Annotated in this window: 55 protein-coding genes, 1 tRNA gene and 2 riboswitches (2 of these 58 running past the window's edge); of the genes, 25 read left to right on the plus strand and 31 right to left on the minus strand. The window is 65.6% G+C overall.

All coding sequences use genetic code 11. From position 1 onward, the window contains the following. Window positions 1-373, minus strand: the 5' end (the start) of a protein-coding gene (locus QTI24_RS00255) for an MBL fold metallo-hydrolase (protein WP_286597600.1). 698 nt of this gene lie to the left of the window's left edge; only the first 373 of its 1,071 coding nucleotides appear in the window; the start codon lies at window positions 371-373; the stop codon falls past the left edge of the window. Between the two features lie 13 nt (window positions 374-386). Beyond that, window positions 387-953, minus strand: a complete 567-nt coding sequence (locus tag QTI24_RS00260; protein WP_286599218.1) for a LuxR C-terminal-related transcriptional regulator — start codon at window positions 951-953, stop codon at window positions 387-389. A 93-nt stretch (window positions 954-1,046) separates the two neighbouring features. Between QTI24_RS00260 and QTI24_RS00265 the strand changes: the two genes are divergently transcribed. From QTI24_RS00265 to QTI24_RS00275, 3 genes are all read left to right on the plus strand, one after another. Beyond that, window positions 1,047-1,856: a CoA transferase subunit A gene (locus tag QTI24_RS00265; RefSeq protein ID WP_286597601.1), complete on the plus strand. Its 810-nt coding sequence runs from the start codon at window positions 1,047-1,049 to the stop codon at window positions 1,854-1,856. 1 nt (window position 1,857) lies between these two features. Beyond that, a complete protein-coding gene (locus tag QTI24_RS00270; RefSeq protein WP_286597602.1) occupies window positions 1,858-2,496 on the plus strand; it encodes a 3-oxoacid CoA-transferase subunit B in 639 nt (212 codons plus the stop codon). An 81-nt stretch (window positions 2,497-2,577) separates the two neighbouring features. After that, the gene (locus QTI24_RS00275; RefSeq protein WP_286597603.1) at window positions 2,578-3,957 is read left to right on the plus strand and encodes a CoA transferase; all 1,380 of its coding nucleotides are present in this window, start codon (window positions 2,578-2,580) and stop codon (window positions 3,955-3,957) included. 37 nt (window positions 3,958-3,994) lie between these two features. Here QTI24_RS00275 and QTI24_RS00280 read toward each other — a convergent pair whose 3' ends face one another. Continuing rightward, complete coding sequence (locus QTI24_RS00280) at window positions 3,995-4,858, minus strand: LysR family transcriptional regulator (RefSeq protein ID WP_286597606.1); 864 nt, start codon at window positions 4,856-4,858, stop codon at window positions 3,995-3,997. A gap of 66 nt (window positions 4,859-4,924) precedes the next feature. On the opposite strand from QTI24_RS00280, the gene QTI24_RS00285 reads away from it, so the two are divergent. Both QTI24_RS00285 and QTI24_RS00290 read left to right on the plus strand, forming a co-directional pair. Continuing rightward, window positions 4,925-6,112 (plus strand): YbfB/YjiJ family MFS transporter, encoded by a 1,188-nt coding sequence (locus QTI24_RS00285; RefSeq protein ID WP_286597607.1) that lies wholly within the window; start codon window positions 4,925-4,927, stop codon window positions 6,110-6,112. A 21-nt stretch (window positions 6,113-6,133) separates the two neighbouring features. Then, window positions 6,134-6,727, plus strand: a complete 594-nt coding sequence (locus QTI24_RS00290) for a carboxymuconolactone decarboxylase family protein (protein WP_286597608.1) — start codon at window positions 6,134-6,136, stop codon at window positions 6,725-6,727. 13 nt (window positions 6,728-6,740) lie between these two features. On the opposite strand, the gene mnmH is transcribed toward QTI24_RS00290, so the two are convergent. Then, a complete protein-coding gene (mnmH, locus tag QTI24_RS00295) occupies window positions 6,741-7,820 on the minus strand; it encodes a tRNA 2-selenouridine(34) synthase MnmH (protein ID WP_286597609.1) in 1,080 nt (359 codons plus the stop codon). A 102-nt stretch (window positions 7,821-7,922) separates the two neighbouring features. Here mnmH and selD point away from each other — a divergent pair, with 102 nt between their 5' ends. The 4 genes from selD (at window position 7,923) to QTI24_RS00315 (ending at window position 10,617) form a co-directional block, all read left to right on the plus strand. Beyond that, entirely contained in the window at window positions 7,923-8,978 is a 1,056-nt protein-coding gene (gene selD / locus QTI24_RS00300) for a selenide, water dikinase SelD (protein ID WP_286599220.1), read from the plus strand. A gap of 28 nt (window positions 8,979-9,006) precedes the next feature. Further along, window positions 9,007-9,507, plus strand: a complete 501-nt coding sequence (locus QTI24_RS00305) for an ABC transporter ATP-binding protein (RefSeq protein WP_286597611.1) — start codon at window positions 9,007-9,009, stop codon at window positions 9,505-9,507. A gap of 83 nt (window positions 9,508-9,590) precedes the next feature. Beyond that, window positions 9,591-9,666 (plus strand) — tRNA-Gly (locus QTI24_RS00310). A 120-nt stretch (window positions 9,667-9,786) separates the two neighbouring features. Next, window positions 9,787-10,617, plus strand: coding sequence for a ParB N-terminal domain-containing protein (locus QTI24_RS00315; protein WP_286597612.1), 831 nt, complete (start codon window positions 9,787-9,789; stop codon window positions 10,615-10,617). Window positions 10,618-10,624: 7 nt separating this feature from the next. Here the strand turns inward: QTI24_RS00315 and QTI24_RS00320 are convergent, their stop codons facing one another. The 4 genes from QTI24_RS00320 to QTI24_RS00335 form a co-directional block, all read right to left on the minus strand. After that, on the minus strand, window positions 10,625-10,786 hold the full coding sequence (locus tag QTI24_RS00320; RefSeq protein WP_286597614.1) for a hypothetical protein: 162 nt from the start codon (window positions 10,784-10,786) through the stop codon (window positions 10,625-10,627). A gap of 129 nt (window positions 10,787-10,915) precedes the next feature. Continuing rightward, window positions 10,916-12,367 carry a flavin-containing monooxygenase gene (locus tag QTI24_RS00325; protein ID WP_286597615.1) on the minus strand — a complete coding sequence of 484 codons (1,452 nt, stop codon included), beginning with the start codon at window positions 12,365-12,367 and terminating at the stop codon, window positions 10,916-10,918. A gap of 130 nt (window positions 12,368-12,497) precedes the next feature. Further along, the gene (locus QTI24_RS00330) at window positions 12,498-12,785 is read right to left on the minus strand and encodes a hypothetical protein (RefSeq protein WP_286597617.1); all 288 of its coding nucleotides are present in this window, start codon (window positions 12,783-12,785) and stop codon (window positions 12,498-12,500) included. 181 nt (window positions 12,786-12,966) lie between these two features. Then, window positions 12,967-13,596, minus strand: coding sequence for a flavin reductase family protein (locus QTI24_RS00335; RefSeq protein WP_286597618.1), 630 nt, complete (start codon window positions 13,594-13,596; stop codon window positions 12,967-12,969). 98 nt (window positions 13,597-13,694) lie between these two features. On the opposite strand from QTI24_RS00335, the gene QTI24_RS00340 reads away from it, so the two are divergent. Then, the gene (locus QTI24_RS00340; protein WP_286597619.1) at window positions 13,695-14,576 is read left to right on the plus strand and encodes a DUF3014 domain-containing protein; all 882 of its coding nucleotides are present in this window, start codon (window positions 13,695-13,697) and stop codon (window positions 14,574-14,576) included. Window positions 14,577-14,588: 12 nt separating this feature from the next. On the opposite strand, the gene QTI24_RS00345 is transcribed toward QTI24_RS00340, so the two are convergent. From QTI24_RS00345 to QTI24_RS00400, 12 genes are all read right to left on the minus strand, one after another. Then, on the minus strand, window positions 14,589-15,887 hold the full coding sequence (locus QTI24_RS00345; RefSeq protein ID WP_286597620.1) for an RNA polymerase sigma factor: 1,299 nt from the start codon (window positions 15,885-15,887) through the stop codon (window positions 14,589-14,591). Between the two features lie 27 nt (window positions 15,888-15,914). Beyond that, window positions 15,915-16,358, minus strand: a complete 444-nt coding sequence (locus QTI24_RS00350) for a YciI family protein (RefSeq protein WP_286597621.1) — start codon at window positions 16,356-16,358, stop codon at window positions 15,915-15,917. A 26-nt stretch (window positions 16,359-16,384) separates the two neighbouring features. Beyond that, entirely contained in the window at window positions 16,385-16,807 is a 423-nt protein-coding gene (locus tag QTI24_RS00355; RefSeq protein WP_286597622.1) for a YciI family protein, read from the minus strand. 139 nt (window positions 16,808-16,946) lie between these two features. Next, complete coding sequence (gcvP, locus tag QTI24_RS00360; protein WP_286597623.1) at window positions 16,947-19,856, minus strand: aminomethyl-transferring glycine dehydrogenase; 2,910 nt, start codon at window positions 19,854-19,856, stop codon at window positions 16,947-16,949. A gap of 37 nt (window positions 19,857-19,893) precedes the next feature. After that, a complete protein-coding gene (gene gcvH, locus QTI24_RS00365; RefSeq protein WP_286597624.1) occupies window positions 19,894-20,271 on the minus strand; it encodes a glycine cleavage system protein GcvH in 378 nt (125 codons plus the stop codon). Between the two features lie 37 nt (window positions 20,272-20,308). Beyond that, window positions 20,309-21,472: a glycine cleavage system aminomethyltransferase GcvT gene (gene gcvT, locus QTI24_RS00370; RefSeq protein WP_286597626.1), complete on the minus strand. Its 1,164-nt coding sequence runs from the start codon at window positions 21,470-21,472 to the stop codon at window positions 20,309-20,311. 46 nt (window positions 21,473-21,518) lie between these two features. Then, a riboswitch (glycine riboswitch) is annotated at window positions 21,519-21,632 on the minus strand. A 9-nt stretch (window positions 21,633-21,641) separates the two neighbouring features. Next, a riboswitch (glycine riboswitch) is annotated at window positions 21,642-21,745 on the minus strand. A gap of 68 nt (window positions 21,746-21,813) precedes the next feature. Then, entirely contained in the window at window positions 21,814-23,106 is a 1,293-nt protein-coding gene (locus QTI24_RS00375) for a TRAP transporter large permease (protein WP_286597627.1), read from the minus strand. After that, window positions 23,103-23,615, minus strand: coding sequence for a TRAP transporter small permease (locus tag QTI24_RS00380; RefSeq protein WP_286597628.1), 513 nt, complete (start codon window positions 23,613-23,615; stop codon window positions 23,103-23,105). Before QTI24_RS00380 ends, QTI24_RS00375 begins: the two co-directional genes overlap by 4 nt. 94 nt (window positions 23,616-23,709) lie before the next feature. Continuing rightward, window positions 23,710-24,678, minus strand: coding sequence for a TRAP transporter substrate-binding protein (locus QTI24_RS00385; protein WP_286597629.1), 969 nt, complete (start codon window positions 24,676-24,678; stop codon window positions 23,710-23,712). A gap of 39 nt (window positions 24,679-24,717) precedes the next feature. Further along, complete coding sequence (gene denD / locus QTI24_RS00390) at window positions 24,718-25,737, minus strand: D-erythronate dehydrogenase (protein ID WP_286597630.1); 1,020 nt, start codon at window positions 25,735-25,737, stop codon at window positions 24,718-24,720. 35 nt (window positions 25,738-25,772) lie between these two features. Continuing rightward, a complete protein-coding gene (locus QTI24_RS00395) occupies window positions 25,773-26,624 on the minus strand; it encodes an alpha/beta fold hydrolase (RefSeq protein ID WP_286597631.1) in 852 nt (283 codons plus the stop codon). A gap of 91 nt (window positions 26,625-26,715) precedes the next feature. Next, window positions 26,716-28,254: an ABC transporter permease/substrate-binding protein gene (locus tag QTI24_RS00400; RefSeq protein WP_286597632.1), complete on the minus strand. Its 1,539-nt coding sequence runs from the start codon at window positions 28,252-28,254 to the stop codon at window positions 26,716-26,718. A 145-nt stretch (window positions 28,255-28,399) separates the two neighbouring features. Here QTI24_RS00400 and QTI24_RS00405 point away from each other — a divergent pair, with 145 nt between their 5' ends. From QTI24_RS00405 to QTI24_RS00415, 3 genes are read left to right on the plus strand one after another with little or no spacing between them, the layout of a single operon-like run. Then, window positions 28,400-29,149, plus strand: a complete 750-nt coding sequence (locus QTI24_RS00405) for an alpha/beta fold hydrolase (RefSeq protein WP_286597634.1) — start codon at window positions 28,400-28,402, stop codon at window positions 29,147-29,149. 21 nt (window positions 29,150-29,170) lie between these two features. Next, window positions 29,171-30,241: an ROK family protein gene (locus tag QTI24_RS00410; RefSeq protein ID WP_286597635.1), complete on the plus strand. Its 1,071-nt coding sequence runs from the start codon at window positions 29,171-29,173 to the stop codon at window positions 30,239-30,241. Then, entirely contained in the window at window positions 30,238-31,158 is a 921-nt protein-coding gene (locus QTI24_RS00415; protein ID WP_286597636.1) for a complex I NDUFA9 subunit family protein, read from the plus strand. The genes QTI24_RS00410 and QTI24_RS00415 overlap by 4 nt, the downstream gene beginning before the upstream one ends. Here QTI24_RS00415 and QTI24_RS00420 read toward each other — a convergent pair. The 3 genes from QTI24_RS00420 to QTI24_RS00430 all read right to left on the minus strand — a co-directional run bounded on the left by QTI24_RS00420 (window position 31,149) and on the right by QTI24_RS00430 (window position 34,497). Beyond that, on the minus strand, window positions 31,149-32,528 hold the full coding sequence (locus QTI24_RS00420; RefSeq protein ID WP_286597637.1) for a phospholipase D-like domain-containing protein: 1,380 nt from the start codon (window positions 32,526-32,528) through the stop codon (window positions 31,149-31,151). The two genes, QTI24_RS00415 and QTI24_RS00420, sit on opposite strands and share 10 nt — an antisense overlap. Further along, window positions 32,525-33,193 carry a glutathione S-transferase family protein gene (locus QTI24_RS00425; protein ID WP_286597638.1) on the minus strand — a complete coding sequence of 223 codons (669 nt, stop codon included), beginning with the start codon at window positions 33,191-33,193 and terminating at the stop codon, window positions 32,525-32,527. Before QTI24_RS00425 ends, QTI24_RS00420 begins: the two co-directional genes overlap by 4 nt. A gap of 185 nt (window positions 33,194-33,378) precedes the next feature. Beyond that, window positions 33,379-34,497, minus strand: a complete 1,119-nt coding sequence (locus tag QTI24_RS00430) for a 5-methyltetrahydropteroyltriglutamate--homocysteine S-methyltransferase (protein ID WP_286597639.1) — start codon at window positions 34,495-34,497, stop codon at window positions 33,379-33,381. Window positions 34,498-34,642: 145 nt separating this feature from the next. Between QTI24_RS00430 and QTI24_RS00435 the strand changes: the two genes are divergently transcribed. The 9 genes from QTI24_RS00435 (at window position 34,643) to QTI24_RS00475 (ending at window position 42,673) form a co-directional block, all read left to right on the plus strand. After that, window positions 34,643-35,752 carry an aromatic ring-hydroxylating dioxygenase subunit alpha gene (locus QTI24_RS00435; protein ID WP_286597640.1) on the plus strand — a complete coding sequence of 370 codons (1,110 nt, stop codon included), beginning with the start codon at window positions 34,643-34,645 and terminating at the stop codon, window positions 35,750-35,752. Further along, window positions 35,749-36,516, plus strand: a complete 768-nt coding sequence (locus QTI24_RS00440) for a GntR family transcriptional regulator (protein WP_503011182.1) — start codon at window positions 35,749-35,751, stop codon at window positions 36,514-36,516. Before QTI24_RS00435 ends, QTI24_RS00440 begins: the two co-directional genes overlap by 4 nt. Before the next feature lie 12 nt (window positions 36,517-36,528). Further along, on the plus strand, window positions 36,529-37,539 hold the full coding sequence (locus QTI24_RS00445; protein WP_286597641.1) for a PDR/VanB family oxidoreductase: 1,011 nt from the start codon (window positions 36,529-36,531) through the stop codon (window positions 37,537-37,539). Window positions 37,540-37,697: 158 nt separating this feature from the next. Further along, window positions 37,698-38,867 (plus strand): ABC transporter substrate-binding protein, encoded by a 1,170-nt coding sequence (locus QTI24_RS00450; protein WP_286597642.1) that lies wholly within the window; start codon window positions 37,698-37,700, stop codon window positions 38,865-38,867. Window positions 38,868-38,886: 19 nt separating this feature from the next. Beyond that, window positions 38,887-39,759 (plus strand): branched-chain amino acid ABC transporter permease, encoded by an 873-nt coding sequence (locus QTI24_RS00455; RefSeq protein WP_286597643.1) that lies wholly within the window; start codon window positions 38,887-38,889, stop codon window positions 39,757-39,759. After that, window positions 39,759-40,730 (plus strand): branched-chain amino acid ABC transporter permease, encoded by a 972-nt coding sequence (locus QTI24_RS00460; protein WP_286597644.1) that lies wholly within the window; start codon window positions 39,759-39,761, stop codon window positions 40,728-40,730. The genes QTI24_RS00455 and QTI24_RS00460 overlap by 1 nt, the downstream gene beginning before the upstream one ends. 8 nt (window positions 40,731-40,738) lie before the next feature. Then, window positions 40,739-41,497, plus strand: a complete 759-nt coding sequence (locus QTI24_RS00465; RefSeq protein WP_286599222.1) for an ABC transporter ATP-binding protein — start codon at window positions 40,739-40,741, stop codon at window positions 41,495-41,497. Then, window positions 41,490-42,194, plus strand: coding sequence for an ABC transporter ATP-binding protein (locus QTI24_RS00470; protein ID WP_286597645.1), 705 nt, complete (start codon window positions 41,490-41,492; stop codon window positions 42,192-42,194). Before QTI24_RS00465 ends, QTI24_RS00470 begins: the two co-directional genes overlap by 8 nt. Before the next feature lie 62 nt (window positions 42,195-42,256). Further along, entirely contained in the window at window positions 42,257-42,673 is a 417-nt protein-coding gene (locus QTI24_RS00475; RefSeq protein WP_286597646.1) for an SRPBCC family protein, read from the plus strand. Here QTI24_RS00475 and QTI24_RS00480 read toward each other — a convergent pair. Both QTI24_RS00480 and QTI24_RS00485 read right to left on the minus strand, forming a co-directional pair. After that, window positions 42,667-43,284 carry an NAD(P)-dependent oxidoreductase gene (locus QTI24_RS00480; RefSeq protein ID WP_286597647.1) on the minus strand — a complete coding sequence of 206 codons (618 nt, stop codon included), beginning with the start codon at window positions 43,282-43,284 and terminating at the stop codon, window positions 42,667-42,669. The genes QTI24_RS00475 and QTI24_RS00480 overlap by 7 nt on opposite strands. A 32-nt stretch (window positions 43,285-43,316) precedes the next feature. Continuing rightward, window positions 43,317-43,985, minus strand: coding sequence for a DsbA family protein (locus QTI24_RS00485; protein ID WP_286597649.1), 669 nt, complete (start codon window positions 43,983-43,985; stop codon window positions 43,317-43,319). Window positions 43,986-44,062: 77 nt separating this feature from the next. Here QTI24_RS00485 and QTI24_RS00490 point away from each other — a divergent pair, with 77 nt between their 5' ends. After that, complete coding sequence (locus QTI24_RS00490; RefSeq protein WP_286597650.1) at window positions 44,063-45,037, plus strand: LysR family transcriptional regulator; 975 nt, start codon at window positions 44,063-44,065, stop codon at window positions 45,035-45,037. On the opposite strand, the gene QTI24_RS00495 is transcribed toward QTI24_RS00490, so the two are convergent. The 4 genes from QTI24_RS00495 to dnaG form a co-directional block, all read right to left on the minus strand. After that, window positions 44,982-46,118 (minus strand): HPP family protein, encoded by a 1,137-nt coding sequence (locus QTI24_RS00495; protein ID WP_286597651.1) that lies wholly within the window; start codon window positions 46,116-46,118, stop codon window positions 44,982-44,984. The genes QTI24_RS00490 and QTI24_RS00495 overlap by 56 nt on opposite strands. A 5-nt stretch (window positions 46,119-46,123) precedes the next feature. Further along, entirely contained in the window at window positions 46,124-47,362 is a 1,239-nt protein-coding gene (locus QTI24_RS00500) for a multidrug effflux MFS transporter (protein ID WP_286597653.1), read from the minus strand. A gap of 138 nt (window positions 47,363-47,500) precedes the next feature. Continuing rightward, window positions 47,501-49,816 (minus strand): RNA polymerase sigma factor RpoD, encoded by a 2,316-nt coding sequence (rpoD, locus tag QTI24_RS00505; RefSeq protein ID WP_286597654.1) that lies wholly within the window; start codon window positions 49,814-49,816, stop codon window positions 47,501-47,503. Between the two features lie 279 nt (window positions 49,817-50,095). After that, window positions 50,096-52,060: a DNA primase gene (dnaG, locus tag QTI24_RS00510; protein ID WP_286597655.1), complete on the minus strand. Its 1,965-nt coding sequence runs from the start codon at window positions 52,058-52,060 to the stop codon at window positions 50,096-50,098. A gap of 81 nt (window positions 52,061-52,141) precedes the next feature. Here dnaG and QTI24_RS00515 point away from each other — a divergent pair, with 81 nt between their 5' ends. Further along, the gene (locus QTI24_RS00515; RefSeq protein WP_286597656.1) at window positions 52,142-53,104 is read left to right on the plus strand and encodes a YihY/virulence factor BrkB family protein; all 963 of its coding nucleotides are present in this window, start codon (window positions 52,142-52,144) and stop codon (window positions 53,102-53,104) included. Here QTI24_RS00515 and QTI24_RS00520 read toward each other — a convergent pair. Together QTI24_RS00520 and QTI24_RS00525 are read right to left on the minus strand one after the other, a co-directional pair. After that, window positions 53,052-53,810 carry a 3-hydroxyacyl-CoA dehydrogenase gene (locus QTI24_RS00520; RefSeq protein ID WP_286597657.1) on the minus strand — a complete coding sequence of 253 codons (759 nt, stop codon included), beginning with the start codon at window positions 53,808-53,810 and terminating at the stop codon, window positions 53,052-53,054. The genes QTI24_RS00515 and QTI24_RS00520 overlap by 53 nt on opposite strands. Before the next feature lie 164 nt (window positions 53,811-53,974). Next, entirely contained in the window at window positions 53,975-54,532 is a 558-nt protein-coding gene (locus tag QTI24_RS00525; protein WP_286597658.1) for a phasin family protein, read from the minus strand. Between the two features lie 173 nt (window positions 54,533-54,705). Between QTI24_RS00525 and QTI24_RS00530 the strand changes: the two genes are divergently transcribed. Further along, on the plus strand, window positions 54,706-55,384 hold the 5' portion of the coding sequence (locus QTI24_RS00530; RefSeq protein ID WP_286597659.1) for a histone deacetylase family protein. It continues 251 nt past the right edge of the window; only the first 679 of its 930 coding nucleotides appear in the window; the start codon lies at window positions 54,706-54,708; its stop codon lies off the right edge, out of view.

A 55,384-nucleotide genomic window follows, 5' to 3' on the forward strand; every position in this document is an offset into this window, starting at 1 on the left:
GCACTTCCGCCAGGGCGATGCCGGGCGGGGTGTGGCGCTTCGGACCCACCAGCCGCACGGGCGATGCCCGCTGCGAGAACATCGGGTCGGTCAGCACGGTCAGGCCGCCCATCTGGGCCATGACCGTGGCATGGCCGACGTAGGTGACGGCCGGTGTCATTTGCACACCGGCGAGCGCGTTGGCGTGCAGCCAGGCCAGTTCGGGCGTCACCCTCGGCGTGGGTGCCAGCGGCGGCGGTGGCAGGTGGTCGCGGATGGCATCCCTGCGCCAGCGCAGCAGTTCCGAGAGGCTCTTCGGCTGGTATTCCGTGTAGTTGTTCTGGAAGCCGCGCGCACGGTGGTGCGGCTTCTCTGGGTCGTGATAGGGATTCATGCTTCGCCGCAATCTATCCGGCGATCAGTTTTTGCACCAGTTCGGCAGTGGTCGCCGCGGCGTACTTGCGCATCAGCCGCGCGCGGTGGATTTCCACGGTACGGTGGCTGATGGCGAGGGCCTTGCCGATCTCCTTGGAGGTGCGCCCCTGCATGACCTGCGCCGCCACCTCGCGCTCGCGCGGCGTGAGTTCGGCCTTGACGGATCGGCGCGAGCCCAGGTCCTCGAAGGTCCAGATGCCCGCCTCGTGCGGTGCGGCGCGGTTGAGCGCCTGGCCGCTCACGTGGCACCAGAAGGTTTCGCCCGCGAAAGCGCCGTGCAGGTTGCCGAGTCTTTTCATCATGCGGTTGTCTGCGTAACGCCCGCTTGCATTCAGGATGGGCTCCATCCGCTTGCCGATACGCTCGAATTCGACGACGCTCGGGTACAGCACCTGGAACGACTGGCCGACCAGCGCACTACGCGTGGCGCCGAACATCTCGCACAGCCGCGCGTTGCAGTCCACGATGATGCGATGGCGCGACAGAACCATGCCCACCGGCGATTGCTCGAAGGCGAGCCGGTAGTCGATGGCCGTCAGATCGGTGTCGGGTGTCTCCATTACGAATTACTACGTATGCCTGTACGTAGTATCGTCTGAGACTCTGAATCAACCATCACCCAGCGAGGAATCATGGCGAACAAGATCTACCCCTCCGCGGACGCGGCGCTCAAGGGTGTCGTGGCCGACGGCCAGACGCTCGCCGTCGGCGGCTTCGGCCTGTGCGGTATCCCCGAAGCGCTGATCGAGGCGCTGCACGATTCGGGTGCGAAGAACCTGACCTGCATCTCCAACAACGCGGGCGTCGACGGCTTCGGCCTCGGCAAGCTGCTCGAAACCCGCCAGATCAAGAAAATGATCGCGAGCTACGTGGGCGAGAACAAGGAATTCGAGCGCCAGTACCTCGCGGGCGAACTCGAGCTCGAATTCACGCCCCAAGGCACGCTGGCCGAGAAACTGCGCGCCGGAGGCGCCGGCATCCCGGCCTTCTTCACCAAGACCGGTGTGGGCACGCAGGTTGCCGAAGGCAAGGAACTGCGCGAATTCGATGGCGAGACCTACGTGATGGAACGCTCGCTGGTGCCCGACGTCGCGCTGGTCAAAGCCGACGTGGCCGACAAATCCGGCAACCTGCGCTTCCGTCTGACGGCACGCAACTTCAATCCGGCCGCGGCAATGGCCGGCAAGATCTGCATCGTCGAGGTCGAGAAGATCGTCGAGGTCGGCGAACTGGCGCCGGACGACATCCATCTGCCAGGCATCTACGTGCACCGCATCGTGCTCAACAGCAATCCCGAGAAGCGCATCGAGAAGCGGACGGTGAGCGCTGCGGCACCGGTCGACGCAGTGGCCGCCAAGGTCGAGGCGCAGGCCGTCATCGCGCAAGCCGCGGCCGGCAGCGAAGTCCCGGCCCCCATCAAGAACAGCAGCAAAGGAGCCTGAGATGCCCTGGACCCAAGACCAGATGGCCGCACGCGCGGCGCAAGAACTCGAAGACGGCTTCTACGTCAACCTCGGCATCGGCATCCCGACGCTTGTCGCCAACTTCGTCGGCGACAAGGAAGTCTGGCTGCAGAGCGAGAACGGCATGTTGGGCATCGGCCCGTTCCCTACGGAAGACCAGGTCGACGCCGACCTGATCAACGCCGGCAAGCAGACCGTGACGACCTTGCCCGGGAGTGCCATCTTCGGCAGCCACGACAGCTTCGCGATGATCCGCGGCGGCAAGATCAACCTGTCCATCCTCGGCGCCATGCAGGTGAGCGACAAGGGCGACCTCGCCAACTGGATGATCCCCGGCAAGATGGTCAAGGGCATGGGCGGCGCGATGGACCTCGTGGCCGGCGTCAAGCGTGTGATCGTGCTGATGGAACACGTCGCGAAGAAAAAGGACGGCACCGAGGACCTCAAGATCCTCGAGCAGTGCACGCTGCCGCTGACGGGCGTGGGCGTGGTCGATCGCATCATCACCGACCTTGCCGTCATGGACGTGGTGCCGCAAGGCCTGAAAGTCGTTGAACTGGCGCCGGGCGTTAGCTTCGAGACGCTGCAGGCCAAGACCGGGACCAAGCTGATCCAGTGAGGCAAAGCGCCGCAAAGCGTCGTATGACGTGAAGGGCAGGGCCGTGTGAACGTGCCCTGCCTTTTTTTTGGAGAGCAGGACATGAATGCGACCGAGGAACTGAACCGGATCTGGAGGCTTGCCGGCATGCCGCCGGAAGCGTTGGCTTTTGTGCGTCTTGATGGCGCCGACCCGGTATTGCCATCGTCGTTCGCCGTCGGGACCGCGGCGCAGAGCACCATCGCCGCTGCTGCGCTTGCCGCCTGCGAGCTGGGCCATGCACGTGGCACACCGCGCCAGCAGGTCAGCGTTGAGATGCTGCATGCGGCGCTGGAATGCACGGGTTGGTTCAGCGTGGACGGAAGGGTGCCGGATTTGTGGGATGCGTTCTCCGGGCTGTATCGGGCGTCCGACGGTTGGGTGCGTATCCATGCGAACTTCGCGCACCACCGGGACGGGGCGCTGCGGCTGCTAGGCCTCAATCCACAGACCGCGCAGCGTGCGGATGCCGAAGCGGCGATGCAGTCGTGGAAAGCACTGGAGTTCGAATCCGTGGCGGCCGTCAAGGGGCTGGTGGCGACTGCCCTGCGGCACTTCGATGAATGGGACGTCACGCCGCAAGGTGCCGCGTTGGTGTCGCAGCCACTGTTCACCATCGAGCGAATCGGCGATGCGCCGGCGCTCGATCTGCCGCCGCTTTCCGCAGAGGCGAGGCCGTTGTCGGGCGTGCGGGTGCTGGATCTGACGCGCATCCTTGCCGGCCCTGTGGGCGGTCGCGCGCTCGCGGCGTATGGCGCGGACGTGATGCTGATCAACTCGCCGAACCTGCCCAACATCGAAGCCATCGCGGACACCAGCCGCGGCAAGCTGTCGGCCCATGTCGATCTGCAAACGGAGGTTGGCCGCGGTGCATTGACGGCCTTGCTGCAAGACGCACATGTCTTGATCCAGGGCTATCGGCCCGGCGGCATCGCGACGCTGGGCTTCGGTGCGTATCAGGCGGCGCAGGTGCGGCCGGGGATCGTCTACGTCTCACTCTCGGCCTACGGAACCCACGGCCCCTGGGCAGATCGCCGTGGCTTCGATTCGCTTGTGCAGACCGCGATGGGTTTCAACCATGCAGAGGGTGAGGAGGCCGGTGATGGAAAGCCAAAGCCGTTGCCGATGCAGATCCTCGACGAGGCGACGGGCTACCTGATCGCGATGGGCGCGTCCGCGGCGCTGTGGCGTCAGCAGCGCGAGGGCGGTAGTTGGCACGTGCAGGTGTCATTGGCTCAGACAGGTCATTGGCTTCGCGGGCTGGGCAGGGTGGCTGGCGGGCTCCGGATTGAAAGGCCCGACAAGTCGCCGTACCTGGAAACATCGGCTTCGGGATTTGGGAAACTGTGCGGGGTGCGTCACAGTGCGCAGCTTTCACGTACGCCTGCATTGTGGTCGCGGCCTTCGATGCCGCCTGGGAGTCATCTGGCAGTTTGGACATAGGGGGTGGCGTCGTCGCCCCCCCGACGGCAAGAAAGTCTCACCCCTTCCCCAACATTTCAATCAGCCGAGCAAGCGCCACCGAAGGCGTCCCTTGCCACACCAAGTGCGTCCGATTGGCACGCATGCGTTCCGGCAAGGGATGCTGGTGAACATCCGCCGTGGCGCGCAGCGCCTTGAGCACCGACACGGGCACGATCGCAAAGCCGGTCCCCGCGGCAACGCACGCAATCATGGCCTGGTAGGAGGAGAACTCCAGCGAACGCGAGGGTGCGACGCCACCCTTGCCGAGCCACTGTTCAAGCAGTCTGCGGTACGAGCACCCTTGGGCGAAGGCGATGAGCGTGGTGTTCGTCAGATCACCCGGCTTGGTGACAGAGGCAACGCTGCGTGCCGTGATCAACACCAGTTCTTCTTCGAAGACGGCCATCGCTTCGAGGCCTGATGCTGTGAAGGGTTCGGACACGAACGCCGCCTCGACCTCGAATGCGCTTACCCGCTTCAACAGCGCGCCGGTAGTGCCCGTCACCAGCTCGACGACCACCCCCGGATAGAGCTTGTGAAAGCGCGACAGCACGGGCGCCAGACGACTGCCCGCCGTGCTCTCGAGCGAACCGAGCCTGAACGTTCCGAGCGGGAGATCGCTGCGCAATTCGCTTTCGGCTTCGTCCGCCAGGCGCAGCAGGCGATCGGCGTAAGGCAGCAGCTTGTGTCCGGCCGGCGCCAGCGCGAGGGTCCGGCCTTGGCGATGGAAGAGCTTCTGGCCAAGTCGCTCCTCCAACTGCTGGATGCGGGTCGTCACATTCGACTGCACGCGGTTGAGCTTGTCCGCCGCACGGATCACGCCGCCCTCGGCCACGACCGTGCGGAAGATCTCCAGGGAATCCAGATCGATAGTTCTCATAAAGCGAATGAATGTTCTGAATAATTCATTTGTGGCGCATTGGCATTTTGCGTCTAATGACTGCCCATGTCGAACCCTTCCTTCGCCGTAGCGCGACCCTCTTTCTTCGCCGTCTGCGCCGCAGGCTTGATGGCGTTGGCCATTGCGATGGGCATCGGGCGCTTTGCCTTCACGCCGATGCTGCCGCTGATGATTCGTGCAGGCAGCGCCGACGTGGCAGCGGGCGGGTGGCTCGCCGCGGCCAACTACGCGGGATATCTGCTGGGCGCGATCACGGCGGCACGTATTCCGCTCACGCCGCAGCGCATCGGTCTGGTGTCACTCCTTGCGATCGTCGTCTCGACTGCGGCGATGGGTTGGACCGGGTCGGTGGCCATCTGGCTGGTGCTCCGTTTCGTCGCGGGGGTGGCAAGCGCATGGACGCTGGTCAGCACCAGCGTCTGGTGCCTGGCCTGGCTTGCGCGCCTGGAACGGCCGGCCGGCGCTGGCCTCTTGTATGCGGGTGTCGGGGTTGGCATCGCGATGGCCGGCCTCTACTGCTGGCGCGCCGGTGCGGCGGGCGTGCAGCCGGACATGCTCTGGCTGCAACTCGGGGCGCTCGCGCTCGCAGGTCTGCTCGTGGTGGCAGCACTGATGCCGCGCGACGCAGGCGCTTCGCACTCAGTCGCCCGCGAAGCCGCGACGACCCACCAGGCGCCATCCCGCGGCACGCCGTGGAGCCTCGTCCTCTGCTATGGCGTCCTCGGCTTCGGGTACATCCTGCCTGCGACCTTTCTCCCCGTGCTGGCTCGCGCGGTGGTTGACGATCCTTCCATCTTCGGTGCCGCGTGGCCCGTGTTCGGTGCCGCAGCAGCGGTGTCCACGCTGTTTGCCAGCGCGGTGCTAGGTCGTGTCTCCCGGCGCCGTGTGCTGGCGGGAAGCCATGTGCTGATGGCGGCCGGCTGTCTGTTGCCGGTGCTGCACCTGTCCGCCTCGACCGTGCTCGCAGCGGCTCTGCTGGTGGGCGGAACCTTCATGGTTGCGACCATGGCGGGCATGCAGGAGGCCAAGGCGAGTACCGTCGGAGATCCGACGCGAGCGCTCGGCCGCATGACCGCCGCTTTCGCGATCGGCCAGATGGCCGGGCCCGTGCTGTCCTCCGCATTGAGCGGCAGGGCGCAGGGTTTCGGCGGTCTCTTTGCTGCGCTGGTCGTCGGTGCCGTGGCCCTGCTGGGCAGTGCCGTGTGGCTGTTCCGCGAGCCGTCCCGAATCTGAATATACGAAAGGAACCCCGTCATGTTTCAACAAGGCCATACCGTCCCCTGGTCCGAGCGCCTGCCGATGCCGGCTGCCGAGGCGATGTCGGATGCGCAGCGCGCTGCAGCGCAAGCACTGATCGACGGGCCGCGCAAGGCTGTCTTCGGCCCCTTCGTTCCGCTGCTGCAGAGTCCGGTGCTGATGGAGCGCATCGGCAGCCTGGGCGAGTACCTGCGCTTCGACAGCACGCTCGATGCGCGTCTTCGCGAGCTCGTCACCTGCGCGGTCGCGCGCCACGTCGGCAATCAGTTCGAATGGGTGTTGCATGCGGCGGCGGCGGTCAAGGCCGGCGTCAGTGCCGAAGCGGTTGAAGCCCTGCGGCTCGGGCGCCGCGCTGCACCGCTGGCCGACGACGAGCAGCTTGCACTCGACTTCGCGATGGAACTCCTGCAACACCACGGCGTTAGCGAGCCGACCTACGCTGCCGCCGCAGAACGCTTCGGCGCCAGCACCGTCGTCGAACTCAGTGCCCTCGTCGGCTACTTCACGATGGTCTGCTGGGTCATGAACGTAGCGCACACGCCGGTGCAAGGGACAGAGGGGCAGCGCGGGCTCGAAGCTTTTCCGTTGTAGCCCTCTTTGCGAGTCAACGGGTCCATGCACCATCCCGCAGGGTATCGGCCTCGAGTGCAAGCACCGCGTCTGCAAGGGCTTGAACGCCTTGCTCGGTCAGATCGCTCGTGTCGACGCGGGAGCGATCCGACCAGGCCTTGAAGTGACGCGCCTGCGAGCTCGCGTAGTGCGGGTCGTAGTGCTGTGTCATCAACTCGGCGAACAGCGGCGCCAGTTCTCGCGCACGCGCCCAGGCTTGCCAACGCTGCACCGTCTCCTTGCCCTGCAGTTCCTTGAGCAATCCCAGCTGCGTGGCGAGCGCCTCGCCGTCTTCGCCCAGGTAGGCATAGTCGCGCAGCAGATAGTCCAGTCGCGCTGGCGGCGTTGCAACGATTTCGATGCAGGGGCTGGTACGCATTCGCGAGACCAGCGACACGGGCAGTGCAATGCGGCCGATGCGCGGGCTTTCGCCTTCGACGTACAAGGGCCGATGCAGATCGACGGCTTCGAGAACTTGGGCGATGCGCGTCTCGAAGTGCTTCTGCGACGGCTGTGCCACACCTGGTAGCGCACCGAGCAGTGAACCCTTGTGTTTCGCGCAATCTTCGAGATCCAGCACCTGGGCGCCTCGAAGGGCCAGCGCCTGCAGCACGCGTGTCTTCGCACTGCCCGTGGCGCCGCAGATGATTCGCAATGGCAACTGCGGGCACAGCGCTGCGAGCCGTTCAATCACGTGGTGGCGAAAACTCTTGTAGCCACCGGCCAGTTGCTGGGCGTCCCAGCCGACCAACCGCAGCCACGTCACCATCGATCCGCTGCGCAAACCGCCGCGCCAGCAATAGACAAGCGGCTTCCAGGTCGCGGGCTGGTCGGCGAACCGTTCTCGCAGGTGTCTGGCGAGATTGGCGGCCACCATCGCACCGCCGACGCGCCTGGCCTCGAACGCGCCGCGCTGCTTGTAGAGCGTGCCGACGATGCGGCGCTCATCGTCGTCGAGGACGGGGCAGTTGATGGCGCCGGGGATATGGTCCAGCGCGAACTCGGAAGGCGAGCGTGCGTCGATCAGGGTATCGAAGGCGTGCAGGTCGGCCACGCGGATGGGAGGGCGTTGCATGAGCGGTTCAGGAGCGGTTCAGGAGCGGTTCAGGAGCGCTTCTGGGCGCTCGTGGCTGGCACAATGCCGATCCATCCCGGTGGCTTCGCTGTCTTCATCATCATGGAACAGATAGCTCTCACACAGTTTTCACACGGAGGGGGTTGCGGCTGCAAGATTGCGCCGGGCCTTCTGGCGGAGATTCTGGCACGCGCCCCGCAGGGCATCGTGCCGCCCGAGTTGTTGGTTGGCATCGAGACCAGCGATGACGCGGCCGTCTACCGCCTCAATGACACACAGGCCCTGGTCGCGACCACCGATTTCTTCACGCCCATCGTGGACGATCCGTTCGACTTCGGTCGCATTGCCGCGACGAATGCGCTGTCGGACATCTACGCCATGGGCGGCACGCCGATCATGGCGCTGGCGCTCGTCGGCATGCCCATCGACAAGCTGCCGCCCGAGGTGATCGGCCGTGTGCTGGAAGGCGGGGCCAGCATTTGCCGCGAAGCCGGCATCCCCATCGCGGGCGGTCACAGCATCGATGTGCTCGAGCCGATCTATGGACTGGTGGGGTTGGGGTTGATCCATCCCGATCGCGTGCGGCGCAATGCGGACGCACGGCCGGGCGACGTGCTGGTGCTCGGCAAGCCTTTGGGCGTGGGCATCCTGTCGGCGGCGCTCAAGAAGGGGTTGCTCGACGAGACGGGGTACGCGCAGATGCTGCGCCATACGACGCAACTCAATCGCGTGGGCATCGAACTCGCGGTGCTCGACGGCGTGCATGCGATGACCGACGTCACCGGCTTCGGCCTCGCTGGCCACCTGCTCGAAATCTGTCGGGGGGGGAAGTTGCGCGCGCGCGTGCACCTCGACGCATTGCCGACCATCGATGCCGCGGTCGCCTTCGCGAAGGACGGCATCGTGACCGGCGCCTCCGCTCGCAACTGGAACGGCTGCGGTTCGCAGGTTGCCTGGCCATCGCATGCCGAGCCATGGCAACGGGCATTGGTTGCCGATCCGCAGACCAGTGGCGGGCTGCTCGTGAGTTGCCGAGCCGAAGCCGTGGATGCCGTGCTTGCGGCCTTCGTTGCCGCCGGCTTCGAACAGGCGTCGCGCATCGGAACCCTTCATGCGCTGGACACCCGGGCGCCGCCGGGCATAGAGTTCGACACATAAGCGCGGAGTACGAATGGGAGGAACGCTGATGAAACGTCGCATACGCGTCTTGCTGGCCAGTGTCGCGATGACCCTGCCATCCCTGCCGACCTTCGCCGAGCAGAGCCAGTCGCAGGATCTATCCGACAAGGGCTACTGGGAACTCCTCGTTGGTCCCTTCGCCGTGCACTGGAGCCGGGACGAAAAGCACAAGAACGTTTATCTCCTGGGGGTGGAGCGTGGCCTGTCGGACGGGACTCTCTGGGGTTTCTCGGCGTTCCAGAATTCTTTCGGCCAGGCTTCCGCCTACGCGTACTACGGGTACCGATGGGAAGACGTGTTCGGATATTCGGGCCTCTACGCCAAGCTTTCTGGCGGCATTCTCTATGGGTACAAGGAGCCGTACGAGGACAAGATACCGATCAACCACGACGGTTGGGGCCTCGCCATCATTCCCGCAGTCGGCTATCGCCTCACACCGAAGGATGCGCTGGAGGTTGGCATGCTTGGAACGGCCGGTCTCATGTTCATGTACACCCGCCGGTTCTGATCCTTCGCGTCGATGATCGAGAAATCTTTCGGGCTCGGCCGAAGAGGGCCTCGCAAGCCTCTATAATTCGAAGCTCGAAAAATGCGGGAATAGCTCAGTTGGTAGAGCGCAACCTTGCCAAGGTTGAGGTCGAGAGTTCGAGACTCTTTTCCCGCTCCAGTTTCGCCCTTGCGGATCCATCGCCGTCACAGGGCATCCGTCCCGGCAACTCTTCTGCCGGTGCGTCGCGCGGGTTCCTCGCGCAGATCTTCAGGGCGACAAACCTCCAGTCAAATGCCCATGGACATCGTCGTCAACGAAGAACTCAAAGCCTATATCGATCCGCTCACCGCGGAGGAAGATGAGGCGCTCGAACGCAGCATCCTGGCTGAGGGTTGCCGCGATGCTCTCGTGCTGTGGGGTGACGTGCTCGTCGATGGCCACAACCGCTATCGCATCTGCCAGAAGCACGGGCTGCCGTTTCAGACGGTGCAGAACCCGCGGTTCCGTTCGATGGAGGACGTTCACCTGTGGATGATCGATCAGCACCTGGGACGCCGCAGCATTTCGGACTTCCAGCGTGGCGTGCTGGCATTGCGCAAGAGAGAGATCGTCGCCGAACGCCGCACGCGCGCGGCCACTGCGCCCGACCCGGCAACCACCGCCGATGCGCCGGCGGATGCCGCACCTGCTCAAGCCGTTGCCGACTCGCCTGCGGATGCTGCGTTCAACAGCCGTGAGGCCATCGCCAGGGCGGCGCGCCTGAGCAGCAGCCAGGTGGTGATGATCGAGAAAATCCAGAAGCAGGCCGCGCCCGAATTGGTCGCTGCGGTCAAGTCCGGAACGATTTCGCTCAATGCGGCAGCGGCCGTGGCGACCTTGCCGGCCGAACAGCAGATCGCGGCAGCGAATGCCGGCAAGGATGAACTGAAGCAGGCCGCCAAGCGGGTTCGCGAATCGAAGCGGAAGCCTCGGGAGGACCGCGACGATCGCGATCGGTCCGTTGCGTCGGCATCACCCGAAGGCCCTGCCGAGTCCGATGAACTGCGCGCACTGCGTCAACGCGTGGCCGAACTGACGGTGGAGAACGAGGCACTGCGCAGGCAACTCGCCGAATTGCAGTTGCAGTAGGGAGACATCAGGGCAGAGGTGCGCCTCGGATCGTGTCGGCCGACTTCTTGAGCTGGTCGGACATGTCGCGGTGAAAGCGCGAGGTACCTCGTTGATGGAGCACGTCGATCAGCCAACCGCCTGCGACCAGTAGCGCCAGCGCAACCATCGTGAAAATCTCAGAATCCATGACGATCTCCCGGACCTTTGACATCTTGAACTTTGAAGCGCCCAACCCCGTTTGGGAATCGGCCAAATAGCATGTGTTGCTATCCGCGCCAGCCGTGAAATTGTTCCTTTTTTCGGGTCGTCGGCGGTCTCATCCCGAGAAGCGCATCACCCCATCGTTCACCGCGCCGTACCGCAAGGTCATCAGGTCGGCGAGGTAGTTCTGGTTCAGCTTCCAGGGCTTCTTCAGGCCCTGCTTGGGCAACTGGTCCATCGCGCGCTGGAAGTAGCCCGAAGAAAAATCAACCCATGGCCGCAGCGGCATGAGGTCGTCGCCCGCGTGCGGCACGCATCGGCGTGCGCCGGCCTGTTGCATGTGGTTGAGCAGACGGCAGACGAAGAGGCTGGCGAGATCGGCCTTCAGCGTCCATGACGCGTTCGTGTAGCCGAAGATCGACGCGAAGTTGGGCACGCCCCTGAACATGATGCCCTTGTAGTTGACGAGTTCGGAAGACTGGAGAGGCCGGCCGTCCACGCAGAGTTCGACGCCGCCGATCAGCTTCAGCCTCAGGCCGGTCGCGGTGACCACGAGATCCGCCGGCAATTCCGCACCGCTCGCGAGTTTCAGGCCGGTCTCGGTGAAAGACTCGATCCGGTCGGTCACCACGCTGACGCGCTTCTCGCGGATGGCTTTGAACAGGTCGCCGTCGGGCACGAAGCACAAGCGTTGTTCCCAAGGGTTGTACTTGGGCGAGAAATGGGTGTCGACGTCGAAGTCCGGCCCGACCTGCCGACGGACCAGCTTGAGCATCGTGTCCCGCGCGAACTTGGGCTTGCGCCGGCAGAGGGTGAAGACTCCCATGCCCAGCAACAGGTTCCGCCAGCGGGTGATACCGTGCGCGGAAGAGGGGCCCAAGTGACGCAGCAGCCATCCGGCCATCCGGTCGACCGACGGGATGGTGAGCACATAGCTGGGCGAACGCTGCAGCATCGTCACGTGCGCCGCCTGCTTTGCCATTTCGGGGACCAGCGTGACGGCCGTGGCGCCGCTGCCGATCACGACGACGCGCTTGTCCGCATAGTCGATGTCGTCGGTCCATTGCTGCGGATGCACGATGCGGCCGGTGAAGCGTTCGCGGCCTGGAAACGCCGGCGAGTAGCCTTCGGCGTAGTCGTAGTAGCCGCTGCACGCCAACAGGAAGTTGCAGTGGATGGAGGCGGCGTCGCCCTGATCGCGCTCGAAGTCCACGGTCCATTGCGCCTCGTCGGATGACCACGTCGCGCGCCGCACGCGATGCCCGAAGCGGATCAACCTTTCGATGCCCTGCTCACGCGCCGTGTCGCGCAGGTACTGGAGGATGGAGGGCCCGTCGGCGATGGATTTCGTTCCCGTCCATGGCCGGAACGAATACCCCAGCGTGTACATGTCCGAGTCGGACCGGATGCCGGGATAGCGAAATAGATCCCAGGTGCCGCCTAGCGACTGGCGCGCCTCCAGGATGGCGACGCTCCGGCCAGGGCACAGCCGCTGCAAGTGGGAAGCCGCGCCGATGCCGGAGAGGCCTGCCCCCACGATCAGTACATCGACGAATTCATCAACCATCTGTTCGGGATCTCCGCACGCGCGCGCGAGAACTCTGGCGCGGCGCGCAATCCTGGATTCTGGCTGGAGTGTCGCGGGGTGCTCCTCCCCCGGAATGATGATGCGCCGGCGGCAGGGCACCGGGAGCGGTTCAGCCCTTGGCTTGCCCTTCTAGCCTGCGATTGGCGTCCAGCGCGTAGACGACAGGCTTTTCATCCGAGGTCTTGTGGGACGGCGCTGCGCTTTCCCCCAAGGGAAGGTGCGACGATCCGTAGACCTCGCGCTCGAGCCGCTTGGCACGCTCGGCGTACATGCGAGCCAAGGCGCCATGGTGCTCCGCGGCCGCCTGGTGCTCGATGCGCGCCAGATGGGCCTCCTCGAGCAGCGTCATGACGCGTCGCAAATGGCCGTTTCGATTGGGCTGGAAAAAGCTGAACATCAGATCCTCCATCGGGGTTGCCGCTGATAGATCCGAGTTTTAACTTCAATTGGGGTGCGGTGCTTGTAAGGCAGCGCCTACCTTAGGGATAGACCGCACGGCCGATCACCGTGCGAAGCGCAACGCAGTAGATTCGCCAGTTGCCGCAATCAGTCGCGTGGGCGCAACGAATGGGCGGATTTCATATCTCGTCGATCGACGTGCTTCGGGTCTCGCCCTGGGCCGCCAAAGAGTAGCGTTCGCGCGTTTTCACGTAGAAGCTCGCCCCGAATCGGCCGACCGGAAAGTAGTGTTGCAGCCGGACGCGCCAGGTTTCGGTGTCGATGAGTTCGTCGCGTGCATGCATCCAGCGCACCTGCCCGATGAAGATCTGCCGGCTCTCGGTTTCAAGCGTTTCCCATAGCGTGCACTCGAATGCGACGGGCGCCTCGGCGATGCGGGGGGGGTTTACCGCGCTGCTGGGCAATGCGGTGAAGCCGACGATGTCGAGTTCGCTCACGTGCGGTGGATGGCGGTCGCCGCAGCGGTGCATTTGCTCCGCGATGTCCTCGTCGGCCAGGTGCACGACGAATTCGCCGGTCCGCACGATGTTGGCGGCCGTATCCTTGAGCACGCCATCCTGCAGGCGGTTGACGCTGATCATCACGATCGGCGGTTCCTCGCCGAGCATGTTGAACATGCTGAAGGGCGCGGCGTTGACGATGCCGTCGGGCCCGAGCGTGGTGACGAGCGCGATCGGCCGGGGCACGATCAAACTCGCCATGAGCTTGTAGCGCTGGTACTCGGTCAGGGTCGCGAAGTCGATGTTCATAGGGGTTCCAGGGCGGTCACAGGGCGTTACGGCACGAAGCGCTGTCGTGGTTTCAAATGGACCGGGCGACTCCGCCCGCACATAAGGACGATTCCACCATGCCCGAACGGGACTCAGCAGAATTCAGGCCAGCACGCGAATCTTCGGTGTGGACCCTGGTGATCGTCGTCGTGGTGATTCTCGCGGCCGCATTTGCCTGGTGGCGCTGGTCGCTGCAGAAGGCGACGCCGCCGCCGGAGTCACCCGCTGCGACCGCGCCCCAACCCGCGCCGGCCGATGCACCGCCCGCTCCCGTGGCGCAAGGCCCGCAGAATCCGGTCGATGCATTGGCCGAGCCCGACGCCGCATTGCCCGCGCTGAACGACGCCGATGGCCGCGTCACCGCCGCGCTCAATGAATTGCTCGGCAAGAAGGCGGTCGTTTCCAACCTCCAGGTCGATGGCTTCGTGCGCCGCGTGGTTGCCACTGTCGACAACTTGCCGCGCGCACAGGCGACCTCGCGCATGTGGCCAACGCATCCCGCGCCGCAACGCTTCGCCGTGCAGGGCAGCGGCGTGGAGAAGACGATCAGCGTCGACAACAGCAGCCGCTACACCCCCTTCGTGCTTTTCGCGGAGTCGGTGGACACCTCCCGTGCGGTGGCGCTCTACGCCAAGCTCTATCCGCTGTTCCAGCAGGCATACGAGGAACTCGGCTATCCGGGGCGCTACTTCAACGACCGTCTGGTGGCGGTCATCGACCATCTGCTGCAGACTCCCGTCCCCGCGGGGCCGGTGCAGGTGAAGATCACGGAGGTGAAAGGCGAGATGCAGTCGGAGCGCCCCTGGGTGCGCTACGAATTCGTGGATCCGGAACTCGAATCACTATCGGCCGGCCAAAAGATCCTGGTGCGCATGGGGCCGGTCAACGAGCGTCGCATGAAGGCCAAACTGGCCGAGTTCCGTCGCCAGGTGGCGACGGGCGCAGTGGCGAAGAAATAGCGTAAACGTCGCTCAATCGGCGCCCGGCGGCGGCGCGCTGCCCGAGCACGCCAGCGCGCGCATGAGCAGCAGCTTGCGCTCGCGCGCATTGCGCGTGAGTTCCGCGGCGCGCTTGAACTCCACGTAGGCCTCGCCCTTGCGGCCCAGCTTGGCGAGGAGGTCGCCGCGAACACTGGGCAGCAGGTGGTAGCCCGTCAGTTGCGGTTCTGATCTCAGCGCATCGACGAGTTCGAGGCCCACCGCGGGCCCGAATGCCATCGACAGCGCGACCGCGCGATTCAGTTCCACGATCGGGGAGGGTGCGAGCTGCGCGAGTGCTTCATAGAGCGCGGCGATGCGCTGCCAATCGGTCTCCGCAGCAGTGCGGGCGCGTGCGTGACATGCGGCGATAGCGGCCTGCAGCGCATAGGGCCCCAACGCGCCACCGAGCTTTTCGGTACGTTCCAACGCGCCGAGGCCACGCCGGATCAGGAGCTGGTTCCATCGCCCGCGGTTCTGGTCGAGCAGCAGGATCGGGTCTCCGTTGGCATCCACGCGTGCCGCGGCGCGCGAAGCCTGGATCTCCATCAGAGCGACCAGTCCGTGGACCTCCGGCTCGTCAGGCACGAGCTCGGCGAGGATGCGGCCGAGCCGCAGCGCTTCCTCGCAGAGTGCGGGGCGCATCCAGTCGTCACCGGCGGTGGCCGAATAGCCCTCGTTGAACACCAGGTAGATGACTTCGAGCACCGACGCGAGGCGCGCGGCCAGTTCGTTCGCGCGCGGCGCCTCGAAGGGCACGCGCGCGGCGGCCAGCGTTCGCTTGGCGCGCACGATGCGCTGCGCGATCGTCGGTTCGGGCACAAGGAAGGAGCGCGCGATCTCGTCGGTGGTCAGCCCTCCGAGCAGGCGCAAGGTCAATGCGACCCGGCCTTCGGGCGAGAGCACAGGGTGGCAGGCCGTGAACACCAGGCGGAGGATGTCGTCGCCCACCTCGTCGTCGAGCGCGGCGTCCACCGCTTCGGCCAAGTCCGCTGCGGCCATGGCGTGCTGGGCATCCAGTTCGCGGCCGACTTCTTCTTCCTTGCTGGCGTGCAGCGTTCTCTTGCGAAGCAGATCGATGGCCCGGTGCTTCGCGGCGGTGGTAAGCCAGGCACCGGGGTTGTCCGGAATGCCATCGCGCGGCCATTGTTCCAGCGCGGCGACCAGCGCGTCCTGCGCCAGTTCTTCCGCCACGCCGACGTCACGCACCATCCGCGCCACCGCACCGATGATCTTCGCGGATTCGATGCGCCAGACGGCGTTGATGACGCGGTGTGTGTCTGCTTCCGGCACGACGAACCGCCTATTTCGCCTCGTTCCTCAGCGCCGCGAGCCGGCTTCGCGCACGGCCGCGTTGTCGCGCAGCAGCTCTTCCTGCTTGCGGATCTCGGGTGTGAACTCGGCGCCGAAATCCTCGGCCTCGTAGATCTGGCGCAGTTCCAGCTCGACGTTGCCGTGGCCGTCGATGGGCGGCCAGCGCTTGACCCATTCGAGGGCTTCTTCCCGCGACTTCACCTGGATCAGCGTGAAGCCCGCGATCAGTTCCTTGGCCTCGGCGAAGGGGCCGTCGGTGATCGTCGGCTTGCCGCCGTTGAACTTGACGCGCGCACCCTTCACGCTGGGCTGCAGGCCCATGCCGTCGAACATGACACCTGCTTTGATCATCTCTTCGTTGTACTTCATCATGTCGGTCACGAGCTGCTCGGTGGGCATCATGCCGGCTTCAGTGTCCTTGTCGGCCTTGCGAATGATCATGAATTTCATGGTCGGATCTCCTTGGGGTCGAGCAATCAGGACTTCTTGGCGGCAATTTCGGCTGCAAGTCGCTTTTCCTGTTCCCGGAGTTCCGGCGTGAGTTCGGCGCCGAAGTCTTCCATCTCGAAGACCTGACGCAGCTCGACTTCGTCGCCGTCCTCGAAAGGCGCGCGCTTGAGCCATTCGATGGCTTCTTCCTTCGAGCGGACCTGCCAGAGCCAGAAGCCGGCGATCAGCTCCTTGGTCTCGCTGAAAGGTCCGTCGATCACCGTCCGCTGCTTGCCTGAAAAGCGCACCCGCGCGCCCTTCGAGCTGGCCTGCAGGCCTTCGCCCGCCAGCATGACGCCGGCCTTGACCAGCTCTTCGTTGTACTTGCCCATCGCGGTCAGCATGGCCTCGGTGGGCATGACGCCGGCTTCGGAGTCCTTGCTGGCCTTGACTATCACCATGAATCGCATGTCGTTGCTCCTTGGGTTGGGAGCCCGGAATCCGGTCGGCAGGACCGGGGCCTTTCCGGGGCTCTACTTCAACGTCGGAGCAAGGACGGCGAAATCGACGGCTTGGGCAGCGGCGTTGTAAAAGAATGTTAACGAAGGCTCAGGCCTTGGCGTAGTCGCCCACCGGCACGCAACTGCAGAACAGGTTGCGGTCACCGTAGACGTTGTCGACTCGCCCGATCGGCGGCCAGTATTTGGCCTGCTTGAGCGTGGCGAGCGGAAAGGCCCCGAGTTCTCGCGAGTAGGGGCGGGCCCACTCGCTGCCGAGCAGGCTGGCCGCGGTGTGGGGCGCGTTCTTGAGCGGGTTGTCGTCCTTCGGCCAGACACCTTCCTCGACGCGACGGATCTCGCCACGGATCGCGATCATGGCGTCGATGAAGCGGTCGAGTTCGGCCAGCGGCTCGCTCTCGGTCGGCTCGACCATGAGGGTGCCGGGCACCGGGAAGCTCAGCGTCGGCGCGTGGAAGCCATAGTCGATCAGACGCTTGGCGACGTCCTCGGCGGTCACGCCGCTGGCGTCCTTGAGGGGGCGAAGGTCGAGAATGCACTCGTGCGCGACGTGGCCGTTCGGGCTCGCGTACAGCGTGGGGTAATGGTCCTTCAGGCGCGAGCTGATGTAGTTGGCACTGAGGATGGCGATCTCGGTCGCGGCCTTCAAACCCGTCGCGCCCATCATGCGGCAGTACATCCAGCTGATCGGCAGCACGGCCGCGTTGCCCAAGGGGGCGGCCGACACGGCACCCACGCCGTGCGATGCGATTCCGCCGGTCGCGTGTCCGGGCAGGTAGGGCACGAGATCCTCGACGACGCACACCGGCCCGACACCCGGGCCGCCGCCGCCGTGCGGGATGCAGAAGGTCTTGTGGAGGTTCAGGTGGCTCACGTCGCCCCCGAATTCGCCGGGTGCGGCCACGCCGACCAGTGCGTTCATGTTGGCGCCGTCCACGTACACCCGGCCGCCGTGCGCATGCACGATCTCGCAGAGTTCCTTCACGCGGGTCTCGAACACGCCGTGCGTGCTGGGGTAGGTGATCATCATCGCCGCGAGCTTGTCGCCATGCGTGCCGCAGGCGCGCTTGAGGTCGTCGATGTCGACGTTGCCGTCGGCGTCGCAGGCCGTCACCACCACCTGCATGCCCACCATCTGCGCGCTGGCCGGATTGGTGCCATGCGCCGAGGACGGGATCAGGCACACATTGCGATGGCCTTCGCCCTTGGCCTCGTGGAAGGCCTTGATCGCCAGCAGGCCCGCGTACTCGCCCTGCGAGCCCGCGTTGGGCTGGAGGCTGATGCCGGCATAGCCGGTCGCCTCGCAGAGCCAGGCGCGCAGCTGCTTGTCGAGCTGGGCATAGCCTTGCAGTTGCTCGGCCGGCGCGAAGGGATGGATGTTCGCGAACTCGGGCCAGGTGATCGGGATCATCTCGCTCGTCGCGTTGAGCTTCATCGTGCAACTGCCCAGCGGAATCATGCTGCGGTCGAGCGCGAGGTCCTTGTCGCTCAGGCTGCGGATGTAGCGCAGCATCGCGGTTTCACTCTTGTGGGTGTTGAACACCGGGTGCGTAAGGAAATCGGTCGTGCGGCGCAGGTCCTCGGGAATGCGCGGCGTGATGCGGTGGGTCAGGTCCTCGAAGCGCGGCATCGGCTTGCCCGTCGGCACGAACAGCGCCCACAGCGTCTCGATGTCGGCGCGCGTCGTGGTCTCGTCGAGCGAAATGCCCAGGTGGTTCTGCACGCGCTGGCGCAGGTTGAAGCTGGCGGCCTCGGCGCGTTCCAGGATCTTGGCTGTGTCGTCGCCGGACTTGACGGTGATGGAGTCGAATGCGGTGGCGTTCACCAGCTCGCGGCCCATTTGCTCCAGGCCCTGCGCGAGCACCGCCGTCAGCCCGGCGACGCGCTGCGCGATGCGGCGAAGTCCCTGCGGCCCGTGATAGACCGCGTACATGCTCGCGACCACGGCCGGCAGCACCTGCGCCGTGCAGATGTTGGACGTGGCCTTCTCGCGGCGGATGTGCTGCTCGCGTGTCTGCAGTGCGAGGCGGTAGGCGGGCGCGCCATGCGTGTCCACGCTGACGCCGACGATGCGTCCGGGCAGCGAGCGCTTGTACTCGTCGCGGCACGCCAGGTAGGCCGCGTGCGGGCCCCCGTTGCACATCGGCATGCCGAAGCGCTGCGTGGTGCCGCAGACGATGTCCGCGTCCCATTCGCCTGGAGGCGCCAACAGCGTGAGTGCCAGCAGATCGGCCGCGACGCAGAACGCAGCGCCGAACTGGTGCGCGTGCCCTGCGAGCGGGCGCAGGTCGTGCACATGCCCGGTCGTGGCCGGGTACTGCGCCAGCACGCCGAAGAACTCACTGCTCGCCATCAGGTGCGGCAGGGTTTCGGAGACGGTGCTGACCTTGACCTCGATGCCCAGCGGCGCGGCGCGCGTCTTGATCACCTCGATGGTCTGCGGGTGGCAGTCCCCCGACACCAGGAAAACGTTGCTCTTGCTCTTGACGCTGCGCTTGGCCAGCGTCATCGCCTCGGCGGCGGCCGTGGCCTCGTCGAGCATCGACGCATTGGCGATCGCCATGCCCGTCAAATCGCAGACCATGGTCTGGAAGTTGACCAATGCCTCCATGCGGCCCTGCGAGATCTCGGCCTGGTAGGGCGTGTAGGCCGTGTACCAGGCGGGGTTCTCGAGCACGTTGCGCAGGATCACGCCCGGCGTGTGCGTACCGTAGTAGCCCTGCCCGATGAAACTCCGTGCCACCTTGTTCTTGGCCGCGATGCCCTTGAGCTCGACGAGCGCGTCGGCCTCCGTCGTCGGCGCCGGGAGTCGCATCGGCCGGCTGCGGCGGATGGCCGGCGGCACGATGCCATCGATCAACTCGGCGCGCGTCGTCGAGCCGATGGCGGTCAGCATGCGCGCCTCGTCTTCCGCTTCGATGCCGATGTGGCGCGCGATGAATTCCTCGGCGTTTTCGAGTTCGCTGAGCGTGGGGAGGGTGGGCAGGACGGGCGTCGACATGGAGGTGGTGGTTGGCGGAAGTGGGGTCGGTCAGGGATCAGTTGTCGGCAGAAAATTTCTCGTACGCCGTCTCGTCCAGCAGCGCTTCGAGCTGGGTCGCATCGCTGATGCGCACCTTGAAGAACCAGCCTGCATCCATCGGGGCGCTGTTGGCGAGCGAGGGATCGGCGCGCAGCGCCTCGTTGACTTCGGTGATCTCGCCCGAGACCGGCATGAACACGTCGGCCGCGGCCTTGACCGACTCGACCACGCCCGCCACATCGCCCTGGTTGAAAGTCTTGCCGACTTCCGGCAGGTCGACGAACACCACGTCGCCCAGTGCGTCTTGTGCATGCACCGTGATGCCGACGGTCACGAGCGTGGTGTCTGCGTCTTGCTGAACCCACTCGTGGTCCTTGGTGTACTTGATGGTCATGAAGGAAGCTCCTTGGATAAAAGAATGTCGGTGGGAATCAACCGCGGAAATAGTGCGCAGGGACAAAAGGCATGGTGCTCACTTCCATCGGCACGGGCTTGCCGCGCACGATGGCCTGGATGCGCGTGCCCGGCTCCGCGTAGGCCAGTGCCACGTAGCCCATCGCGACCGGCCGGTCGACCGTGGGGCCGAGCAAGCCGCTGGTCACATGACCGATGGCCAGGCCTTCGAACGACTCAAGGAGCGTGCCATCGCGCACCGGAACGCGCTCCAGTGCGACCAGGCCGACGCGCTTGCGCTTCAGCGTGTCGTGGTCGAGATGGCCCGCCGTGCCGCTGGCAGCCGTGAGTTGCGCCAGGATCCGGACCGCGCCGGGAAATCCGCCTTCGCGCTCGCCGCCGGTGCGCCGAACCTTCTGCATCGCCCAGCCGAGCGACGCCTCGACGGGCGTGGTGGTTTCATCGATGTCGTTGCCGTAGAGGCAGAGCCCGGCTTCGAGCCGCAGCGAATTGCGCGCGCCCAGGCCGATGGGCTTGACCTCGGGCTGAGCAAGGAGCAGGCGAGCCAGCGCCTCGGCGTCCTTGGCGGCGACCGAGATCTCGAAGCCGTCCTCGCCCGTGTAGCCGCTGCGCGTGACGAAGGCCGGCAGGCCGCCGATCTGAACGGCGCCGCCCGTCATGAAGACGAAGCGCTCCACGCCGGGCGACAGGCGCGCGAGCGTGGCCGCGGCTTGCGGCCCCTGAAGTGCCAGCAACGCATGGTCGGGCATCGGCAAGACCTGGCAGCGCTTGCCGATCTTCGCCGTGATGTGCGCGATGTCGGTCTGCTTGCAGGCGCCGTTCACGATCACGAAGAGCGAATCGTGGCCCTCGTTGAAGAACATCAGGTCGTCGAGGATGCCGCCCTCGTCGTTGAGCAGCAGGCCATAGCGCTGCTTGCCCGGCGCCAGGCCGATCACGTCGACCGGCATGAGGGTCTCGAAAGCTGCCGCGGCATCCGGGCCGACGAGGCGCAGCTGGCCCATGTGGGAAATGTCGAACAGGCCCGCGGCCTCGCGCGTGTGCTTGTGCTCGGCCATCAGGCCGGCGGGGTATTGCACCGGCATCGAATAGCCCGCGAAGGGAACCATGCGGGCGCCGAGCTCAACGTGCAGGGCGTGAAGCGGGGTCTTCAGAAGATCGTCGGTCGATGCGGAGGCCAAGGCACTCTCCAAAAGGGGCAGTCCAGATCCATGACCAGAGCCATGGGCCACCCCTGCTGTCCGCTTTACCTGAGAGATTCGCCCCACGATCGGGGTTTGCTCCTTCGGTGGACAGCCCCTCCGACGTGGTGATGGGCCGTCTCTCTCCAGCAAGGAAACGCCCGTGCAGGGCGCCTCGTCAGTCCTTTTGCCTGAGCGTTCGGGCCCTTGTTTCGAGGGGACCTGCGCCTTCGGCGGCACCGCTGTCGCGGGGCTCTCTCCTGACCCGGCGAGTGTAGTGGATCGGCGCCGGGTCGGTCTGCGATTTCAGTGCATCAGCATGACACCGTGGTGACCGGGCGCTACTTGAAGCCCCACAGCCGCGGCAGCCATGTGCTGAGCGCCGGCATGAAGGTGAGCACCAGCAGTACCGCGCCGTGCGCCCACAGGAAGGGCACCAGTTCGCGCACCAGTTGCGACATCGGCACGCGCGAGACGTTGCAGGTGACGAAGAGCAGCCCACCCACCGGCGGTGTGATCATGCCGAGCGTGAGGTTGTAGATCACGATCATCGCGAAGTGGATCGGATCGATGCCCAGCTTGACCGCCACCGGCGCAAGGATCGGCGCCAGCACCATCACGCCCGGCAGCGGCTCGATGAAGATGCCGAAGAGCAGCAGGAAGACGTTCACGATGATCAGGAACATCCACGGCGACAGGTTCATGCCCGCCAGCCACTCGGCCAGCGTCTGCGGCACGTTCTCGATGGTCAGGATCCATGCGAACGAAGCCGACAAGCCGATGATGATGAGCACGGATGCCGAGAGCAAGGCGGAACGCGAGAGGATGTCGGGCAGCGCTTTCCACTCGAGCGTGCGGTAGACAAACTTGCCGCACACCAACGCATAGAACACCGCCACCACCGATGCCTCGGTCGGCGTGAACCACCCGGCCCGCATCCCGCCGAGGATCACTACCGGCAGCAGGATCGCGGGGATCGCCTTCCACGTCGTCAGCAGCACTTCGTTCCAGGGCGGCATGCCGCCGTCGCCCTTGTAGTTGCGCTTCTTCGACACGTGGAAGTTGACCGCGCACATCGCCACCGCGATCAGCAGGCCTGGAATGAGGCCCGCCACGAACAGGCTGCCGACCGACACATTGTCGTCCTGCAGCGCGTAGATGATCATGATGATCGAGGGCGGGATGATGGGCCCGACAATGGCGGTCGAGGCAGTCAGCGCGGCGGCGTATGAGCGGTCGTAGCCGGCCTTGTCCATCATCTTGATGAGCATGGAGCCCGGCCCCGCCGCGTCGGCCAGCGCCGATCCCGAGATGCCCGAGAAGAAAGTCAGCGACACCACGTTGGTGTAGCCCAACCCGCCGCGCCGGTGGCCGACGAACTGGCCGGCGAAGCGCAGCAGCACCTCCGTCAGCGAACCGCCACTCATGAGCTCAGCGGCAAGGATGAAGAAGGGCACCGCCATCAGCGGAAAGCTGTCGATGCCAGTGAAGGTTTCCTTCAGCAGCACCATCAGCGGGTAGGACTCGGCGAGGATCAGCGTCGCGGCAGTGGCGAGGCCCAGTGCGAAAGCGACCGGCACGCCGATCGCGAGGAACACGCACACCGAGAGGATGAGGACGAGGCTGGCGTTCATAGCGAGGCGCTCGCGGCCGCATCGAAGTGCGCGTCGGATGCGAATTCGCGTCGCAGCACGTAGCCACGCACGATCAGGAGCCAGTGCACGATCAGCAGCAGGCCGCCGAACATCATGGCGCTGTAGATATAGGCGAAGGGAATCTGCGTCACGGCCGTCAACTGGAACATTGTGCGCTCCATGTAGAGCCAGCCGTACCAGACCATGAAGCCGAAGAAGGCGAAGAGCAGCGCCGCGACCACCGCACGCATCGCGATGGCGGCCTTGGGCGGCAGCGCGTCCTGCAGGTTCTCGACTGCGATGTGCCCGCCGTAGCGCAGCACCGGCCCGGCGCCGAGGAAGGTGAGCCAGATCATCATGTGGCGCGCGACCTCCTCGGCCCATTCGAGCGAGTTGCTCGTGAGGTAGCGCATCGCCACGTTGATGAAGATGATGACCGACATCGCGGCGAGCAGCAGGATCAGCGCCCACCGGTTCGCGGCCAGGAAATAGTGTTCGAAGGTTTTCACGACGACTGTTGTTGTGGGATCTGTGCAATGAGAACCGCCCGGTGCCATGGCTGGCTCACCGGGCGGCGGTGCCGTAAGGGGCGCGTTTCCGCGCTTACTGGACGTCCGAGATCTTCTTGATGTTGTCGGCGCCGAATTCCTTGGCGTAGCCCGCGTAAGCGGGCTTCAGCGCTTCACGGAACGCGGCGCCGTCGACCTTGCGGGTCACCTTCATGCCGTCCTTCTCGAGCTGGGCGATGCCGTTGTTCTCGTCTTCGTTGACCTTCTTGCGTTGTGCGGCGCCGGCCTTCTTCGCGGCTTCGACGAACACTTTCTTGTCGGCGTCCGACAGCTTGTTCCAGACTTTGGGGGACAGCAGCAGCAGTGCCGGCGAATAGACATGGCCCGTCAATGACAGGTGGTTCTGCACCTGTGCGAATTTGGAGGACAGGATCACGGGGATGGGGTTCTCCTGGCCGTCCACCGTGCCTTGCTGCAGGGCGCCGAACAGCTCGGGGAAGGCCATCGGCGTGGGCAGGATGCCGAAGGTGCGGTAGCCATCCATGTGCACCTTGTTCTCCATGGTGCGCATCTTCAGGCCGGCGGCGTCGGAGGGCTTGACGATGTCGCGCTTGCTGTTCGTCATGTGCCGGAAGCCGTTCTCGGTCCAGGCCAGCGCGATGATGCCCTTGCTCGGGAACTTGGCGAGGATGTCCTGGCCGATCGGGCCGTCCATCACCTTGCGCGCGTGGTCGTAGTCGCGGAACAGGAAGGGGATGTCGACGATCTTGACTTCGGGCACGAAGTTGCCGACCGGGCCCGTGGACGTGTTGACGAGGTCCTGCGTGCCGAGTTGCACGGCCTCGATCTGCTCGCGCTCGCCGCCCAGTGCGGAGTTGGGGAAATGCTGGCACTTGTAGCGGCCTTGCGTGCCTTTCTCGACCTCGTCGCAGAACACCGTGGAGCCGACGCCGTAGTGCGATTCCTTCGTCGTGGCGTAGCCGATCTTGAGCGTGGTGGTCTGTGCGAAGGCGCTGGTGCCAAGGGCGAGCGAAAGGCAGGCGGCGAGGGTGCCGAGTTTCATGTTGTCTCCGGGGAGGTTGCGGGAAGGATGCCCGACCGACTATGCCTGAAGAGGGAGCTTGACCTCGTCGGGATTTTCACGGACGTATTCGCGTATCACGTCCTCGAAGCTTGCATCCGAACCCAGGCCCAGCGCACGGGCACGCACCGTTTCGAAGCGCCCCGGCCAGCTCTTCACGATGCGGCGGATCGCCGGGTCGGGCGTGCGGTCGAGCAGATCGGTGGCGGCCGCGCCGGCGACGCGAGCGAGCGCCGCGGCCATCTCGCCGACGGTGGTGGAGAGCGAGGGCAGGTTGACCGCGGTGCGCGGACCCCATTGCGCGTCGCTCGCCTCGGCGGCACGGACCAGCCCTTCGATGGTGCGCGTCGGCGACGAGATCGCCACCGGCGTTTCGTCCGCCACCGGGCAGACGGCGCGAACGCCCGCGAGCGGTTCGCGGATCATTCCGCTGAAGAAGCCCGAGGCCGCGCCGTTGGGTCGGCCCGGACGCACGCTCACCGTCATGAGCCGCACGCTGCGGCCATTGATGAAGCCCTTGCGCGTGTAGTCGGCAACGAGTTGCTCGGCGATGAATTTCTGGATGCCGTAGCTGGTCTGCGGGGTGGGCAGCGTGTTGTCGGTGATCACCTCGGGCAAGGGTTGCTCAGGCGAGTTGCCGAACACGGCGAGCGAACTCGAGAACACCAGCGTCGGCGCCGTACCGAGCTTTCGGCAGGTTTCGAGCAGTGCGTTGGTCGCGGCGAAGTTGCTGCGCATGCCGAGGTCGAAGTCGGCCTCGCATTCGCCACTGACCGCAGCGGCGAGGTGGAAGACGAGCGAGGCATTCGGGGGGACGGCGCTCTCGGGTGCCTTGGCGAGCAGCGCATTGAGATCGCCCACCACGGCGCTCACGCGCGGGTCGCGGGCCAGATCGTTCGGCGGTGGAACGCGGTCAACGAGGGTGATGGTGTCGATGGGCGCAGGCGCTGCGCCGGCCAGGGAGAGTTGCCGACGAGCGAGCAGGGTGCGGGCGAGGCGTGCGCCGACGAAGCCGGCACCGCCGGTGATGACGATGTTCATTGCGAGGTGTCCTTGTGTCCCTGGAATGGGCAAGTCTATGTTCGTCCACTGCGCAGTAAGGTCCAGAACACCACCCGATTGAAGCCGACGGGATTCTCGGAAGGCGCACCATGTCCCGCGCCCGCGATGACTTCGCGCCTCGAGCGGGGCAGCACCAGCGCCAATTCATCGACTACTCTTCGATGAAGATCGGTGGCCCGGTCGCCGTTCAAGAGCAGAACAGGCATCTCCAAGGCCGCCACTTCCGAACGCGACAGATCGGGAAACGGTTCCGTCGACCGTGTCAGCGCCTTCATCGCGCCCGCGTTGCGCGTCACGACATGCATTCGCTCGGGCGGCAATCTGTCGAACAGCGGCTCGCCCCAGATGCCATCGACCAGCAGGCGCAACGCCGTGCGCTCGTCGTTCCGGTCGAAGGCCAGGGCGGCGGGGCGCCAGACATCCGCCATGAATGCTTCGAACAGCGCGCTCCCCTCGGGCGTGCGACATGCCCATGGGTGCAAAGGCGGTTCGTTCAAGACGAGGCTCAGCACCTGTTCGGGATGCTGGAGCGCAAACATCAATGCAATCAAGGCGCCGTAGGAGGTGCCGACCAGATGGGCAGGTCCGCAGCGAACGTGCCCTTGAAGTGCCGCGAGGTCGTCCACGTCGAGTTGCGGTGTGTAGCCGGCATGCGCGCCGGGGCTCCTGCTCGGGCTGCTGAATCGCCGGCTGTAGGCGATGACGCGGAAACGTGCCGCAAAGGTCTGCATCTGTGGCGTCCACGAATGACAATCGCCCAAGCCGCCGTGCAACAGGATGAGCGGTGATCCGCGTCCATGCTCGGTGTAGTGCAGTTCCGCCCCATCCGCCAGCGGCAGGCGCGTGGGCAGTTCGCATCGATTCATCGTCGACTCCTCCGGGCCGCGCGTCGGCGCAGCAGCGATTCACGAGACTAGTCCGGCTCGCTTGCCGTCGCAATCGGGTGATGCGCCGTCTTCAGCCGCGGCGACGCCGCATCACGAATTCGATGGTTTCGAACAGCGCCTCGCTCAACAGGGCCAGCACGGCGGCCGGGACGGCCCCCGCGAGCAGCAGCTCGCGGTCGTTGAGCGCAAGCCCGGTCACGATGCGTTCACCGAAACCGCCTGCGCCGATGAAGGCCGCGATGGTCGCGGTGCCGATGGCGATGGTCGTTGCGGTTCGCACGCCGGCCAGCAGGGTAGGCAGCGCCAGCGGCAGCATCACCACCCGCAGGCTCTGTGCGCCGGTCATGCCAAGCGCCGTGCCCGCCTGCCGCAACCCCGCCGGAACCTCGGCCAGCCCGGTGACCGTGTTGCGCATGATCGGCAGCAGCGCATAGAGCGTGAGCGCGACCAGCGCAGGCAGCGTGCCGATCGCCCCCATCAGGGAGATCAGCACCGCGAGCAACGCGAGCGACGGAATAGTCTGCAGAAGGCCCGTGAGTCCGAGCACCACCGCGCGCAGGCGCAGGTGCGGAAACACCAGGATTCCAACCGGCACCGCGATGAGGACGGCGACCCCGACCGATACCGCGACGAGCGTCAGGTGCTGTCGCGCCAGCCGGCCCAGGTCGGGGCCAAGCAGCTTGGCGACGAAGCCGCGCGCAGCCGCGCCCGATGAGCCGGCGTGCACGCCGGCCTGCCCTTGCTGGGCCAGGAAGTCGCGGGCGATCACATCGAAGGCCACGCCCTGCAGTTCGGCGCGCGCGTTCATCGCGATCATGGCGCGTTCGTCGATTCGGCCTTCGAGCTTCTGCAGCGCCGCCCAAGCCTTCGGCCAGCGCGTGGGCACGTCGAGCCGGTACAGCACCACGGCGTCGTAGCGCGGGAAATAGCTGCGGTCGTCCTGGAGCACGCGCAGGCCGAGATGGTCGATCTTGGCGTCGGTGGTGTAGATGTCGATCACATCGATCTGCTTCGCGGCGATCGCGTCGTAGGCGAGGCCATGGTCCAGCCCGGTCGGCGTCTGCCGGAATCCGTAGCGCGCGGCGAGACCCTGCCAGCCGTCCGCACGACCGATGAACTCGTTCGACAGGCCGAGCTTCAGTTCGGGATGGTTCGCCAGGTCGCTCAGGCTGCGCACGCCGAGCCGGTCTGCATCGGCTGCGCGCATCGCGAGTGCATAGCCGTCGTTGAAGCCGAGCGGAATCGCGACGCCCAGCCCCAGCGGTGCGAGGGCCGCGTTCATGGCCTCCCGCGTCATCGACTGGGAGCCCTTGAGGATCTCCAGCGCGATCGTGCCGGTGTACTCGGCATAGAGGTCGATGCCGCCGGAGCGCAGGGCTTCGTAGACGATCGCGGTGTTGCCCAGCCCCTGGCGGACCGTCGGCGGCGTGGGCGATTGGGGCGAAGCCGTCTGCGCCATGACCTCCGCCAGGATGTAGGACTCGGTGAAACGCTTCGACCCGATGCGCAGGCCTTGTTCCTGCCCGTGCGAGACGTACGAGAACACGGCCGCGCAGAGCAGGCCCAGGCAAGCCAGGGCGGTGAGCCACGGTCGGCGCAACGAATGCATCGACCCAGTGTATCGGCGCTGCCAGGGGCTGACAGGCTCGTTCTCCTACAGCGGATCGTGCGGCAGGCTGATGCTGCAGCGCACTATCTGAACGCAAACTGAACGCGTGCTGATCAACTATGTCCGACGCGGTGAAGGGAAGCCCTTGTTGCTCGTACATGGACTTGGCAGCAGCTGGCGCTCGTGGCAGACCATCCTGAATCCGCTGGCAGCTGAGCGCGCCGTGGTGGCGATCGACCTGCCGGGCTTCGGCAAGAGCCCGCCGTTGGCGGGAGAGGTGTCCGTGCGGACCTTGTCCAACGCGGTCGCGCAGTTCCTTTCGGAACACGACCTGGTCGGGACTGATGCGGTCGGTAGTTCGCTGGGCGCTCGCCTCGTGCTTGAACTGGCACGCAGGGGGGGCGTGCTCGGCTCGGTCGTTTCGCTCGGACCGGGCGGCTTCTGGGGGGGCTGGGAGCGCTATATCTACCAGAGTTCGATCTGCTTCTCGCGGCGGCTGGTGCGCAGCCTGCAGTTCGCGATGCCCGCCATTACCGGACACGAATGGTCGCGCAAGCTGCTGCTGGCGCAATTCTCCGCACAGGCGGCACGGCTATCGCCGTCGCTGGTGTTGGAGGAGATGCGCAGCTACGCTTCGGCGGAATCCTTCAGCCTGATGCTTCGCGACCTGGTGCGCGGAGCGCCGCAGGAAGGGCTGGCCATCGGCAGCATGACCAAGCCGCTGGTGATCGGCTGGGGGCGACTGGACCGGGTGTGTTTTCCGCGGCAGGCGTCGCGCGCGCAGCAGCTTTTTCCGGATGCGCGCCTGCACTGGTTCGAGCGCTGCGGCCACTTCCCGCATTGGGATGCGCCGGAGGAAACTGCACGCCTGATCCTGGAGACCACCGGCGACTGAACGGCCTTCATGAAAGACGCAATGGCATCCAAGAAAGAATCGCATCCGCTCCCCGACGTGCACGGCGCACGTGAACTGCCTTCCGTCGTCGTCGAGGGGTACAGCCTTCAGTTGCGGGACAAGGACGGCTTCATCGGAGACCAGGCCAGCCAGACCGCGTTCAGGGCGCTACTGGAGCGCTGGCGCCAAAAGCGCCGGCGCAAGGGCAAGGATCCGCTCGGTGGCCGCCACTCCAAGGACCTCAGCAAGCAGACGCTGGACGAGGCGCTTGGCGCGAAGAAAGCCTCTGAAGCGGGCGACGTGGTGCACGCCGCGGTCGAGGAATTCGCCGAGGAACTCGCCTCGGTGATCGAGCGATTCATGCGGCACCCGTCGTGGAAGGGCGTCGAGCGCATCGTGATCGGAGGCGGCTTTCCGGAGAGCGACGTTGGCGAGCGCGCCATCCTGCAGGCAGCGGCGATCTTGCAGGACATGAAGTTGTCGGTGCAACTCGCCCGCATCGGCCATGAGACCGACGACGCCGGGCTGCTGGGCTGGGTTCACCTCGTGCCGCCGCCACTGCTCGCTCACCACGACGCGATCCTCGCGCTCGACATCGGCGGCACCAATGTGCGCTGCGGCATCGTCAAGATGCGGATGAAGCGCGCTAAGGACATGTCCCGGGCCAAGGTGCTACGGCGCGAAAAGTGGCGACACAAGGATGACAAGCCCAACCGCAAGGCGCTGATCGACCGCCTGGCCGACATGCTCGAAACACAGATCCGCTACTGCAAGAAAAAGGGCATCCGGCTCGCGCCGTACATCGGCATCGCTTGCCCGGGGCTGATCGCCAAGGACGGCTCGATCTCGCGCGGCGCTCAGAACTTGCCTGGCGACTGGGAAGGAAGCAACTTCCACCTGCCCAGCGAGCTTTGCAAGCGGATTCCGACCATCCACGGCGCGCCCACCATGGCCTTGATGCACAACGACGCGGTCGTGCAGGGCTTGAGCGAGCTGCCCTTCATGAAAGATGTGAAGCGCTGGGCGGTGCTGACCATCGGCACGGGGCTCGGGAATGCGAGCTATGCCAACAAGCGGGCGGAAACCGGATGAACAAGGTACTGGTCCTTGGAGGAACGGGCTTCGTGGGGCGCAGCCTGTGTGCGTTGATCGCTGGCTCGGACGGCGCAACTGAGATCACCGTGCCTAGCCGTCGGCCCACGCAAGCAAGGCAACGGGAGTTGCCGCCGTCGGCCAGGGTCGTGAGTGCAGACGTCCACGACCCGACGCAACTCGCAGGCCTGGTCGAAGGCCATGACGCCGTGGTCAATCTCATTGCGATCCTGCACGGGAGCGAGGCCGAGTTCGTCCGAACGCACGTCGCCTTGCCCCGAACGCTGGTCGGTGCCTGCCGTTCGAAAGGCGTCCGGCGGATCGTGCATGTCAGCGCGCTCGGGGTCGACAGCGCACAGCCGAGCCGGTATCTGCGGTCCAAGGCAGAAGGCGAGGCGGTGCTGCGAAGCGCGGGTCTCGATGTGACCATCCTTCGGCCCTCCGTGATCTACGGCCAGCACGATCGCTTCACGAACTTGTTTGCGCGCCTGCTGAGGTTCGCGCCAATGCTCCCACTGGCGTCCGCGGATGCCCGTTTCCAGCCCGTGTGGGTCGAAGACGTCGCCCGCGCGATCCTCGTCTGCCTCGAGCGACCGGTGACCGCCGGCCAGACCTTCGAGTGCGCGGGGCCGGAGGTTTTCACGCTGAGGGAGCTTGTCAAGCTGGCGGGTCGGTGGTCGGGCCATGAACGACCCGTGATTGCGCTCCCGCCTGCTGTCGGAGCACTACAGGCGGCCGTGATGGAACGCTTGCCGGGCGAGCCGCTGATGTCACGCGACAACCTGCAGTCCATGAAGACGCCGAACGTGGCCAGCGGCAAGCTCCCGTCGCTGGAGGATCTGGGCATTCGCGCTGCATCGCTCGACACGGTCGCACCGAAATACCTCGGTGCCGGCCGGGCGTCCACTCAGAGCTGAAACGCAATCGTGAGCAGCAGCCCCTCGGCCACATCGCGCACCAGCCCCGGCCTGCGTGCGCGATAGGTCTCGCCGGCGGAGGCGGCGGTCTCGATCCACTGGGCGAACCACTCGACCTCGCCGGGGCCGTAGAACACCACGGCCGCTTCGTGGTTCAGCAGCAGGCTGCGCATGTCGAGATTGATGGAGCCGCAGAGCGCCAGGTTGTCGTCCACCACCACCGCCTTCGCATGCGCCATGAAGGGCAGCATGCGAAAGATGACGCCGGCGCGCGCGAGATCGCGCATGGCCCGGGCACGCACGAAGTCGGCCAGCCGATGGTTCGACTCGGCTGGCATCGCGATCGTGACCTGTACGCCGCGCCGTGCGGCGAGCCGCAATGCATCGCGCAGGCCGTCGCCTGGCACGAAATAGGGCGTGATCGCGAGCAGGCGGTGCTCGGCACGGAAGCAGGCGTCGATCAGCAACGCATGCGCGGTGTCCTCGGTCTGGTCGGGGCCGCTGGGCAGAAATTGGGCGAGGCCGTCGCTGGACGGGCTGTCGTCGGCCGCGATGGCGCGCGGCTTGCGCTTGCGCACCGACGACCAGTCATGGTCGAACTGTCGCGCCGCCGCGGCCGCCACGCTGCCCCGGAGGTCGAAGGACAGGTCACGCCACGGGACAGGGTGGTCGTCGTTGCCGGTGAAGTATTCGCCCGCGAGATTGCGGCCTCCGGACCAGAGCCATTCGTCGTCCGCGATCGTGAGCTTGCGGTGGTTGCGAAGGTTGCGCGGGCCGGTGCGGCGCAGGCTGAAGATGGGCCGGAACACGGCGACTTCGGCTCCGGCTTCGCGCAACGAATCGAAATGCGAGCGCGGCAGCGAGAGCGCGCCAAAGCCGTCGAGCAGCACCCGCACCTTGACGCCTTCGCGTGCGCGGCGCGACAAGCGGTTGATCACCTCGTGCCCGAGCGCGTCGTCGCCGATGATGAAGGTGCACACGTCGATGCGGCGGCGTGCACCCTCGATCACCTCGAACAGCGCATCACGCGCAGCGCCGCCATCGGAATGAAAGCGGGGAGTGCAACGCCCCGGCGGGGCGAGGCCGAAGCTTTCGATCAGGTCGGCCGCCCAGTGCCCCGCCGGCGCGGATCTTGGCGGGCGCGGCGAGCCGGTCGGCCGCAGCTTGCGCTGGCCGAACATCAGGTACATCGGGAGGATGACGTACGGCACCAGCACGAGGCCCATGACCCATGCGATGGCCGTGGTGGGCGCGCGTTGCTCGCGCCGTGCGCGCGTGCTCAACACGTAGACCAGCAGAGCGAAGGTGACGACCAGCAAATGCTGCGACGGCGATGGCAGCCAGTCGAGCAGGTCGTCGAGCCGGTTCACGTGCGGAGGTGCTGCTGCAGGAAGGCAGGTACAGGGCGGCCTGCCGAGGCAAGGAAACCCATCATCGCGCCAATCACTTCGCGCACGGCATCCCGTGCGCCGACGCGATCGCGCCATGCGACCAGCCGCGGGGTGCCCTCGGTCATGCCCGCGCCCTTGCGGTCCGCGAACACGTGTGCCATGTAGAAGGCGATATCGGCATAGGAATAGAGGCCCGCGAGATAGTCGCGGTCGGCCAGCAGCCGATCCAGGACTTCATGAAAGCGGGCGCAGGCGCCGCAGGCTGCGACTGCGGCGGGGCTTTGCATGTCGTGCTGAAGTCCGAAGAGCTTCACCACGTGCGGGAAATAGACCTCATCCGACTTGAGTTCCAACTGCCGGGCCCGTGCCCGCGCCGCAGCCCCGGCGGGCCAGAGCGGGGGAGTGGGCGCGAGGTCTTCGAGGTACTCGAAGATCTGCGTCGAGTCGAACAACTCGACGTCGCCGTCGATCAGCACCGGCACCTGCCGCTTCGGGTTGACGCGCAGAACCTCAGGGTGCTTGGGCTCGTAGTTGTCGTCGCGATCGAAGGGCACCATGACGCATTCGAACGCGAGCCCTTTTTCGAGCAATGCGATCTGCGCCTTGGCGCCAAACATGCTGAGGGGACCGGTGATGAGCTTCATCCCCGGAGCCTACTTCAACGGAACGCGAATACAAACCGTCCAACGAACCAGGCTCCTTCGCGCGGGCCCCTTCCCGCGGGTCCCTTCGCGAAACACCGCGGAACCGGCTTTGCCGGGCCGCCGGTGTTGCCCCCGGTAGGGGGATGGCGAAGCGACACGAAGTGCGCGAAGCCTGGGGGCGAGCTTCACCCCCCCCAGACTTCTTGTGCGACTTCCACCACAAGGCGCAGCTTGGCGCGCTGCGCCTCGACGGCGATGTTGTTGCCATGCACCGTGCTCGAGAAGCCGCATTGCGGCGACAGCGCGAGCTGGTCGAGCGACACGTACTTGGCGGCGGCCTCGATGCGGCTCTTGAGCTCGTCCTTGTCTTCCATCTCGCCGAACTTGGTGGTCACCAGGCCCAGCACCACGGTCTTGCCCTTGGGCAGGAAGCGCAGGGGGCGGAAGTCCCCGGAGCGCGCATCGTCGTATTCGAGGAAGTAGGCGTCGAGGTCCATCTCCTTGAGCAGCGCTTCGGCCACGGGCTCGTAGTTGCCGGCCGCCGCGTGAGTGCTCTTGAAATTGCCGCGGCACAGGTGCATCGCGAGCGTCATGCCGGCGGGCTTCTGCGCGACCACCTTGTTGATGAAGGCGGCGTAGCGGTGCGGCAGTTCGTTGGGGTCGTCGCCGCGCTGGCGGGCGGCTTCGCGCATCCGCTCGTCGCAGAGGTAGGCGAGATTGGTGTCGTCCATCTGCACGTAGGTGCAGCCAGCTTCGGCGAGCGAGCGAAGCTCGTCGCCGTAGGCCTTGGCGACGTCGTCGTAGAAGGTCGGGTCGAGCTCGGGGTAGGCCTCCTTGCTGATGCCGGCGCGGCCGCCGCGGAAGTGCAGCATCGTGGGCGAGGGGATGGTGACCTTGGGCGTGTTGCCGGCCGACACCTGGCTCTTGAGGTACTGGAAGTCGGCCAGTTGGATGTTCTTGGCGTGGCGCACCTTGTCGATCACGCGCATCACGGGCGGCGCCAGCTCTTCGGTGCCGTCGGGCTTGCGGATGGTGACCGGGATGTCGGTCTTCACGCCGCCGAGTTGTTCGAGGAAGTCGATGTGGAAGTAGGTGCGGCGGAATTCGCCGTCGGTGATGCTCTTCAGGCCGACGTCTTCTTGAAACTTGACGATCTCGGTGATGGCCTTGTCTTCGACCTTGCGAAGCTGTTCGGGCGTGATCTCGCCCTTGGCTTTTTGCTCGCGGGCTTCAAGCAGGTACTTGGGACGCAGAAAACTGCCGACGTGGTCGTAGCGGGCAGGCAGGGAGGCGTGCTGGGACATGGGGTGGCTCCGTCGAATCTGGAAAAGAACGGTCGATCGTATCCGCTCAGGGCATGCCTGTTTTGGATACAGTGAGACTGGTGTTTTCCCTTAAAACACGCAAAAAGACTGGATTTTGAGGCATCAATGTATACAGTCCGTATCCATGAATGCCTCCACGAGCCCATTTCCGCTGAACGCCTGGTACGCCGCGGCCTACGATGTCGAGATCAAGCACGCACTGCTGGCGCGCACCATCTGCAACCAGAAACTGGCGCTCTATCGGCGCACCGACGGTCAGGTCGCGGCGCTGGAAGACGCCTGCTGGCATCGCCTGATGCCCCTGTCGCTGGGGCGCCTGGAAGGCGACGAAGTCGTCTGCGGCTACCACGGCCTCGTCTACAACAGCCAGGGCCGCTGCACTTTCATGCCGAGCCAGGAAACGCTGAATCCCTCGGCCTGCGTGCGTTCCTTTCCGGTGGTCGAGAAGCATCGCTTCGTCTGGGTGTGGCCAGGCGATCCGGCCAAGGCCGACCCGGCGCTGGTGCCCGACATGCACTGGAACGACGACCCCGAATGGGCAGGCGACGGCAAGATGATCCGCGTGGCCTGCGACTACCGGCTGGTCGTCGACAACCTGATGGACCTGACGCACGAGACCTTCGTGCACGGCTCGTCGATCGGCAATCGTGCCGTGGCCGAAGCGCCATTCGTCGCGACACATGGCGACCGCTCGGCCACTGTCACGCGCTGGATGGAAGACATCGACCCACCGCCGTTCTGGGCCGCGCAGATCCACCACGCGCACGGCTACCGGGGCAAGGTCGATCGCTGGCAGATCATTCGTTTTGAAGGGCCGTGCACGGTCAACATCGACGTAGGCGTGGCCGAGGCGAGCAGCGGCGCCGTGCCGCGCAACGGCTCGGCGGGCGACCGCAGCAAGGGCGTCAACGGCTTCGTGCTCAACACCATCACGCCGGAGACCGACAAGACCTGCCTCTATTTCTGGGCCTTCGCGCGCAACTACTGCATCGGCGAGCAGCGCCTCACGCACGAACTGCGCGAGGGCGTGGCCGGCATCTTCCGCGAGGACGAAGTGGTGCTCGAAGCCCAGCAGCGCGCCATCGACGAGCGGCCTGACTACAGCTTCTACAACCTCAACATCGATGCCGGCGCGATGTGGGCACGACGCCTCATCGACCAGATGATTGCGCGCGAGAAGCCGCGCGCCCCCACCATTCCGATCCAGCCGGCCGCGGCGATGGAGCGGCCGTGAGTGCGATCACGACGCCTGCTGCAGCCGAGCCCGTCGAAGCGGGGGGTTCCCAGTCCGTCAAGGCGCAACTGCGGTTGCGCGAGATGGTGCTGGCCGGCGAACTGCCCGGCGGCTCGCGCATTGCCGAGGTCGCGATCTCCGAACTGCTGGGCGTCTCGCGCACGCCGGTGCGCAGCGCACTCATGCGACTCGAACAGGAAGGGCTTCTCGAAGCCTTGCCCAATGGCGGGTACGCCGTCCGGACCTTCTCCGAACGCGACGTCGCTGACGCGATTGAACTGCGCGGCACGCTCGAAGGCCTGTCGGCGCGGCTCGCGGCCGAGCGGGGCGCGCCGCCTGTGGTGTTGCGCGAGGCGCGCGCCTGCCTGAAGCGCATCGACGATTTGCTGCGCGACCCGGCGCTCGACGACGCAGCGTTCTCGCGCTACGTCGCGTTCAATGAAGAGTTTCATCGGCTCCTCTCCGAAATGGCGGGCAGCCCTTTGATCGCGCAGCAGTTGGAGCGCGTGATCAACCTGCCGTTCGCGTCACCCTCGGGCTTCGTCGTCGTGCAGGCGAACTCGCCCGCAGCGCGCGACATGCTCTTGATCGCGCAGGACCAGCACGGACAGGTGCTCGATGCGATCGAGAACCGCGAAGGCTCGCGCGCCGAGGCGCTGATGCGCGAGCACAGCCGCATTGCGCAGCGCAATCTCCGCGAGGCGCTGCATGGCGCGCAGAACCATCCCCTGCCGGGCGTGCAACTCATCCGCCGACGGGCCTGAAGACACTTCAAGATGAAAAGCGATATCCACTGGATGCCTGCGCGCATCACGGCCTGCCGCGACCTCACGGCGACGGTGCGCGAGTTCGAGATCACGCCCGAGTCGGGCATCGTCGCCGGCCATGAGCCCGGAGCCCATCTGCAGGTTCAGGTCCTGGTCGGCGAGCCAGGGTCGGGGCGCATGCAGACCCGGTCCTATTCGGTGGTGGGCGCTCCCGACGGGCGCGCATGGCGCATCGCGGTGAAGCGGCTGGACGATGGCCGCGGCGGGTCGCTCGCGATGTGGCGCCTGGCGCCCGGTGACCGCCTGCTGGTGAGCGAGCCGCAGAGCCACTTCGGCCTCGATCTGACGGCACCGGGCTACCTGTTGGTGGCGGGCGGTATCGGCATCACGCCGCTGGTCTACATGGCACAGCGCCTTGCCGAACTGGCGCAGCGCCGAAGCGTGAGCGTCCGCATGCTCTATGGCGCTCGCAGCGAGCAGGAACTGGCTTATCTGTCGACGCTCCAGGAAGCATTGAGTCAGTCGGCGAATACCGGCATGCAGGCCTTCACCGGCAGCGCGCCTATCGACTTCGCCTCGGAGATCGCGCATCTGCCGCCCGGTGGCCAGCTCTACACCTGCGGACCGGTGCCGATGCTCGAAGCCGTCAAGCGCGCATGGGCGGCAGCAGGTCGCGCGCAGGCGGATCTTCGCTTCGAGACCTTCGGCAGCAGCGGCCGGCTTGCGGCGCAGGCCTTCGAGGTGCGCATTCCGCGCCATGACCTGGCGATCACCGTCCCGGCCGGGAGTACGCTGCTCGAAGCGCTCGAAGGCGCTGGCGTGCAGACCCTCTGGGACTGCCGTCGCGGCGAGTGCGGCTTGTGTGCGATGGACGTGCTGGCCGTCGATGGCGAGATCGATCACCGCGATGTGTTCCTGAGCGAACACGAAAAGCAGTCGGGCCACAGGATCTGTGCCTGCGTGTCGCGCGCGGTCGGCACGATCACCCTCGATTCGGCATGGCGACCCGAAAGTCCATGAGTCCTCGCAAGCATTGCGCGATGATCGCGCAGCCCATTTGCTGATCGCGCAGAAATCCTCTGCGAGGGCCGTGCGCTAGGTGTTTGCCGACGCCCCGGCTCGCTTGCATCTGGTCACAATATCCCCCGTTCCTGCATCCATCCAACAAGGAGAGCTTTATGCTTCGTCGCCATCTCGTCCAGGCTGCCAGCCTGACCGCCATTGCGCTGGCCATCCCCCTGGCTCACGCCGCCGACACGTTCAAGATCGGGCTGATCCTGCCGATGACCGGTCAGCAGGCTTCCACCGGACGCCAGATCGAAGCGGCGGCGCGCCTCTACATGGCGCAGAACGGCGACACCGTGGCCGGCAAGAAGATCGAGTTGATCGTGAAGGACGACACCGCGCTGCCTGACGTCACCAAGCGCCTGGCGCAGGAGCTGGTGGTCAACGACAAGGTCAATGTGCTCGCGGGCTTCGGCGTCACGCCGGCAGCGCTGGCGGCGGCACCCATCGCCACCCAATCGAAGACGCCGCTGGTCGTGATGGCCGCAGCGACGTCGAGCATCACGCAGGCCTCGCCGTACATCGTGCGCTCCAGCTTCACGCTGCCGCAGGTCTCGGTCGCGATGGGCGACTGGGCACCCAAGAACGGCATCAAGTCGGTGGTGACGCTGGTCAGCGACTACGGCCCCGGCAACGATGCCGAGAAGTTCTTCAAGGAGCGCTTCGAGCTCAACGGCGGCAAGGTGCTCGACTCGCTGCGCGTGCCGCTGCGCAACCCGGACTTCGCACCCTTCCTGCAGAAGGTGCGCGACCTGAAGCCTGATGCGCTGTTCGTCTTCGTGCCCTCGGGCGCCGGCGCGGCGGTGATGAAGCAGTTCCTGGAACGCGGCATGGACAAGGCCGGCATCAAGATGATCGCCACCGGCGACGTGACGGACGACGACCAGCTCAACGACATGGGTGACGGCGCGCTTGGCGTGGTCACGACGCACCACTACTCCGCGGCGCATCCCTCGGCGGCCAACAAGAAATTCGTCGAAGCCTTCCAGAAGGCCAACAAGAACATGCGCCCGAACTTCATGGCCGTCGGCGGCTACGACGGCATGCGCATGATCTACGAAGCCCTGAAGACCACCAAGGGCCAGGGCGGCGGCGATGCACTGCTCGCGGCGATGAAGGGCCAGGTCTTCGAAAGCCCGCGCGGCGAAGTGCTGATCGATGCGCAAACGCGCGACATCACGCAGGACGTTTACCTGCGCAAGGTCGAGAAGAAGGACGGCCAGCTCTACAACGTCGAGTTCGACGTGATCAAGGCCGTGAAAGATCCAGGTAAAGCCAAGTAAGCGGTGGCCGGACAGCAGCATGTTGACTATTCTTTTTGACGGCGTTGCCTACGGCATGCTGCTGTTCGTGCTTGCGGTCGGACTGGCTGTGACGCTGGGGTTGATGAACTTCATCAACCTCGCGCATGGCGCGTTCGCGATGGCGGGCGGCTACCTGACGGTGTTCGCGATGCAAAAGCTGGGCGTGCCGTTTCTCGTCTGCCTGCCGCTCGCGTTCATCCTGGTCGGTCTGCTGGGGGCGCTGCTGGAACGCACCTTGTACCGGCCGATGTACGGCAAGCCGCATCTGGACCAAGTGCTGTTCTCGATCGGGTTGGCGTTCATGGCAGTGGCCGGGCTCGACTACTTCGTCGGCTCGTCGCAGCAGAACATCCACTTGCCCGAATGGCTGCGCGGCCGTACCGAGATCGGCGACGGCGCGTTCCTGCTGGGCATGGGGCACTACCGCATCTTCATCATCGTGTTGTGCGCGCTGCTCACGGTGGTGCTGCAACTGATTCTTTCGAAGACGCGCTTCGGCAGCCGGCTTCGCGCCGCGGTCGATGATCCGCGCGTGGCGGCGGGGCTGGGCATCAACGTGAACGTGGTGTTCCTGATGACCTTCGCGGTCGGTTCGGGGCTCGCGGGCCTGGGCGGTGCGCTGGGCGCGGAGATCCTGGGGCTCGATCCGACTTTCCCGCTCAAGTACATGATCTATTTCCTCATCGTGGTGTCCGTCGGAGGCACCTCGTCGATCACGGGGCCGCTCCTGGCCGCGCTGCTTCTTGGCATCGCCGACGTGGCAGGCAAGTACTTCATTCCGAAGATGGGCGCGTTCACGGTGTACCTGCTGATGATCCTGATCCTGATGTGGCGGCCGCAAGGGCTGTTCACGCGCAAGGGAGGAAAGTAATGGACTTTCAGCAACCTTTGCTGCGCAAGGCTCGCTGGCGTCCGTGGGAGTTTGCCGTCTGGGCAGTGGCCTTCGTGCTGCCGCTCCTGATGCCCTCGCACGCTCTGATGATCAACGAGATCGCGATCGTCGCGCTGTTCGCGATGTCGCTCGACCTCATCCTCGGCTACACCGGCATCGTTTCGCTCGGGCATGCGGCCTTTTTCGGTTTCGGCGCCTACACGGCTGCGCTGTTCGCGAAGCTGGTGATGCCGGACCCGACGGTGGGGCTCGTGGTGGCCATCGTGCTGTGCGCCGTACTGGGCGCCATCGCGAGCGTCACGATCCTGCGCGGCACGGACCTGACGCGGCTCATGGTCACGCTCGGCACCGCGCTGCTGTTGCTCGAACTCGCGAACAAGCTCGACTGGCTCACCGGCGGGGCGGACGGCCTGCAGGGTGTCGTGATGGGGCCGGTGCTCGGTCTCTTCGAGTTCGACCTGTACGGTCGGACGGCGGCCTGGTATTCGCTCTCGGTGGTCTTGCTGCTGTTCCTGCTGATGCGCCGGCTGGTGCAATCGCCCTTCGGCGCGACGCTCAAGGCCGTACGCGACAACCGCTTGCGCGCGATGGCGATCGGCATTCCGGTCGTGTCGCGCCTGGCCGTGATCTACACGGTCGCCGCTGCGATCGCGGGTGCGGCGGGCGCGTTGCTCGCACAGACCACGGGCTTCGCATCGCTCGACGTGCTGGCCTTCGACCGCTCGGCCGACGTGCTGCTGATGCTGGTCATCGGTGGCGTGGGTTGGCTCTATGGCGGCATCGCCGGCGCCATCGTGTTCAAGCTCCTGCAAGACACGCTCTCGACGGTCACGCCACAGTACTGGATGTTCTGGATCGGCCTGATCCTGGTGCTGCTGGTGCTGGTCGGGCGCGATCGGCTGCTGCGACCCTGGACCTGGTTCGGTGCGCGCGGGAGTGCCAAGCCGTGAGCGCCACCGTGAACGACATCGTCCTGTCGGCGACGGGTCTGGTGATGCGCTTCGGCGGCATCGTGGCGACCAACAACGTCTCGCTGAACCTCCGGCGTGGTGCGCGCCATGCGCTGATCGGCCCCAACGGCGCGGGCAAGACCACGCTGATCAATCTGCTGACCGGCGTGCTCACGCCCACCGAGGGCCGCATCGTGCTCGAAGGCGAGGACATCACCCGCCTCGCGCCGCACCGGCGGGTGGCGCGAGGCATGGTCCGGACCTTCCAGATCAATCAACTCTTCGATTCCATGACGCCGCTGGAAACGCTGGCGCTGGTTGTCTCTCAGCACACGGGGCTGGGCGGGCAGTGGTGGAAGCCGCTGGGTTCGTCCAGGCAGGTCGCCGAGCGGGCCGGGGAGTTGCTCGAGCAGTTCCGGCTCGCCGACGTCGCGCAACAGGAGACGCGGCACCTCGCATACGGCAAGCGGCGCCTGCTGGAGATTGCCATCGCGCTGGCCTGCGAGCCGCGCGTTCTGCTGCTCGACGAACCCGTGGCCGGTGTGCCGGCTGGCGAGCGCGAGGAACTGCTGGAGACCGTCGCCGCGCTGCCCTCCGATGTGTCCGTGCTGCTGATTGAACACGACATGGACCTGGTGTTCAGCTTCGCCGACCGCATGACCGTGCTGGTCAACGGTACGCTCCTGACGGAGGGCGACCCCGACACGATCGCCAACGACCCGAAAGTGAAAGAGGTCTACCTGGGCCATGGAGCCGCGCATGTCTGAACTCTTGCGCATCGAAAACCTGAGTGCGGGCTATGGTGAGGCGGTCGTGTTGCACGACATCTCGCTCGCGCTCGGCCAAGGCCAGACCCTGGCGCTGCTGGGCCGCAACGGCACCGGCAAGACGACGCTGATCAACACGCTTGCCGGTGCGACGCGCCAGCACGGCGGCACCATCGCGCTGGGTGGCCTGGCGCTGCACAAGCTGTCGCCGCACCAGCGCGCTGCCGCAGGCATCGGCTGGGTGCCGCAGGAGCGCAACATCTTCAAGTCGCTTACCGTGCACGAGAACCTCACCGCCGTGGAACGCCCCGGCAAGTGGAATCCGCAGCGGGTCTACGAGATGTTCCCGCGGCTTGCAGAGCGCAAGGGCAATCTGGGCACGCAGTTGTCAGGTGGGGAGCAGCAGATGCTGGCCGTCGGGCGCGCCTTGGTGGTCAACCCGACCTTGCTGCTGCTCGACGAGCCGCTCGAAGGCCTGGCGCCGATCATCGTGGAAGAACTGTTGCGCGCGATCCGCCGCATCACTCGCGACGAAGGGCTGGCGGCCATCGTCGTCGAGCAGCATCCGCAGGCCATCCTGGCGATCTCGGATGAAGCCGTCGTGCTGGACCACGGCACTGTGGTTCACGCCGACCATGCGGCGACGCTAGCCACGCAGCCGGAGGTGCTCGAGCGTCTGCTGGGCGTCAAGCGCTGAGGGCTACCCGCGGGACTTGTTCACGCCTAAACTGGCCCGCCGGCCTGAAAGGAGTGAAGACCATGGCGTCCATTCGACAGGAAATCCGTGTGGCAGCGAGTGCCGAGCAAATCTGGGATGCGGTTCGCGATGTCGGCGAGATCCACCACCGGCTGGTGCCGGGTTTCGTGATCGACTGCAAGCTGGAAGGCGACGCACGCATCGTCACTTTCGCCAACGGCCTGGTGGCGCGCGAAGTCATCGTCGATGTCGACGATGAAGCGCGGCGCGTGGCGTGGTCTGCAACCGGCGAGCGGCTGACGCATCACAACGCGTCGCTGCAAGTGTTTGCCGAAGACGCTGAGCACAGCCAACTCGTCTGGATTGCCGACTTGCTGCCCGACGATATGAAGCCGCCCATCAGCGCCATGATCGAGCAGGGCATGCTTGCGATGAAGACCACGCTGGAAGGTCAGGCCGCCGGGCGCCGCAATCAATAGCCGACGGTAAAGCGCTTGCGGAAATTCTTGGGGGCCTCCACTTCGTCGGCCAGCGCGATCGCGTAGTCCTCCATCGAGATCCAGCTCTTGCCGCTTGTATCGCTCAGCAGGCTGTCGCCGCCGACCCGGAACCTGCCGGTGCGCTCGCCGGGTGCGAAGAGGGCGGAAGGCGAGAGGAAGGTCCAGTCCAGTTCCTTTTCGGCGCGCAGCGCCTGGAGCATTGCGCTGCCGGCCTGCGCCTCCGGCTTGTAGGCGTCGGGAAATTCGGGCGTGTCGAGCAAGGCCTTGCCCGGCGCAACTGCGAGACTGCCGGCGCCGCCGACGACCAGCAGGCGCGGCACGCCGGCTTGCTTGGCAGCCGCAACAAGGGTGGCGGCGTCCGCTCCGTCCGCGAACCGCGTTGCGCTGATCACGGCATCGTGGCCGCGCAGCACCGGAACCAGCGCGTCGACGGACGTCGAATCGGCCGATTTCAGCGTCAATCCGGGGCGCGTTTCGGCGCCTTCGATCTTGCGTGCGACGCCCGTGATGGTGTGTCCGCGCTGCAGCAGTTCATTGGCGATGCGGGAGCCGGCGCGGCCGGTGACGCCCAGGATGGCGATCTTGCTCATGGAGTGGTCCTTATGGTGAGTGAAGAAACGGGTCAGCGCTGGATCAGCGCTCCGAGATGCGCAGTCCAGGCTTCCGGCTGGCCGAGGTAGCGCGCGACGTCCAGCGGCGTGAGTCCGCCATCGGTCGTTTCGAGCGCGAAGGTCGGAAAGCCTTGTCCGCGTGCGCGCACCAGCCACGCGCGGCTGTCAGCGATGTGGCGCTGCGTCGGCTCGCCGCTCAGATAGTCGAACGCTTCCGTGAAGGCTGCCGGGTCGAGGTCGATCTCGGCTGCCAGGTCGCGCAGCACGGGGGTGTCGGCAATACGGCGGCCTTCGACGTAGTGGGCGCGCTGCACGCGGTGGAGCATCTCCAATCCCTTGCCGGCGTCGGCCTCGGCGGCCAGCACCGCGGTCAGCGGCGGGGCGGAATCCAGCATGGCGCCGCCGTCGTTCAGCAATCCATCGAAGTACGCGACGCCGAAGGGCTGGCCGCTGAGTTGCGCGATGCGCCGATCGTGCGGCATCACATAGTTGCGCCACTCGGGCGTCATCGCGCGGCGGTTCGCGCCGGTCATCATGCCGCCGCCGTGGAGGTCGATGACCAGGCCGGGAAGGGCACGCGCCGCCTGCACCAGGGGCGCTGCGGCGTAGCACCAGCCACACAGCGGATCGAAGACATAGTGAAGCGTGGCGCGCTGCGGGTCGGGATTCGTTGCTGTCATGTCCGCGATCGTAGGTTTCCTGATTCGATCGAAAAACACCGTAGCATGCAAATGTTTGTTGCCTGAATCGATCGAATATGGACCGCATCATCGCCGCCGAAGTGTTCGTTCGCATCGCCGAGCGCGCGAGCATGACCAGTGCCGCCGAATCGCTCGACATGTCGCGCGCCATGGTCACGCGCTACCTCGCGCAGATGGAGCAATGGGCCGGCGCGCGCCTGCTGCATCGAACGACGCGGCGACTGAGCCTGACCGAGGCGGGCGAGGAGACGCTGGCCCGGTGCCGCCGCATGCTCGAAGTGGCCGGCGACATGGCGGTGACGCTCAGTGCCGAAGCGGACGTTCCGCGCGGCCTGCTGCGCGTGGCGTGCGCGCAGTCGCTTGCGCAGGACGTACTGGCCTCGTCGGTTGCGGAGTACCTGAGGCGTTATCCGCTGGCCGCGATCGACCTGCATATCGACGCGCGGCCGGTGAACCTCGTCCAGGAGCGCATCGATCTCGCTATCCGCATCACCAACGACCTCGACCCGAACCTGATTGCGCGACCGTTGGGGCATTGCGCGTCCGTCGTCTGCGCGTCGCCGGCTTACCTCGCTGCCCATGGCACGCCTCGCAGCGTGCACGATCTGGCGACGCACAACTGCCTGACCTATTCGTACTTCGGCAAGAGCCTGTGGCAGTTCGACCAGGACGGCGAAAGGATTGCCGTACCCGTGAGCGGCAATCTCAGCGCGAACGAATCGCAGGTGCTGCTTGCGGCGGCGATGGAAGGCGCCGGCATTGCGATGCAACCGGTGTATTCGGCGCGTGGGCCGATCGCGGAAGGCCGGCTCGTGGCGCTGCTGCCCAAGGTTGTTCCTCTGGGACTGGGCGTGTACGGGCTCTACGCCTCGCGGCGGCAGATGCCGGCGTCCTTGCGCGCGTTGCTCGACTTCCTGGTGGAGCGCTTCGCCGATGCACGGCACTGGCCGGCGGGCGCCGCCGAAGCCAAGCGCCTCAAGCCTGCGGCTCGACCGCGCGATACAGTGCGCGCACGAAATCGGACTGAGTGATCATCCCCGTGAGCCGCCGCTCGCCGTCGATGATGGGGATGTGGTGGTGGCCCCCCTCAGAGAACAACGGCACCAGGTCGACCATCGGCCGATCTTCGCTGGCGACACGAACCTGGCGCGTCATGATCTGGCCGACGACCTCGGGCTTGCTCGACATCACGGTGCGCGTCGCGCGGATGAAGTCGCGCAGCCGGCCGCCCAGGCCCTCGTGGTGCTGCAGATCGATGTGCCGGAAGAAGTCGGCCTGCGTGACGATGCCGACCACGCGCCGGGTTCGGTCGGTCACCGGGAGCGCCTTGATGCGCCGCTCGTGCATGAGCGACCATGCTTCTTGCAGCGGTGTGCCGAACTCGACTGTCACCGGCCCGCGGGACATGATGTCGACACAGCGCACGGTGCCCAGCCGGCGGTGCCACGACTCCATCTCGGTCTGCCGGATCAGCGATTCCAGGTCGTCGCGGCTGATGTCGAGCACCTGGTTGTAGCGCGCGAGCACCGCATCGATGTCGGCCGAACTGAAGCGCGTGTCGTCCGTGGTCGCCTGGCGCTGCGCGATCTGGACGTGCGGGTAGCGCCGGCCCGTGAGGGTGTTGTAGAGCACACCGGCGAGCACCAGCAGCAGTGAATCGGTCAGCACCGGCGAGATGGCGAAGGGGAACTCCGGGGTGTGCGTCAGCACGGTCAGCAGCGCGACCGCGCCGCCCGGGGGGTGAAGGCAGCGCAGGGAGAACATGAGCCCGATGGCCAACGCGGTCGCGACCGCGCCGAGCCACCACGCATCGGGCAGCCACCGGACGCACGCCACACCGACCAGAGCCGCAAGCGTGTTGCCGCCGATCACCGGCCAGGGTTGTGCGAGCGGGCTGGCCGGCAGTGCGAACACCAGCACCGCGCTGGCGCCCAATGGCGCGATCAGCCAGTTGCCGCTGACCGAAGGTCCCGCCAGGAGTTCGCAGACCAATGCCGTGAACAGCAGGCCCACCGCGGCGCCGGCGACGGCGCGCAGGCGTTCCCGTCCGTCGACGACGGTAGGGCCGGGAATCCAGGCGCGCGCGAAAGTCGTGAGAGTGTCGAACCGCATCGTCGTCAGGCCGCTTCGCCGGCGACCAGGCGCCCGATCTCGGGCCACTGCCCGTGAAGCCAGACCCAGGCGACGAGTCCGATGCTCAGCATGAGGATCGAGGTCGTCGCCAGCGCCAGCGTCGAATGCATCACCAGCGGCGCGATCACACCGGCGACGACGCCGTTGGCCGTCGAGCCGATCACCGCCTGGAGCGAGGAGGCCATGCCGCGTCGTTCGGGGTGAAGATCGAGCACGAGCAAGGTCACGACCGGCACCATCAGCGCCCAGCCGAAGGCGAATACGGCCAGCGGCCACAGCGCCCACGCTGCGTGGGGAGTGAAGAGGGCGTTAGCGACCACGTTGACGAGCGAGGTCGCCAGCATGATCACGAAGCCGTCGCGAATCTGCCGCTTCGGCGCGACCTTGCCGGCCATGCGTCCGCTCGCCCAGGCGCCGGCCATGATGCCGCCGATGGTCAGCAGGAAGAACCAGAAGAACTGCGTCGGTGCCAGCGCGAGGTGTTCGCCGAGGAAGGCCGGAGCGGCCAGCACGTAGAGGAACATGCCGTTGAAGGGCACGCCGCTCGCCAGCGCGAGCAATAGAAAGCGCGGGTCCGAGCACAGGTCCCAGTAGCCGCGCATCAGGTGCCGCACCTCGAAGGGCTGGCGCTGGTCGCGGTGCAGCGTCTCGGGCAGCAGCTTGTAGTTGGCAGCGAAAAGCACCACGCCCACCACCACGAGAAACCAGAAGATGCTGTGCCAGCCCAGGTGCACGAAGAGAAAGCCGCCGACGATCGGCGCGATCGCGGGCGCAATGCCAAAGTAGATCGTGACCTGGCTCATCACCTTCTGAGCCTCGGCCGGCGGGAACATGTCTCGGATCACCGCGCGCGACACCACGATGCCGGCTCCCGTCGACAGTCCCTGCAGCGCGCGGAACACCACGAGCTGCCCGATGGTCTGCGACATCGCGCAGCCCAGTGAAGCAATGGTGAACACCGCCAGGCCCCACAGCACGACCGGCCTGCGGCCGAAACTGTCCGACAGCGCGCCGTGGAACAGGTTCATGAAGGCAAAGCCGAACAGGTAGGCCGAGAGCGTCTGCTGCATCTCGACTGGCGTGGCGCCGATCGACTGCGCGATGCCCGAAAACGCCGGGATGTAGGTGTCGATGGAGAAGGGTCCGAGCATGCCCAGCACCGCCAGCAGCACGGCGAGCGCCCAGCGCGGGGCCAGCCAGAGTTTGTCGGCGTCGGGGTTCATGCAGCGTCTCCTGTCTCCAAAAAAAAGAGCGCCTCGTCGGCGCCCTCCTGATTCTTGTTCTCTGTCTTCTTCTTCGCGGAAACACTGCGGAACCGGCTTCGCCGGGCCGCAGGTGTTGCCCCCTGCAAGGGGGTGTGCCTAGAGTGTATCGATGAAGCTGCGGAGCTTATCCGAACGGCTCGGGTGCTTCAGCTTGCGCAGCGCCTTGGCTTCGATCTGGCGGATGCGCTCGCGCGTCACGTCGAACTGCTTGCCGACTTCTTCCAGCGTGTGGTCGGTCGACATCTCGATGCCGAAGCGCATGCGAAGCACCTTGGCTTCGCGCGGCGTCAGGCTGTCGAGGATGTCCTTGACCACGTCGCGCAGGCCGGCCTGCATCGCGGCCTCGATAGGAGCCGTGTTGCTGCTGTCCTCGATGAAGTCGCCCAGGTGCGAATCGTCGTCGTCGCCGATGGGGGTTTCCATCGAGATCGGCTCCTTCGCGATCTTCATGATCTTGCGGATCTTGTCTTCCGGGATCTCCATCTTTGCGGCCAGGATGCCGGCGTCGGGCTCGAAGCCGAACTCCTGCAGATGCTGGCGGCTGATGCGGTTCATCTTGTTGATGGTCTCGATCATGTGCACCGGGATGCGGATGGTGCGCGCCTGGTCGGCGATCGAGCGGGTGATCGCCTGGCGAATCCACCACGTCGCATAGGTCGAGAACTTGTAGCCGCGACGGTATTCGAACTTGTCGACCGCCTTCATCAGGCCGATGTTGCCTTCCTGGATCAGATCCAGGAACTGCAGGCCGCGGTTGGTGTACTTCTTGGCGATGGAGATCACGAGGCGCAGGTTGGCCTCGATCATTTCCTTCTTAGCGTCACGCGAAGACGATTCGCCTTCGTTCATGCGCTTGTTGATGTCCTTGAGCTCGGCCAACGGCACCACCACACGCGACTGGATGTCGGCGAGGCGCTGCTGGAGCTCTTGCACCGGCGGAATGTTGCGTGCGAGCACGGCGCTCCAGGGCTTGCCGGCGGCAGCCTGCTTCTCGACCCACTTGAGGTTGAGCAGATTGGACGCGACGCGGTTGCCGTTCTTGTCGTATCCGCTGAAGTCGCGGATGAACTCTTCCTGCGGGAAGCCGCACTTGTCCACGATGATGCGGCGCAACTCGCGTTCCTTCTTGCGGACGTCGTCGACCTGCGTGCGCACCAGGTCGCACAGCTTCTCGATCGTGCGGGCCGTGAAGCGGATGGTCATCAGCTCTTCCGACAGGGAGTGCTGCGCCTTCTGGTAGGCCGGCGTGCCGTAGCCTTCCTTGTCGTAGATCTTGTGGACCTTCTCGAACATCACGGCGATGCGGTCGAAGCGCTCCAGCGCGTCGCGCTTGAGTTCCTCGAGCTTCTTGGTCAATGCCTTGGAGCCGCCCTTGCCGTCGTCGTCGTCTTCCTCGTCGAATTCGTCGAAGTCTTCTTCGGCCACGTAGTCGTCGGCCTCGTTCGGGTTCGAGAAGCCGTCGACGATGGTCGAGATGACGACCTTGCCGTCACGGATTTCCTGTCCGAGGCGCAGGATTTCGGCGATGGTCGCGGGCGAAGCCGAAATGGCTTCCATCATGGCCATCAGGCCGCCTTCGATGCGCTTGGCGATTTCGATTTCGCCTTCGCGCGTCAGCAACTCGACCGTGCCCATTTCGCGCATGTACATGCGCACGGGGTCGGTGGTGCGGCCGAATTCGCTGTCCACCGTGGAGAGGGCGGCTTCCGCTTCTTCCTCGGCTTCCTCGACCGTGGTGGCGGTCGGGGCGGTGTTGTTCAGCAGCAGGGTTTCCGCATCGGGGGTCTGCTCGTAGACGGCCACGCCCATGTCGTTGAGCATGGTGACCACGACTTCCATGGTCTCGGCGTCGACCAGCTTGTCGGGCAAGTGGTCGGAGATTTCACCGTGCGTGAGGTAGCCGCGGGTCTTGCCCAGCGTGATCAGGGTCTTCAGGCGCGAGCGGCGCTTGGCCAGGTCTTCTTCGGAGAGGACGGTCTCGTCCAGGCCGAATTCCTTCATCAAGGCGCGTTCCTTCGCCTTGCTGATCTTCATGCGCAGTGGCTTGACCTTTTCCTCGGTCGTCGTGGCTGCCGGCTCGTCACCGACCAGCTCGTCCTCGATGTCGGACAGGTCGACGTCGCTCGAAGGCGCCTCGTTGCCGGCCTTGGGTTTGCGGCCTCGCTTGGCGCCTCCGGCTGCGGCGGGCGCACCGGCGGCTTTGGGAGGACGGCCAACCTTCTTGGCGGCTGGTTTCAGGGTTTCGTCGGCGGTGGTCGATTTCGTGGGCACGGTTTTCACTTTCGTTGCGGCGGACGCCTTGGACGCGGCGGCACCCGTCTTGGTTGCCGGCAGGGCGGCGACCTTGGACGGTTTCTTGTCTGCAGCAGGCTTCTTGGCAGCGGACACGGCAGGCTTCTTTGAACTGGGCATACGACCTCAATACAACAAGATGGACCAAGCGGAATCACACGCGCCACAAACCCGGCGCAGGCAGGAGCACAAACAATGAGGCCATGAGGACACAAGTCCTCGAAGAGCCGTCAAAAGGCAAGATGTCGGGCGAACATTTGGTGTGCAGTCCTTGCGGTGTATTGACCCGTTTCCCTTTGGGAAGTGCATTGCGCATGGGGTCGGCCCGGAGGTGCTGCTGTCGCTCTTGCCTGTTTTCGCGTCTAGCGAAGCCTTACATTATAGCGCGCTGCGTAATTTTCAAGCAGGATTTGAACCGGGATTGAGGCGATTACGCAACTCCAGGCGGCGCGCTTCCAGCGCCTTGTAGCGCTCCAGGGCGCGCGGATCGCTTCCGACTGCCGCTATCGCCTCGCTTTGCTGGACCTTGAGCAGGTCGTCCAGCATGTAGTCGAGCACGTTGCGCAGTTCCCGTGCCGAATCGGCCGCCTGTTCGCCCTCGGCGTCTCCGATGGGGCCGCCGTCGGGGCCCGTCATGACGCGCAGGGCCAGCGTCTCGAAGGGCATGGTGCGCATGCCTTCGCGCAGGGCTGCCCAGGGCTGCACCCCGTGCTCGTGTGATTGGCTGTCGAGCCAGGCGAAGAGCTGGCCGTGCTCGCCCGGCAGGTCGCACAGCAGCGCGTGCAGCTCCTGGGAGAGGCGTTCCCATTCCGCCATGTTCGACAGAATCAGCCTGGCCGCCACGTCGGGGCGGCTGGTCGGCAGCTTCCGGCCGCCGGGTGGCGGCAGCGGAGGGGAGGGTTTGCGCCAGGACTTGAAGCGTCGCTTTTCGGACGAAGACGAAGGGCGCGGAAAATCGTCGACCCATTCGACGCGCTCGCTCCGGTCATTCCAGTCGTTCCAGTCACTCTCGGCGCGCGTCGGGGCAGAGGGCGGAGGTGCCGGGGCTCGCGGCGCGGCCGGGGCCCACAACTCGCCCAGTTCCTGGCCGCTCAGTTGGACCAGGGTGGCGATCTCGCCCAGCAACTGGCGCTTGAGCGCGCCCTCGGGCATGGCGCTCCAGAGGGGGCGTGCGTTGCTGGCCATGTGGGCGCGGCCTTCCGCCGTACCGAGATCGCAGCCTTCGCGGGCGGCCTCGATCATGAAGCGGCTGAGCGGCGTCGCCTCGTTGACGAAGCGCGCAAAGGCGTCGGCGCCGAATTCGCGGATGAAGCTGTCCGGGTCGTGCTCCGACGGCAAGAACAGGAACTTGATGCTGCGCACGTCGGTGGCGTAGGGCAGGGCGCCGTCGAGCGCCTTGCGCGCGGCGCGTCGGCCAGCGGCGTCGCCGTCGAAGCTGAAGACGACGGATTCGGTGAAGCGGAATAGCTTCTGCACGTGCTCCGGCGTGCAGGCGGTGCCCAGTGTCGCCACGGCGTTCGGGAAGCCCAGTTGCGCCAGTGCCACCACGTCCATGTAGCCCTCGGTCACGAGGGCGTAGCCGCGGTCGCGGAAGGCGGCTCGCGCCTCGTAGAGTCCGTAGAGCTCACGCCCCTTGCTGAAGACCGGAGTTTCGGGCGAGTTGAGGTATTTGGGTTTCTCGTCCCCCAGCACCCGTCCGCCGAAGCCGATGCACTCGCCCTTGACGTTGCGGATGGGGAACATCACACGGTCGCGGAAGCGGTCGTAGCGCTTGCCTTCCCCGTTGTCGTCGGCCTCCCCGACGATCACCAGCCCGCTTTCGGCCAGCAGGGGATCGTCGTAGTCGGGAAACACGCTCGCCAGCGTGCGCCAACCCGCTGGCGCGTAGCCGATGCCGAACTGGCGGGCAATTTCACCGGAGACGCCGCGTCTCTTCAGATAGCCGATCGCGCCTTGCGACTGGCGCAGGTGCTTCCGATAGGCTTCGCCGGCCTTTTCCAGCACCTCGGAGAGCGTGGCCTGCTTCTGGCGCTGACCAGCGGCGCGGGCGCGTTCCTCGGGCGAGGCATCGTCTTCCGGCACCTGCATGCCGTACTGGCCTGCCAGGTCGTGCACGGCCTCGACGAAGCCCATTCCGGCGTGCTCCATCAGGAAGCCGATCGCGTTTCCGTGCACGCCGCAGCCGAAGCAGTGATAGAACTGCTTGGTCGGGCTGACCGAGAACGAGGGCGACTTCTCCCCATGGAATGGGCACAGGCCCATGAAATTGGCGCCCGCCTTCTTGAGCTGAACGTAGCGGCCGACAATTTCCACCACGTCGGCACGTGCGATCAGTTCCTGGATGAATGAAGCGGGGATGGTCATGGAGGCGAAGAGCGGCAGATGATACGCAAGCCATCAACACGCCGCCGGCCGGCGGCATACTCGTCTTCCCGAAACCGACGCATGATCCGCCGAACCATCACCCATGCAGTGCCCCTGTTGCGCCACCCGCTGAGATTCATGTGGGAGGCGCTGAAGGGGTTCAGGGCCAACCAGGGCCTGCTTCTGGCGGGCGCGGTCGCCTACTACGCGCTGCTGTCGATCGTGCCACTGCTGATCGTGAGCGTGATCGCGCTCTCGCGCTTCATCGAGCAGGCGGCGCTGCTGCGCGCGGTCGGACGCTATCTGGAGTGGCTGCTGCCGGGGCAGTCGCGGGCGATCATTACCGAGCTTTCCAACTTCCTGACCCATGCGGACGTGCTTGGCCCGGTGCTGTTGGTCACGATGATCTTTTTCAGCTCGCTTGCTTTCACGGTGCTCGAAAGCGCGATGGCAGTCATCTTTCACCACCGCAAGGCGGATCACTCGCGTCATTTTCTGATCTCGGTGGTGATGCCGTACATCTACATCCTGTGCCTATGCATCGGCTTGTTGCTGGTCACCTTGGTGTCCGGTGCCCTGCAGGTGATCGGGGAGGAACGCATCGAACTCCTCGGCCGCAGCTGGTCGCTGTCTGGCGTGTCGGGCGTGCTGCTCTACCTGCTCGGGCTGGCCGGCGAGATCTTCATGCTGACCTCGCTCTACCTGGTGATGCCGGTGGGCCGGCTCCGGCTGCGACATGCGTTGCTGGGCGGGGTGACCGCGGCGCTGCTGTGGGAAGTCACGCGCCGGGTGCTGGTGCTCTACTTTGCGACGCTCTCGCAGGTCAACGTGGTCTACGGCTCGTTGACCACGGCCATCGTCGTGCTGCTCAGCCTGGAGATCGCCGCAACGCTCGTGCTCTTCGGCGCCCAGGTGATCGCCCAATACGAGCGCCTGGAGCGCACCGGCAGCGTGACCCCGCTCGACGACACCGAGGGAGCCCTGGGCAGCGTCAGCGCGGCGCGAGCCGGATCGCGCCGTCGAGTCGGATCACCTCGCCGTTGAGCATGTCGTTTTCGATGATGTGCTTGGCGAGCTTCGCGTAGTCCTCCGGCGTGCCGAGGCGCGAAGGAAACGGCACGCTCGCGGCCAGCGCGTCTTGCACCTCCTGCGGCATGCCGAACAGCATCGGCGTGCCGAAGATGCCCGGCGCGATCGTCATGTTGCGAATGCCGTTGCGCGCCAGATCGCGCGCGATCGGCAGGGTCATCCCGACGACGCCCCCTTTCGAGGCGCTGTACGCGGCTTGGCCGATTTGCCCGTCATAGGCAGCCACCGAGGCCGTCGAGATCAGTACCCCGCGCTCCCCGGTCGCTTCGGGTTCGTTCTTGCTCATCGCCTCGGCCGCAAGACGAATCATGTTGAAGCTGCCGATCAGATTCACCGTGACCGTCTTGCTGAACACCGCCAGCGCATGTGGCCCGGTCTTCCCGACCGTCTTTTCGGCCGGCGCGATGCCAGCGCAATTGACCAGCCCCGCCAGCTTGCCTAGCTTCAGCGCGGCAGCCACGGCGGCTTGACCGTCCGCTTCCTGGCTCACGTCGCACTTGACGAAAACACCGTCAATCTCCTTGGCGACTGCCTCACCCTTGTCGGCCTGCATGTCGGCAACGACCACCTTGCCGCCATTCGCGGCGAGCATCCGCGCCGTGCCCTCACCCAGCCCCGAAGCGCCACCGGTGACGATGAAAACCTTGCCGTCGATCTGCATGAAGAGTCTCCTGAACGATATGACCCGTGATTATGGAATCCGAAGTGAACGCCGCCCTGGCGCGAGCAAAAAAGAAGGGCCCCGTCGCAAGAACGGGGCCCCCTGAATTGGATCCAGAAGGACCCAAGGAGACAATCAGCGCCCGCTGGATGCGGGCTTGTCAATCAGCGCTTGCGCGAGGCGGTTTGCGCCGTGCTCTTGGCAGCGTTCACGGCCGTGGTCTGCACGGCCTGAAAGTTGGCTTCGGCGACGTCGGAAGCTTGCTTGACAGCCTTTTGCACCGATTCGAAAGCGTTGTTGGCAGCAGCCACGGCGCTCTTCATCACGGCAACGGCGGTTTCCGAACCGGCGGGTGCGTTCTTGGCGGCGCTGTCGACCAGGCCGACGAAGGCTTGCTGGGCTTCAGCGGCCTTGACTTCGAAAGCCTTGGTGAATTCGGCGCCGGTGCCTTGGGCGATGTCATACAGGTGACGGCTGTAGGCGGCGGTCTTTTCAGCCAGGGGCTGGTACAGGCTGGCTTGCAGGGTGAGCAGTTCTTGCGCATCCTTGACGCTCAGCAGGGCTTGCGTCGTGCCGGCGGCTTCGGTCAGTGCTGCCTTGGAGGCGGTCACGTTGAGTTCGACGAGCTTTTCGACGCCTTCGAAAGCCTTGGTGGTCAGGCCGAAGAGGGTTTCGAGGTTGGCTTTTTGAGCAGAAATCAGTTGGTCAGCGGTCAGGGCCATGTGGGAACTCCAGTTGAAAGAAAAGGGGGGATTCACAGTGAGCTGCCTCTGAACTTTTGTTGCGGTGCAGCATGGACTCAAGTATAGGCAGCTTCACTTCCAAAACAAGAATTTTCTGATGCACTGCAGCAATTTAGAACGCGCCTTCTAAATGGGCCCTGACAATGTTCCCAATGCGTGCGTTTTATTCCGGCCAATTCGTCTTGCCTCTGCCCACCGGCCACCGTTTCCCAATGGGACGGTATGTCCTTCTTCGCGATCGACTCGAACAGCACTTGCCCCAGATCCAGATGTTCGAGGCACCGCGTGCCAGCGACGGCGAACTGGCGCTGGCACATACGCCGCAATGGATCGCCTCCATCAGCGACGGAAGCGTGAGTCCCGAGGCGATGCGCGAGATCGGCTTTCCGTGGAGTGAGGCGATGGTCGAGCGCTCGCGCCGGTCGACCGGCGCCACCATTGCTGCTTGTCGCACCGCCTTCGGGGAAGGCATCTCGGCCAACATGGCCGGCGGGACTCACCACGCCAGCGCGGGGAAGGGCGGCGGCTTCTGCGTCTTCAACGATGCCGCGGTCGCCGCAAGGCTGATGCAGGCCGAGCACGGCCGGCATGGGGGCCCTCCCTTGCGTGTCGCCGTCATCGACCTGGACGTGCATCAGGGCAATGGCACCGCCAGCATCTTTCGCAACGATCCCAGCGTCTTCACGCTCTCGATGCACGGTCAGAAGAACTTCCCGTTCCGCAAGGAAGCCAGCGATCTCGACGTCGAACTGCCGGACGGTTGTGCCGACGACGACTATCTTGCCGCCCTCGAACATGCGCTGGACGAACTGGATCGGCGGTTCACGCCGG

The organism is Variovorax sp. J22P240, assembly GCF_030316855.1.
Taxonomy (GTDB): domain Bacteria; phylum Pseudomonadota; class Gammaproteobacteria; order Burkholderiales; family Burkholderiaceae_C; genus Variovorax.

Coding starts and splice junctions, on each gene's coding strand:
- QTI24_RS00265 (WP_286597601.1), top strand. CDS start 1,047: ATGGCGAACAAGATCTACCCCTCCGCGGACGCGGCGCTCAAGGGTGTC.
- QTI24_RS00270 (WP_286597602.1), top strand. CDS start 1,858: ATGCCCTGGACCCAAGACCAGATGGCCGCACGCGCGGCGCAAGAACTC.
- QTI24_RS00275 (WP_286597603.1), top strand. CDS start 2,578: ATGAATGCGACCGAGGAACTGAACCGGATCTGGAGGCTTGCCGGCATG.
- QTI24_RS00280 (WP_286597606.1), bottom strand. CDS start 4,858: ATGAGAACTATCGATCTGGATTCCCTGGAGATCTTCCGCACGGTCGTG.
- QTI24_RS00285 (WP_286597607.1), top strand. CDS start 4,925: ATGTCGAACCCTTCCTTCGCCGTAGCGCGACCCTCTTTCTTCGCCGTC.
- QTI24_RS00290 (WP_286597608.1), top strand. CDS start 6,134: ATGTTTCAACAAGGCCATACCGTCCCCTGGTCCGAGCGCCTGCCGATG.
- mnmH (WP_286597609.1), bottom strand. CDS start 7,820: ATGCAACGCCCTCCCATCCGCGTGGCCGACCTGCACGCCTTCGATACC.
- selD (WP_286599220.1), top strand. CDS start 7,923: ATGGAACAGATAGCTCTCACACAGTTTTCACACGGAGGGGGTTGCGGC.
- QTI24_RS00305 (WP_286597611.1), top strand. CDS start 9,007: ATGAAACGTCGCATACGCGTCTTGCTGGCCAGTGTCGCGATGACCCTG.
- QTI24_RS00315 (WP_286597612.1), top strand. CDS start 9,787: ATGGACATCGTCGTCAACGAAGAACTCAAAGCCTATATCGATCCGCTC.
- QTI24_RS00320 (WP_286597614.1), bottom strand. CDS start 10,786: ATGGATTCTGAGATTTTCACGATGGTTGCGCTGGCGCTACTGGTCGCA.
- QTI24_RS00325 (WP_286597615.1), bottom strand. CDS start 12,367: ATGGTTGATGAATTCGTCGATGTACTGATCGTGGGGGCAGGCCTCTCC.
- QTI24_RS00330 (WP_286597617.1), bottom strand. CDS start 12,785: ATGTTCAGCTTTTTCCAGCCCAATCGAAACGGCCATTTGCGACGCGTC.
- QTI24_RS00335 (WP_286597618.1), bottom strand. CDS start 13,596: ATGAACATCGACTTCGCGACCCTGACCGAGTACCAGCGCTACAAGCTC.
- QTI24_RS00340 (WP_286597619.1), top strand. CDS start 13,695: ATGCCCGAACGGGACTCAGCAGAATTCAGGCCAGCACGCGAATCTTCG.
- QTI24_RS00350 (WP_286597621.1), bottom strand. CDS start 16,358: ATGAAATTCATGATCATTCGCAAGGCCGACAAGGACACTGAAGCCGGC.
- QTI24_RS00355 (WP_286597622.1), bottom strand. CDS start 16,807: ATGCGATTCATGGTGATAGTCAAGGCCAGCAAGGACTCCGAAGCCGGC.
- gcvP (WP_286597623.1), bottom strand. CDS start 19,856: ATGTCGACGCCCGTCCTGCCCACCCTCCCCACGCTCAGCGAACTCGAA.
- gcvH (WP_286597624.1), bottom strand. CDS start 20,271: ATGACCATCAAGTACACCAAGGACCACGAGTGGGTTCAGCAAGACGCA.
- QTI24_RS00375 (WP_286597627.1), bottom strand. CDS start 23,106: ATGAACGCCAGCCTCGTCCTCATCCTCTCGGTGTGCGTGTTCCTCGCG.
- QTI24_RS00385 (WP_286597629.1), bottom strand. CDS start 24,678: ATGAAACTCGGCACCCTCGCCGCCTGCCTTTCGCTCGCCCTTGGCACC.
- denD (WP_286597630.1), bottom strand. CDS start 25,737: ATGAACATCGTCATCACCGGCGGTGCCGGCTTCGTCGGCGCACGCCTC.
- QTI24_RS00395 (WP_286597631.1), bottom strand. CDS start 26,624: ATGAATCGATGCGAACTGCCCACGCGCCTGCCGCTGGCGGATGGGGCG.
- QTI24_RS00400 (WP_286597632.1), bottom strand. CDS start 28,254: ATGCATTCGTTGCGCCGACCGTGGCTCACCGCCCTGGCTTGCCTGGGC.
- QTI24_RS00410 (WP_286597635.1), top strand. CDS start 29,171: ATGGCATCCAAGAAAGAATCGCATCCGCTCCCCGACGTGCACGGCGCA.
- QTI24_RS00415 (WP_286597636.1), top strand. CDS start 30,238: ATGAACAAGGTACTGGTCCTTGGAGGAACGGGCTTCGTGGGGCGCAGC.
- QTI24_RS00425 (WP_286597638.1), bottom strand. CDS start 33,193: ATGAAGCTCATCACCGGTCCCCTCAGCATGTTTGGCGCCAAGGCGCAG.
- QTI24_RS00430 (WP_286597639.1), bottom strand. CDS start 34,497: ATGTCCCAGCACGCCTCCCTGCCTGCCCGCTACGACCACGTCGGCAGT.
- QTI24_RS00435 (WP_286597640.1), top strand. CDS start 34,643: ATGAATGCCTCCACGAGCCCATTTCCGCTGAACGCCTGGTACGCCGCG.
- QTI24_RS00445 (WP_286597641.1), top strand. CDS start 36,529: ATGAAAAGCGATATCCACTGGATGCCTGCGCGCATCACGGCCTGCCGC.
- QTI24_RS00450 (WP_286597642.1), top strand. CDS start 37,698: ATGCTTCGTCGCCATCTCGTCCAGGCTGCCAGCCTGACCGCCATTGCG.
- QTI24_RS00455 (WP_286597643.1), top strand. CDS start 38,887: ATGTTGACTATTCTTTTTGACGGCGTTGCCTACGGCATGCTGCTGTTC.
- QTI24_RS00460 (WP_286597644.1), top strand. CDS start 39,759: ATGGACTTTCAGCAACCTTTGCTGCGCAAGGCTCGCTGGCGTCCGTGG.
- QTI24_RS00470 (WP_286597645.1), top strand. CDS start 41,490: ATGTCTGAACTCTTGCGCATCGAAAACCTGAGTGCGGGCTATGGTGAG.
- QTI24_RS00475 (WP_286597646.1), top strand. CDS start 42,257: ATGGCGTCCATTCGACAGGAAATCCGTGTGGCAGCGAGTGCCGAGCAA.
- QTI24_RS00480 (WP_286597647.1), bottom strand. CDS start 43,284: ATGAGCAAGATCGCCATCCTGGGCGTCACCGGCCGCGCCGGCTCCCGC.
- QTI24_RS00485 (WP_286597649.1), bottom strand. CDS start 43,985: ATGACAGCAACGAATCCCGACCCGCAGCGCGCCACGCTTCACTATGTC.
- QTI24_RS00490 (WP_286597650.1), top strand. CDS start 44,063: ATGGACCGCATCATCGCCGCCGAAGTGTTCGTTCGCATCGCCGAGCGC.
- QTI24_RS00495 (WP_286597651.1), bottom strand. CDS start 46,118: ATGCGGTTCGACACTCTCACGACTTTCGCGCGCGCCTGGATTCCCGGC.
- QTI24_RS00500 (WP_286597653.1), bottom strand. CDS start 47,362: ATGAACCCCGACGCCGACAAACTCTGGCTGGCCCCGCGCTGGGCGCTC.
- rpoD (WP_286597654.1), bottom strand. CDS start 49,816: ATGCCCAGTTCAAAGAAGCCTGCCGTGTCCGCTGCCAAGAAGCCTGCT.
- dnaG (WP_286597655.1), bottom strand. CDS start 52,060: ATGACCATCCCCGCTTCATTCATCCAGGAACTGATCGCACGTGCCGAC.
- QTI24_RS00515 (WP_286597656.1), top strand. CDS start 52,142: ATGATCCGCCGAACCATCACCCATGCAGTGCCCCTGTTGCGCCACCCG.
- QTI24_RS00520 (WP_286597657.1), bottom strand. CDS start 53,810: ATGCAGATCGACGGCAAGGTTTTCATCGTCACCGGTGGCGCTTCGGGG.
- QTI24_RS00525 (WP_286597658.1), bottom strand. CDS start 54,532: ATGGCCCTGACCGCTGACCAACTGATTTCTGCTCAAAAAGCCAACCTC.